The sequence below is a fragment of the Streptococcus mitis genome, from assembly GCF_946188695.1.
Lineage (GTDB): Bacteria > Bacillota > Bacilli > Lactobacillales > Streptococcaceae > Streptococcus > Streptococcus mitis_DF.
This window is the reverse complement of sequence record NZ_CAMHWI010000014.1, coordinates 1-57,671: the sequence shown is the minus strand read 5'-3', so window position 1 is coordinate 57,671 and position 57,671 is coordinate 1. Positions and strand designations below refer to the sequence as shown.

Genomic DNA, 57,671 nt, shown 5'->3' with positions numbered 1-57,671 from the left:
AGTAGGTTTCTTGCTGAGAAGAAAAGTGAAGAAGGACAAAGCAGATTCCTTGTTGGGCAAGGACTTGTTCCATATGCTGAATCTGATGTGGATGGAAATTTTTCATCGGAATCGCACGTTTTTGTTTTGTTTCCTTGGCTTCAAAGTCGATGTAATATCCCTTATAAACGCCAGAATAGTCTGTCGTTGAAGCTTGTCGAAAATAGGCTTCAACAATCTTGGCACGACTTCGTTGTGGATAGTCCACTCGTACGATTTGAATAGGGGTTGGTTTCTTGTGTATAACAGCTAAGCCCTGAGACAAATAGTAGTCGTTGGTAGCATTAATCATCTTTTCAAAAGACATTCCTCGATTTGCGAAATTTTTGGGTTGAGAAAGAGATGTTTGTCTTTTTTGTGATGAAATTTTATGAGGATAGTTGACCATAATTCTCCTTATTGGTACAATAACATCACTCTATTATATCATAAATTTACACAGAAAGGGTTAAAAATGACTACAGCTTTGGTTTTAGGCTATTCTGCTTTTGATTTGGGTTTGTTTTCGGACAAGGATCCTCGTCTTAAATTGATTAAAAAAGCGATACGTAGGGATTTAGAAGCTATGGCAGAAGATGGGGTGACTTGGCTTGTATTTACCGGGACTTTGGGCTTTGAATATTGGGTTTTAGAGGTTGCTCAGGAAATGAAGACCGAATACGGTTTCCAGTTGGCCACCATTTTTGCTTTTGAAACCCATGGGGAAAATTGGAATGAAGGCAATCAGATGAAACTGAGTCGCTTTAAGCAGGTAGAATTTGTCAAATATGCCTATCCTCGTTATGAACACAAGGGGCAGTTAAGAGATTACCAGCAGTTTTTACTGGAAAACACGAACAGTTCCTATCTTTTTTATGATGAAGAAAATGAAACGAAACTAGCTTATTTTTACCAAAAGATGAAAAATCAAGAGGACTACTTTATAAAGAGATTAACATTTGATCAGCTAAATGAACTTGCTGAAAATTTTTCCGAAAATTGAAGCTTTGACCTTGATTTTTGTTTGCCTTTTTTTATATAATAATACTAGCAAGTGAGAATGGAGAGAGACATGGCAAGTATTATTTTTTCAGCGAAAGATATTTTTGAACAAGAGTTTGGACGTGAAGTCCGTGGGTATAGCAAGGTAGAAGTTGATGAGTTTTTAGACGATGTCATTAAGGATTATGAAACCTATGCTGCCTTGGTCAAGTCACTTCGTCAGGAAATTGCGGATTTGAAGGAAGAACTAGCTCGTAAACCGAAACCTTCACCAGTTCAAGCAGAGCCTATTGAAGCAGCAACTACAAGTTCTATGACGAATTTTGATATTTTGAAACGCTTGAATCGTCTTGAAAAAGAAGTGTTTGGTAAACAAATTTTAGATAACTCAGATTTCTAAGTAGTTATTTGAGATGTGCAATTTTTGGATAATCGCGTGAGGAGAATTTCTTCTCATGAGGAAAGTCCATGCTAGCACAGGCTGTGATGCCTGTAGTGTTTGTGCTAGGCGAAACCATAAGCCTAGGGACGAGAAATCGTTACGGCAGTTGAAATGGCTAAGTCCTTGGATAGGCCAGAGTAGGCTTGAAAGTGCCACAGTGACGGAGTCTTTCTGGAAACGGAGAGAGTGGAACGCGGTAAACCCCTCAAGCTAGCAACCCAAATTTTGGTCGGGGCATGGAGTACGCGGAAACGAACGTAGTATTCTGACTGCTATCAGCTAGAGCTGTTAGTGGTAGACAGATGATTATCGAAGGAAGTGGTCCTAGTCACTTCTGGAACAAAACATGGCTTATAGAAAATTGCATATAGGTTGGGGCTGAGAAATTTTCTCAACCTCATTTTTTAAAGTGGACATATAGAAAGGTCTTGCAAGACTGTAACATGAAAAAAGAATTTAATTTAATTGCAACTGTGGCAGCAGGTCTTGAAGCTGTTGTGGGACGAGAAGTGCGAGAGTTGGGCTACGATTGTCAGGTTGAAAATGGACGTGTTCGTTTTCAAGGAGACGTGAGAGCCATTATCGAAACCAACCTCTGGCTTCGGGCAGCAGACCGTATCAAGATTATCGTAGGAACGTTCCCAGCTAAGACTTTTGAAGAGCTGTTTCAGGGAGTTTTCGCTCTAGATTGGGAAAATTATTTACCACTTGGAGCTCGATTCCCGATTTCAAAAGCCAAATGTGTTAAGTCCAAGCTTCACAATGAGCCAAGTGTGCAGGCTATTTCTAAGAAAGCTGTTGTTAAGAAATTGCAGAAACACTATGCTCGTCCAGAAGGTGTTCCGCTGATGGAAACTGGTCCTGAGTTTAAGATTGAGGTCTCGATTCTCAAAGATGTGGCAACTGTCATGATTGATACGACAGGCTCCAGTCTCTTTAAGCGTGGTTATCGTACCGAAAAAGGTGGAGCCCCTATCAAGGAAAACATGGCAGCGGCTATTTTACAACTTTCTAACTGGTACCCAGACAAGCCTTTGATTGATCCGACCTGTGGTTCAGGAACTTTCTGTATCGAGGCGGTCATGATTGCTCGAAAGATGGCTCCAGGTCTTCGTCGCTCTTTTGCTTTTGAGGAATGGAACTGGGTCAGCGACCGCTTGATTCAGGAAGTGCGCACAGAAGCGGCTAAAAAAGTAGACCGTGAGCTTGAGCTGGATATCATGGGCTGTGATATTGATGCTCGCATGGTGGAAATTGCTAAGGCCAATGCTCAGGCAGCAGGTGTTGCAGGAGATATTACATTTAAGCAGATGCGCGTGCAGGATTTACGTTCTGATAAAATCAATGGCGTGATTATCTCAAATCCGCCTTATGGAGAACGTTTATCAGATGATGCAGGGGTGACCAAGCTCTATGCTGAGATGGGGCAAGTATTTACACCACTGAAAACTTGGAGTAAGTTTATCCTAACTAGTGATGAAGCATTTGAAAGTAAGTATGGTAGTCAGGCGGATAAGAAACGTAAGTTATACAACGGAACCTTGAAAGTGGATCTGTATCAATATTTTGGTCAGCGTGTTAAACGCCAAGAGTTAAAATAGAAAGGAATACCCATGAGTAAGAAAAGACGGAATCGTCATAAAAAAGAAGTCCAAGAACCGCGATTTGATTTTGATGAAGCAAAAGAGCTAACAGTTGGTCAAGCCATTCGTAAAAATGAAGAAGTGGAAGCAGGGGTCTTGCCTGAGGATTCCATTTTGGACAAGTATGTTAAACAACATAAAGATGAAATCGAAGCAGATAAGTTTGCGACTCGTCAATACAAAAAAGAGGAGTTAGTCGAAACTCAGAGTCTGGATGATTTAATTCAAGAGGTGCGTGAGGCTGTAGAGGAGTCAGAAGCTTCTTCGGAGGAAGTTCCCATCTTACCACCCTTGCCTCTGGACGATGAGGAGCAAGGCTTGGATTCTCTATTACTAGAGGATGAAAATCCAATAGAAATGACTGAAGAAGTGGAAGAGGAGCAAAACCTTTCTCGTCTGGAACAAGAAGGCTCAGAAAAGAAAAGCAAAAAAGGATTTGTTTTAACCGCTTTGGCGTTTGTATCAGTGATTATCTGTGTCAGTGCTTATTATGTTTACCGTCAAGTGAATCGCTCAACACAGGAAATCCAAACTTCTCAATCATCGTCTAGCGAGCAGAATGTTCAGCCGATTTTAGAAGATTTCAATAGCCAATACGATGCCTTTTATACAGATAGCAATAAAACGGCTTTGAAGAATAGCCAGTTTGATAAACTGAGTCAACTCAAAACCTTGCTTGATAAGCTGGAAGGTAGTCGTGAACATACGCTTGCCAAATCGAAGTATGATAGTCTAGCAACGCAAATCAAGGCCATTCAAGATGTCAATGCTCAATTTGAAAAACCAGCTATTGTGGATGGTGTTTTGGATACCAATGCCAAAGTCAAATCGGATGCTAAATTTACGGATATTAAAACTGGAAATACGGAGCTTGATAAAGTGCTAGATAAGGCTATCAGTCTTGGTAAGAGTCAGCAAACAAGTGTTTCTAGCTCAAGTTCAAGTCAAACTAGCAGTTCAAACTCTAGTCAAACAAGTTCAAATACGATTAGTGAGACAAAACCAAGTAGTTCAAATGAGACTAGAAGTAGTCGCAGTGAAGTCAATATGGGTCTCTCGAGTGCAGGGGTTGCTGTTCAAAGAAGTGCTAGTCGTGTTGCCTATAATCAGTCTGCTATTGATGATAGTAACAACTCTGCCTGGGATTTTGCGGATGGTGTCTTAGAACAAATTTTAGCGACTTCACGTTCACGTGGATATATCACTGGTAACCAATATATCCTTGAACGTGTTAATATCGTTAATGGCAATGGTTATTACAACCTCTACAAGCCAGATGGAACCTATCTCTTTACCCTTAACTGTAAGACAGGATACTTTGTTGGAAATGGTTCTGGACATGCGGATGCCTTGGACTTCTAAGTAGCCGTTACAAAATTCTTTCTTTTCAAAAGTAAAAATGATAAAATAAAACAAATTAAATAAGAGGAGTGTCAAATGACAAAAGCTAACTTTGGTGTCGTAGGTATGGCCGTAATGGGTCGTAACCTTGCCCTTAATATTGAATCTCGTGGTTACACAGTTGCTATCTACAACCGTAGTAAAGAAAAAACTGAAGATGTAATTGCTTGCCATCCTAAAAAGAACTTTGTACCAAGCTATGACGTTGAAAGTTTTGTAAACTCAATCGAAAAACCTCGTCGTATCATGCTCATGGTTCAAGCTGGACCTGGTACAGATGCTACTATCCAAGCCCTTCTTCCACACCTTGACAAGGGTGATATCTTGATTGACGGCGGAAACACTTTCTACAAAGATACAATCCGTCGTAATGAAGAATTGGCAAACTCAGGCATTAACTTTATCGGTACTGGGGTTTCTGGTGGTGAAAAAGGTGCTCTTGAAGGTCCTTCTATCATGCCTGGTGGACAAAAAGAGGCCTACGAATTGGTTGCGGATGTTCTTGAAGAAATCTCAGCTAAAGCACCAGAAGATGGCAAACCATGTGTGACTTACATCGGTCCTGATGGAGCTGGTCACTATGTGAAAATGGTTCACAACGGTATCGAGTATGGTGATATGCAATTGATCGCAGAAAGCTATGATTTGATGCAACACTTGCTAGGTCTTTCAGCAGAAGATATGGCTGAAATCTTTACTGAGTGGAACAAGGGTGAGTTGGACAGCTACTTAATTGAAATCACAGCTGATATCTTGAGCCGTAAAGACGACGAAGGTCAAGATGGACCAATCGTAGACTACATCCTTGATGCTGCAGGTAACAAGGGAACTGGTAAATGGACTAGCCAATCATCACTTGACCTTGGTGTGCCATTGTCACTAATTACTGAGTCAGTATTTGCACGTTACATCTCTACTTATAAAGAAGAACGTGTACATGCTAGCAAGGTTCTTCCAAAACCAGCTGACTTCAAATTTGAAGGAGACAAGGCTGAGTTGATCGAAAAGATTCGTCAAGCCCTTTACTTCTCAAAAATCATTTCATACGCACAAGGTTTTGCGCAATTGCGTGTATCTTCTAAAGAAAACAACTGGAATTTGCCATTTGCAGACATCGCATCTATCTGGCGTGATGGCTGTATCATCCGTTCTCGTTTCTTGCAAAAGATTACAGATGCTTACAACCGTGATGCAGACCTTGCTAACCTTCTTTTGGATGAGTACTTCTTGGATGTTACTGCTAAGTACCAACAAGCAGTGCGTGATATCGTAGCTCTTGCTGTTCAAGCTGGTGTGCCAGTGCCAACTTTCTCAGCAGCTATTACTTACTTTGATAGCTACCGTTCAGCTGACCTTCCAGCTAACTTGATCCAAGCGCAACGTGATTACTTTGGTGCCCACACTTACCAACGTAAAGATAAAGAAGGAACCTTCCACTACTCTTGGTATGACGAAAAATAAGTAGGTCTGCCATGGGGAAACGGATTTTATTACTTGAGAAAGAACGAAATCTAGCTCATTTTTTAAGTTTGGAGCTCCAAAAAGAGCAATACCGAGTTGATCAGGTTGAGGAGGGGCAAAAAGCCCTCTCCATGGCTCTTCAAACAGACTATGACTTGATTTTATTGAATGCTCAACTGGGGGATATGACAGCCCAGGATTTTGCAGACAAGCTGAGTCGAACTAAGCCAGCCTCAGTCATCATGGTCTTGGACCATCGTGAAGAATTGCAAGATCAGATTGAGACAATCCAACGCTTTGCCGTTTCTTACATCTATAAGCCAGTTATTATTGAGAATCTGGTAGCTCGTATTTCAGCGATTTTCCGAGGTCGGGACTTTATCGATCAACACTGTAGTCAGATGAAGGTTCCAACGTCTTACCGCAATTTGCGTATGGATGTAGAACATCATACCGTTTATCGTGGCGAGGAGATGATTGCTCTGACGCGTCGTGAGTATGACCTTTTGGCCACTCTTATGGGAAGCAAGAAAGTTCTGACTCGTGAGCAGTTGTTGGAAAGTGTCTGGAAGTATGAAAGTGCGACTGAAACTAATATCGTGGATGTCTATATCCGTTATCTACGTAGCAAGCTTGATGTAAAAGGTCAAAAAAGCTACATTAAAACAGTTCGTGGTGTTGGTTACACCATGCAAGAATAGAAAAGCAGTTGCAGTTTTGTAACTGCTTTTTTGAGGGGTTTTCTATATATTGACATGCAGTTTGGTCTTTGCTATAATCAGTTATGGAGGATACGTCTAATGAAAATAATAAAAAAATTGCTGCAAATCGTATTAGCAGTCTTTTTCTTCGGTTTGCTAGCAACAAGTGCAGTATTGGCGGATGATTCTGATTCAGAAGGTTGGAAATTTGTCCAAGAAAATGGTAGAACCTACTACAAGAAGGGTGACATCAAAGAAACGGACTGGCGAGTGATTGATGGCAAGACCTATTATTTTGATTATAATGGTGAAATGGTTGTTGGTTGGCAATACATTCCAATGCCAGTTAAAGGATATACAATTGGTCCTTACCCTAATGGCATAAGATTAGAAGGTTCCCCAATGCCAGAATGGTACTACTTTGACAAAAATGGAGTGCTACAAGAGTTTGTTGGTTGGAAAGCATTAGAGGTTAAAACTAAAGACAGTGTTGGAAGAAAGTATGGGGAAAAACGTACAAACCCGGAAGATAAAGAAGAGAAGAGTTTTTACACGAACTATTACTTTAATCAAAATCATTCTTTAGAGACAGGTTGGCTTTATGACAAGTCTAATTGGTATTATCTAGCTAAAACGGAAATTAATGGAGAAAACTATATTGGTGGTGAAAGACGTGCAGGTTGGATAAATGATGGTTCAGCTTGGTACTATCTAGATTCAGAAACTGGTATCATGCAAACTGGTTGGAAGCAAATTGGCAATAAGTGGTACTACCTCCGTTCATCAGGTGCAATGGCAACTGGCTGGTATCAGGAAGGCTCAACTTGGTACTATTTAGATGCTGAAAATGGCGATATGAAAACAGGCTGGCAATATCTTGGTAACAAGTGGTACTATCTCCGTTCATCAGGAGCCATGGCAACTGGTTGGGTGAAAGATGGTTCAACTTGGTACTACCTAAATGCAAGTAATGGAGACATGAAAACAGGTTGGATAAAAGTAGGAGGAAACTGGTATTATCTCAATTCCTCTGGAGCAATGGCTACAGGTAGCCAAACTATCGATGGTAAAGTTTATAATTTCGCCTCATCTGGTGAGTGGATTTAATATTGGAGGGTATATAGATGAAAATTTTGAAAAAAATGATGCAAGTTGGACTAACAGCATTTTTCTTTGGTTTGTTAGCTACAAATACAGTATTTGCGGATACCACAGGTGGACAGTTTGTTGATAAGGATAATAGAAAATATTATATAAAAGATGACCATAAAGCAATCTATTGGCATAAAATAGACGGTAAAACTTACTATTTTGGTGATAGAGGAGAGATGGTTGTCGGTTGGCAATACGTAGAAATTCCTGGAACAGGTTATCGTGATGATTTATTTAATAATCATCCAGTCTTAGAAATTGGCCTTGAGGAGAAGTGGTACTATTTTGGACAAGATGGTGCTTTGCTAGAACAAACAGATAAACAAGTACTAGAGGAAAAAACGTCTGAAAATACAGGAAAAGTATACGGTGAACAATATGCTCCATCTGCTGAAAAGAGAACTTATTATTTTGATAATCATTATGCTGTAAAGACAGGCTGGATTTATGAAGACGGCAATTGGTATTATTTAAATAAGATAGGAAATTTTGGCGATGATTCTTACAATCCACTACCAATTGGTGAAGTTGCTAAGGGTTGGACTCAAGATTTCCATGTTACTTTTGGCATTGATAGAAGCAAACCTGCTCCATGGTACTACTTGGATCCAAAAACTGGAATCATGCAAACAGGTTGGCAATACCTTGGCAACAAGTGGTACTATCTCCGTTCATCAGGATCTATGGCAACTGGTTGGTATCAGGAAGGCTCAACTTGGTATTATTTAGACCAGTCAAATGGAGATATGCAAACAGATTGGCAATATCTTGGTAACAAGTGGTACTATCTCCATTCATCAGGAGCTATGGTCACTGGTTGGTTCCAGGTCGGTAGTAAATGGTACTACGCCTATAGCTCAGGTACTTTGGCAGTAAATACGACTGTAGATGGCTATTCTGTCAACTATAATGGCGAATGGGTCCAATAATGAAAGAAGCGATTGTGAATGGAAACAATCGCTTTTTTTGTGAAAATATAATAAAATAGATAGGAGAGAATAAATACTTGTAGGAAAAAATAATACTCTTCGAAAATCAAATTCAAACCACGTCAGCGTCGCCTTACCGTACTCAAGTACAGCCTGCGGCTAGCTTCCTAGTTTGCTTTTTGATTTTTATTGAGTATGAGACGGCTTTTTCGTCTAGTAAAAGGATAACATGACAAAAAAGGTTGGTGTCGGTCAGGCACATAGTAAAATAATTTTAATAGGGGAGCATGCGGTAGTTTACGGTTATCCTGCCATTTCCCTGCCTCTTTTGGAGGTGGAGGTGACTTGTAAGGTAGTTCCTGCAGCGAGTCCTTGGCGCCTCTATGAGGAGGATACCTTGTCCATGGCAGTTTATGCTTCGCTGGAGTATTTGGATATCAAAGAAGCCTGCATTCGCTGTGAGATTGACTCGGCTATCCCTGAAAAACGGGGAATGGGTTCGTCAGCAGCTATCAGCATAGCGGCTATTCGTGCGGTATTTGACTACTATCAGGCCGACCTGCCTCATGATGTACTAGAAATCTTGGTCAATCGGGCTGAGATGATTGCTCATATGAATCCTAGTGGTTTAGATGCTAAGACTTGTCTCAGTGACCAACCTATCCGCTTTATCAAGAATGTAGGATTTACAGAGCTTGAGATGAATCTATCTGCCTATTTAGTAATTGCTGATACGGGCGTTTATGGTCACACTCGTGAAGCTATCCAAGTGGTTCAAAGTAAGGGGAAAGACGCCCTACCGTTTTTGCATGCCTTGGGAGAATTAACCCAGCAGGCAGAAGAAGCGATTTCACGAAAAGATGCTGAAGGACTGGGACAAATCCTCAGTCAGGCGCATTTACATTTAAAAGAAATTGGTGTTAGTAGCCCTGAGGCAGACCATTTGGTAGAAACGGCTCTGAGCCATGGTGCTCTGGGTGCCAAGATGAGCGGTGGTGGGCTAGGAGGCTGTATTATCGCCTTGGCAACCAATTTGCCTCAAGCTCAAGAACTAGCAGAAAGATTAGAAGAGAAAGGAGCTGTACAGACATGGATCGAGAGCCTGTAACAGTACGTTCTTACGCAAATATTGCCATTATCAAATATTGGGGAAAGAAAAAAGAAAAAGAGATGGTGCCTGCTACTAGCAGTATTTCTTTGACTTTGGAAAATATGTACACGGAGACGACCTTGTCATCTCTACCGACGGATGCGACAGCTGATGCCTTTTATATCAATGGTCAGTTACAAAATGAGACTGAGCATGCTAAGATGAGTAAGATTATTGACCGCTACCGTCCAGATGGTGAGGGCTTTGTTCGTATTGACACTCAAAACAATATGCCTACGGCAGCAGGTCTATCCTCAAGTTCTAGCGGTTTATCCGCCTTGGTTAAGGCATGTAATGCTTATTTTAAGCTTGGTTTGAATCGGAGACAGTTGGCGCAGGAGGCTAAGTTTGCATCAGGGTCGTCCTCTCGGAGTTTTTATGGACCGCTAGGTGCCTGGGATAAGGATAGTGGGGAAATTTACCCTGTAGAGACAGACTTGAAATTAGCTATGATTATGTTGGTGCTAGAAGACAAGAAAAAACCAATCTCTAGCCGTGATGGGATGAAACTCTGTGTGGAAACCTCGACGACTTTTGACGACTGGGTGCGCCAGTCTGAGAAAGACTATCAGGATATGCTGATTTACCTCAAGGAAAATGATTTTGTAAAGGTTGGGGAATTAACGGAGAAAAATGCCCTTGCTATGCACGCTACGACAAAAACAGCATCACCAGCCTTTTCTTATCTGACAGATGCATCTTATGAAGCCATGGATTTTGTTCGCCAGCTCCGTGAGCAAGGAGAGGCCTGCTACTTTACTATGGATGCTGGTCCCAATGTCAAAGTTCTTTGTCAAGAGAAAGACTTGGAGCATTTATCTGAAATTTTCAGTCAGAGTTATCGCTTGATTGTGTCAAAAACAAAGGATTTGAGCCAAGATGACTGCTGTTAAAACTTGTGGAAAACTCTATTGGGCAGGTGAGTATGCTATTTTAGAGCCAGGGCAATTAGCCTTGATAAAGGCTATTCCTATCTATATGAGGGCAGAGATTGCTTTTTCTGACAGCTACCGTATCTACTCAGATATGTTTGATTTTGCAGTAGACTTGACGCCCAATCCTGACTACAGCTTGATTCAAGAAACGATTGCTTTGATGAATGACTTCCTCGCCGATTGTGGGCAGACTTTGCGACCTTTTTCTATGGAAATCCGAGGAAAAATGGAAAGAGAAGGGAAAAAGTTTGGTTTAGGCTCTAGCGGTAGCGTCGTTGTCTTGGTTATCAAGGCTCTGCTTGTTCTATATGATATTACGGTTGATTCGAAACTCTTGTTCAAGCTGGCCAGCGCTGTCTTGCTCAAGCGAGGTGACAATGGCTCTATGGGAGACCTTGCCTGTATCGTGGCAGAGGATTTGGTTCTCTACCAGTCGTTTGATCGCCAAAAGGTGGCTGCTTGGTTGCAAGAAGAAAACTTGGCGACAGTTTTGGAGCATGATTGGGGTTTTTCCATCTCACAAGTGAAACCAAATCTAGAATGTGATTTCCTAGTTGGATGGACCAAGGAAGTAGCTGTGTCTAGTAACATGGTCAAGCAAATCAAGCAAAACATCAATCAGAATTTTTTAAGTTCCTCAAAAGAAACGGTGGCTACTTTGGTAGAAGCCTTGGAGCTGGGGAAAGCTGAAAAAGTTATCGAGCAAGTAGAAGTAGCCAGTCAACTTTTAGAAGGCTTGAGCGCAGATATTTACACGCCTTCGCTCAGACAACTGAAAGAAGCCAGTCAAGATTTGCAGGCTGTTGCCAAGAGTAGCGGTGCTGGTGGTGGTGACTGTGGGATTGCCTTGAGTTTTGATGTGCAATCAACTGAAACCTTAAAAAATCGTTGGGCCGATCTGGGGATTGAGCTCTTATACCAAGAAAGGATAGGACATGACGACAAATCGTAAGGACGAGCATATCCGCTATGCCCTTGAGCAGAAAAGTTCCTATAATAGCTTTGATGAGGTGGAATTGATTCACGCTTCCCTGCCCCTTTACGATCTGGATGAAATCAATCTGTCGACAGAATTTGCTGGTCGAAAGTGGGACTTTCCTTTTTATATCAATGCTATGACGGGTGGAAGCGAAAAAGGTAAAGAAATCAATCAAAAACTGGCTCAGGTGGCAGAAGACTGTGAGATTTTGTTTGTGACAGGCTCTTATAGTGCGGCTCTCAAAGATCCATCAGATGCCTCTTTTTCTGTCAAGTCTAGTCATCCAAATCTCCTTCTTGGAACCAATATTGGATTGGACAAGTCTGTCGAGTTAGGACTTCAGACTGTAGAAGAGATGAATCCTGTTCTCTTGCAGGTGCATGTCAATGTCATGCAGGAATTACTCATGCCTGAGGGAGAAAGAAAGTTTCGAAGCTGGCAATCGCATCTGGCTGACTATAGCAAGCAAATCCCTGTTCCGATTGTCCTAAAGGAAGTGGGCTTTGGGATGGATGCCAAGACCATCGAGAGAGCCTATGAATTGGGCGTTCGAACCTTTGACCTGTCGGGTCGTGGTGGCACCAGCTTTGCCTATATCGAAAACCGTCGCAGTGGTCAGCGTGATTATCTCAATCAATGGGGCCAGTCTACCATGCAAGCCCTTCTCAATGCCCAAGACTGGAAAGACAAGGTTGAACTCTTGGTCAGTGGTGGCGTTCGGAATCCGCTGGATATGATTAAGTGCTTGGTCTTTGGTGCTAAGGCTGTAGGATTGTCACGAACCGTTCTGGAATTGGTTGAAACCTATTCAGTTGAAGAAGTGATTGGCATTGTCCAAGGTTGGAAAGAAGATCTACGCTTAATTATGTGTGCTCTTAATTGTGCTACCATAGCAGATTTGCAAAGCGTAGATTACATTCTTTATGGAAAATTAAAAGAAGCAAATGATCAGATGAAAAAGGCGTAACCATCGCCTTTTTTCCATCTTCAGACCGAGGTGACTTTTTTGAATTGTGATAAAATAAAAGGGAGAGGATGAACCTATGAGAAAATTTAAAATCTTTTTATTTATCGAAGCCTGTCTGTTGACGGGAGCTCTGATGTTGATGGTTTCAGAGCATTTTTCGCGTTTTCTGCTGATTCTATTCCTCTTTTTACTTTTGATTCGCTATTACACTGGTAAAGAGGGCAATAACCTCCTTTTGGTGGTGGCAACCATTCTCTTCTTTTTCATCGTCATGCTCAATCCTTTTGTGATTTTAGCTATTTTTGTTGCGGTTATATACAGTCTCTTTCTTCTTTACCCGATGATGAATCAGGAAAAAGAGCAAACCAATTTGGTTTTTGAAGAGGTGGTGACGGTTAAGAAGGAGAAAAATCGTTGGTTTGGAAATCTCCATCATTTTTCAAGTTACCAGACTTGCCAATTTGATGATATCAATCTCTTTCGTCTCATGGGGAAGGACACTATTCATCTGGAGAGGGTCATTCTAACCAATCATGACAATGTTATTATCCTTAGAAAGATGGTAGGCACGACCAAAATCATTGTGCCTGTAGATGTAGAAGTCAGTCTCAGTGTTAATTGTCTCTATGGGGATTTGAATTTTTTCAACCAGCCCAAGCGAGCCCTCCGCAATGAACACTATCATCAGGAAACGAGAGATTATCTCAAGAGTAACAAGAGTGTCAAGATTTTCTTGACTACTGTGATTGGGGATGTTGAGGTGGTCAGAGGATGAAAAAACAAGCTTATGTAATCATTACTCTCACTTCCATCCTGTTTGTCTTATTTTTCTCCCACAGTTTGCTGGAAATCCTTGACTTTGACTGGTCTATTTTCTTGCACGATGTCGAAAAAACAGAAAAATTTATTTTTTTGTTGTTGGTATTCAGTATGTCCATGACCTTTCTCTTAGCCCTGTTTTGGCGAGGTGTGGAAGAGCTTTCTCTAAGAAAAATGCAGGCTAATCTCAAGCGTTTGTTGGCAGGGAAAGAAGTGATTCAGCTTGCAGATCCAGATTTGGATGCCAGTTTCAAGTCCTTGTCAGGTAAACTTAATCTTTTGACAGAAGCTCTTCAAAAAGCAGAAAATCAGAGTCTTGCTCAGGAAGAGGAAATCATCGAGAAAGAACGGAAGCGGATTGCTCGGGATTTGCACGATACAGTCAGTCAGGAGTTGTTTGCGGCCCACATGATTTTGTCAGGTGTCAGCCAGCAGTCTTTGAAATTGGATAGAGAAAAGATGCAGACCCAGTTGCAGAGCGTCACAGCCATCCTTGAAACAGCCCAGAAGGACTTGCGGGTCTTGCTCCTGCACTTGCGACCAGTTGAACTGGAGCAAAAGAGTCTGGTTGAGGGAATTCAAATCCTCTTAAAAGAGCTTGAGGACAAGAGTGATCTCAGAGTTAGTCTTAAGCAAAATGTAACGAAATTACCTAAGAAAATTGAGGAGCATATCTTCCGTATCCTGCAAGAGTTGATCAGCAATACCCTCCGCCATGCCCAGGCCTCTTGCTTGGATGTCTATCTCTATCAGACAGATGTTGAATTGCAGCTGAAGGTGGTGGACAATGGGCTTGGTTTCCAGTTGGGGAGCTTAGACGACTTGAGTTATGGACTCCGCAATATCAAGGAGCGGGTTGAAGATATGGCAGGGACGGTTCAGTTATTAACAGCTCCCAAGCAAGGGCTGGCAGTTGATATCCGTATTCCCCTGCTCGATAAGGAATGATAAAGGAGTAAAGATGAAAATTTTACTAGTAGATGACCATGAAATGGTCCGATTGGGCTTGAAAAGCTACTTTGACCTCCAAGACGATGTAGAAGTTGTAGGGGAAGCGTCCAACGGGTTTCAGGGTGTTGACTTAGCCTTGAAATTGCGTCCAGATGTTATTGTCATGGATATCGTCATGCCTGAAATGAATGGAATTGACGCGACTTTGGCCATCCTCAAAGAATGGCCTGAAGCCAAGATTTTGATTGTGACTTCTTACTTGGACAATGAAAAAATCATGCCGGTTTTGAATGCTGGTGCCAAAGGCTATATGCTCAAGACTTCTAGTGCAGACGAACTGCTCCATGCCGTCCGTAAGGTGGCTGCTGGCGAGCTGGCTATTGAACAAGAGGTCAGCAAGAAGGTCGAATACCATCGCAATCACATAGAACTACATGAGGACCTGACTACGCGTGAGCGAGATGTTCTCCAACTCATCGCCAAGGGCTACGAAAATCAGCGCATCGCAGACGAACTTTTTATCTCTCTCAAGACGGTCAAGACGCACGTGTCTAACATTCTTGCCAAACTTGAGGTTAGCGATCGTACACAAGCTGCGGTCTATGCTTTTCAGCACCACTTGGTGGGGCATGAGGAGTTTTAGATGAGTCTAACAGATTTACTTGAGGAGTTAGAAGCAGCAAAAGATCCTAAAAAAGCATGGCCTATGGAGGCCTATATGCGCCATCAATTTTCCTTTCTAGAAGCGAAAAAAACAAAGATTATCGATTGGGATTTTGTAGATACTTGCTGGGAAAAAGAGTCTAGAGAATACCAGTATGTGGCTGCCAATTATTTGAAAGCAATGCATTCTTATCTAAAGGACAGCGATTTGCCTAAACTAGAGCAGTTGGTTGTTACCAAGTCTTGGTGGGATACGGTGGATATCCTAGATCGAGTAGTAGGGAGTTGGGTGTATGAGAAGCAGGAACTGGAAAAAATAATCCTCCAATGGAGCCTGTCAGACAATATCTGGCTGAGACGAGTCGCTATTGACCACCAGTTGTTAAGAAAAGAGAAGACCAATGTTCAGTTAATGGAAAAGATTCTGCTTCATAATTTGAATCAAACAGAATTCTTTATCAATAAAGCCATTGGCTGGGCTCTGAGAGACTACTCCAAAACGAATCCAGCTTGGGTAGCATGCTTCATTGAGAAAAACAAGGAAAGAATGGCTGAACTTAGTATCAAAGAAGCAAGCAAGTACCTCTCCCATCATTGAAAAGCACATTCATTACTTGAAAAAAGTCGCTCATTTATGTTATAATAGACTGTATTTAAAAAATTTTAAGGAGAAATGACAGAATGTCTGTATCATTTGAAAACAAAGAAACAAACCGTGGTGTCTTGACTTTCACTATCTCTCAAGACCAAATCAAACCAGAATTGGATCGTGTCTTCAACTCAGTGAAGAAATCTCTTAATGTTCCAGGTTTCCGTAAAGGTCACCTTCCACGTCCTATCTTCGACAAAAAATTTGGTGAAGAGTCACTTTATCAAGACGTTATGAACGCTCTTTTGCCAAATGCTTATGAAGCAGCTGTAAAAGAAGCTGGTCTTGAAGTGGTTGCTCAACCAAAAATTGACGTAACTTCAATGGAAAAAGGTCAAGACTGGGTTATCACTGCTGAAGTTGTTACAAAACCTGAAGTAAAATTGGGTGACTACAAAAACCTTGAAGTATCAGTTGATGTAGAAAAAGAAGTAACAGACGCTGACGTTGAAGAGCGTATCGAACGTGAACGCAACAACTTGGCTGAATTGGTTATCAAAGAAGCTGCTGCTGAAAACGGTGATACTGTTGTGATTGACTTTGTTGGTTCTATCGACGGTGTTGAATTTGACGGCGGAAAAGGTGAAAACTTCTCACTTGGACTTGGTTCAGGTCAATTCATCCCTGGTTTCGAAGACCAATTGGTAGGTCACTCAGCTGGTGAAACTGTTGACGTTATCGTAACATTCCCAGAAGACTACCAAGCAGAAGACCTTGCAGGTAAAGAAGCTAAATTCGTAACAACTATCCACGAAGTAAAAGCTAAAGAAGTTCCAGCTCTTGACGATGAACTTGCAAAAGACATCGACGAAGAAGTTGAAACACTTGCTGAATTGAAAGAAAAATACCGTAACGAATTGGCTGCTGCTAAAGAAGAAGCTTACAAAGATGCAGTTGAAGGTGCAGCAATTGATAAAGCTGTAGAAAACGCTGAAATCGTAGAACTTCCAGAAGAAATGATTCATGAAGAAGTTCACCGCTCAGTAAACGAATTCCTTGGAAACTTGCAACGTCAAGGTATCAACCCTGACATGTACTTCCAAATCACTGGAACTACTCAAGAAGACCTTCACAATCAATACCAAGCAGAAGCTGAGTCACGTACTAAGACTAACCTTGTTATCGAAGCAGTTGCCAAAGCTGAAGGATTTGACGCTTCAGAAGAAGAAATCCAAAAAGAAGTTGAGCAATTGGCAGCAGACTACAACATGGAAGTTGCTCAAGTACAAAGCTTGCTTTCAGCTGATATGTTGAAACACGATATCACAATCAAAAAAGCTGTTGAATTGATTACAAGCACAGCAACAGTTAAATAATCTTATACTCTTCGAAAATCTCTTCAAACCACGTCAGCGTCGCCTTACCGTACTCAAGTACAGCTTGCGGCTAGCTTCCTAGTTTGCTCTTTGATTTTCATTGAGTATTAATAAACAAAAATCCCACCTGAATTGGTGGGTTTTCTTATGCACTATTTTCCAAAAATCTCTTTGAGGTCTGCGTCTGTAATCCCAATCATGGCGGGGATGCTGTCCCAATTTTCTTCGGTCAGGATGTAGGATTGTTCAGATGCACTTGATGTGGTAGTTTCTGAGACAGTTTGTTGCTTTTCTTCAACATTCTCCAATAAATCACTGAAGCGTTCAATCAGATAGGTTTTTCGGGCAGTTCCGATGTGCTGGGTAGCATAGTCAAAGGCCTGTAATTCGCCTAGTAAGATAAGCTTGCTTTTGGCGCGTGTAATGGCTGTATAGATGAGATTTCGCTCCAGCATACGCCTACTAGCACTGGTGATTGGTAGGATGACAACAGGGAACTCACTTCCCTGAGACTTATGGATACTCATGGCATAGGCCAAACGAATCTTATACCATTCGTTACGTGGGTAAGAGACCTCATTGCCATCAAAATCAATGACAATCTCATCTTGTTTCGACTCGGTGTATTTACCAGGAATCAGGTCTGTGATGGCTCCTAGATCCCCATTAAAGACATTGATTTCAGCATCGTTGACCAAGTGAATGACCTTGTCTCCCTTGCGATAGTGGCACTGGGGAGCTTCAAAACTAAGTTGATCTTTTTGTGGTGGATTGAGCAGGTCTTGCATGAGCTGGTTGATAGCATCAATCCCTGCTGTCCCTCGGTACATGGGAGCCAGAACTTGGATATCACGGGCAGGGATGCCACTTCTGAGGGCAGCGCCTAAGATCTTTTCAATGGTAGCTGGAATATGGCCGCTAGCAATTTCAAAGTAGGAACGGTCTGCTTTTTTCTGGGTGAAATCGGCTGGCAAGATGCCCTGTCGAATTTGACTAGCTAGGGTGACGATGGTTGATTCTTCGCTTTGCCGATAAATTTTTTCCAAGCGAGTCTGAGGAATCAAAGGAATATGAAGCAGGTCAGCTAGAACCTGTCCAGGACTGACAGACGGTAGCTGGTCACTGTCTCCCACGATGAGAATTTTACTGTTAGAAGAGATGTTGGAGAAGAGTTGATTGGCCAGCCAAGTATCCACCATGGAAAATTCATCCACGATGATAAAGTCGGCATCCAGATAATCTTCCAGATGACTGGTATCATCGTCACCTGTCATTCCCAAGTGGCGGTGTATAGTCGCGCTAGGCAAGCCTGTCAATTCATTCATGCGACGAGCTGCTCGTCCAGTTGGAGCAGCAAGAAGAATGGGCAGATTGCTTTTTTTCCTGAGGTCAAGTCCTTCTAAAAGGGCATATACAGCGATGATCCCATTGATAACAGTTGTTTTACCAGTACCAGGTCCACCTGTTAGGATAAAGACCTTGTTTTGGATAGCATCACAGATAGCTTGTTTTTGAATGTGATCATACTCAATCTCCAGTTCTTGCTCGACAGTAGTGATATGTTTTTGAATGGTTTCTAAATCCTGGCTCTTCTGTTTTCCTTTTTCAAGGATACGAACCAAGTGACTGCGGATGCCTTCCTCAGCGAAAAAGAGGCTGTTGTCAAAAATTTTGGTATCAATCTGCTGAACCTTGTCTTCTTCGATCAGGTAGGAGAGTTCTTGGGCCACTTGGCTGGGATCCAGTTCCACGGGGCGGGAAGACTCAAGGAGAGTAAGGGTTTGTTCTAGCAGATCCCGTGCTTCAACATAGGTGTCCCCTGTTTCCATACAGGCCTGAAAAAGACTGTGAACTAGACCGGCGCGGAAGCGTTCAGGAGCCTGACTTTCGATGCCTAGTTCCTCCGCTAATTGGTCAGCAATAGTAAAGCCCAAGCCCTTGATATCCTCAACCAGCTGATAGGGATAATTTTCAACCACATCAAGAGTTTCTTCCTTGTAAAAGTCTTGAATCTGGAAGGCTAGTTTGTTAGGAATGCCGTAGTTGGCTAGTTTTGCCAAAACCATCTCTGTTCCGTAGTTGAGACGAAGAGTGGAGACGAAAGCCTCGCGATTTTTGGCAGAGAGTCCTGAGATGCCTTCTAGCTTTTCTGGGTGTTGCAGAATTTCGTCAATGGTATTGTCGCCATAGGTATCCACGATTTTCTGAGCTGTCTTGAGACCAATTCCCTTGAAATGGCTACTTGAAAAGTACTTGACCAAGCCCTTGCTAGTTGGTTTTGCACGTTCATAACGACTGATTTGCAGTTGCTCCCCATACTTGGAGTGCTGGACAATTTGTCCCCAAAAAGTATAGTCTTCTCCCTCAATCACATCAGCCATGGTGCCGGTGACAATAATTTCAAAATCATCAAAATCTTCTGCGTCCGTATCTTCGATTTCTAGGAGGAGGATGCGATAAAAATTGCTGGGATTTTCAAAAATAATCCGTTCAATGGTTCCTGAAAAATAAACTTCCATAAGATTCCTTTGCATAAATAGGTGAGAGTTAATACTCTTCGAAAATCTCTTCAAACCACGTCAGCTTTCATCTGCAACCTCAAAACACTGTTTTGAGCAACCTGCGGCTAGCTTCCTAGTTTGCTCTTTGATTTTCATTGAGTATAACTTTGTTTCTATCTTAATCAAACTGGATAGTGAATAATCATATTCTCACGATAGAAGAAGAGGCTGAGATTCTTGATTCTCGGCCTCTTAGGTCTCTTAAAATGTTCCGATACGGGTGATTGGCCAGAAGCGGAATTTAGCTTCCCCTGTGATATCTTTTGCTTTAAAAGTACCTACATGGCGGCTGTCGCTCGAAACCAAGCGGTCATCTCCGAGGAGAAGGTATTCTCCTTCTGGGACAGTAAAGCTAAAGTTGGTATTATAGTTGACATCAACTGTGAAGGCTTGCGCTTTTTGAGCGATACTTCTAAAGAAAGTTCCTTTATTTCCTTCAAACCCTTTACCTGAGTAGGTGCTTTGGAGTTTGTCATCCTTGAAACGTTTGATGTAGTCAGCTAGGTAAGGCTCGTCCGTCTCTTTATCATTGATGTAAAGTTTATCGTTTTCGTAACGGATGGTGTCGCCAGGCATTCCAATCACGCGCTTAACGATATCCTTATTGCCATCTTCCTCATGAGCCACCACGATATCAAAACGGTCAATAGGGAGGTGTTTGACAACAAAGAGGATTTCACCATCTGCTAGAGTTGGATCCATGGAATGTCCTTCTACACGAACGTTACTCCAGAAAAAGATACGGCTTAAAGCTAATAATGACAGAATCAGGAGGAACACTCCCCACTCTTTTAGGAAATTTTTAAATGAATTCATAACTTACCTTTCTAAGCGTTTTTTCGCTTTTTCAGTATTTTTAAAGTGCAGTTTGGCGCAGAAGTTGAGACCCTGCATACCATAGGCTTGCAAAATCTGGCTAGCCACCTTGTCAGAAGCCGTTCCAGCTCCACTTGGAAGTTGATAGCCCAGTTCTCGTCCCAGATTTTCAAGATTTTCCAGAAAGAGATCACGCGCAATGATAGAAGAAACTGCGACAGCCAAGTATTTGCCCTCGGCCTTTTCTTCTAAGCTGATAGGATTGCTGAAACGATTGGCCTCTTGTGCCAAGTACTTGTCATAATTTTTAGCACTGGTAAAGGCATCAATCACAATTTTCTCAGGCTGAATGCCTTTTTGAAGAAGGAGATAGATTGCCTGGTTATGGAGGGCAACTTTAACCGAAACAGCATTGTAGCGTTCTCCGATGACCTCGTTGTACTTGCTTGGTGAGAGAAGCAGTGCCTGGTGTTGGATTTTTTCTTTGAGGATAGGGGCAATCTGACGAATCTTTTGGTCGGTCAGAGTTTTAGAATCTCCCACACCGAGTTTTCGCAAGAAGGCATGCTGGTCAGGTGTGACAAAGGAAGCCACGACAGCCAGTCCACCAAAGTAGGAACCATTCCCTACCTCATCCGTCCCGATCAAAGGGAGATTTTGTCCGCTGGTTTGCTCTACAACTTGATAGCCAAAGAAACTGGCGTATTTCTCAGCCCCTTCACCCTGAAGCAAGACCTTTCCAGAAGTATAGATAGAAGCCGTTGCCTGAGGCAGCCTCAAAAAGTAGCGGATATAGGGATTCTTACTGGGAGCCAGACTGGTTTGATAGTGTTTAAGAAAAGCCTGGATCTCCTTTTCGCTTGGTGTGAGTGTTATACTTGCCATAGTTTCTATTGTACCATAAAAGCAGGCAAATTTGTAAAAACTGACAAAATTAGCGAATTTTGGTATAATATCGTGAGGTGAATTTTATGGCAAATCTAAATCGATTCAAATTTACATTCGGGAAAAAATCATTAACCTTGACAAGCGAACATGATAACCTTTTTATGGAGGAAATCGCCAAGGTTGCGACAGAAAAATACCAAGCAATTAAAGAACAAATGCCTAGCGCAGATGATGAAACAATCGCTCTTTTGTTGGCAGTCAACTGTTTGTCAACTCAACTCAGCCGTGAGATTGAATTTGACGATAAGGAGCAAGAGTTAGAAGAACTCCGTCACAAGCTTGTGACTTGTAAGCAAGAACAGAGCAAGATTGAGGATTCCTTATGATTTCACTCCTTCTTCTATTGGTCTTGGCTTGGGGATTCTATATCGGCTATCGGAGAGGCCTGCTCTTACAGGTTTATTATCTGATTTCAGCCATGGCATCGGCTTTTATGGCTGGCCAGTTTTACAAGGGGCTGGGAGAACAATTCCATTTATTGCTCCCTTATGCAAATCCGCAGGAAGGTCAGGGGACTTTCTTTTTCCCATCGGATCAACTCTTTCAGTTGGATAAGGTCTTTTATGCAGGGACCGGCTACTTGCTTGTATTTGGGATTGTCTATAGCATCGGTCGTTTGCTTGGTCTCCTCTTACACTTGATTCCTAGTAAAAAACTGGGTGGTAAGTTGTTCCAAGTTTCAGCAGGGATCTTGTCCATGTTGGTGACCTTATTTGTCTTACAAATGGCCTTGACCATCTTGGCGACCATCCCCATGGCAGCTATACAAAATCCTCTTGAAAAGAGTATCGTCGCAAAACACATCATCCAGAGCATACCAGTAACAACCAGTTGGCTCAAACAAATCTGGGTGACAAATTTAATCGGATAAAAAGGGCAGGAGTTTTCCTAGCCCTTTGTTTACAGATTTGACTCGAATCTATCAGAATGTAAAAAGCTAATACTCTTCGAAAATCTCTTCAAACCACGTCAGCTTCCATTTGCAACCTCAAAACACTGTTTTGAGCAACCTGAGGCTAGCTTCCTAGTTTGCTTTTTGATTTTCATTGAGTATACCACACCTAGACATTCAAAGACAAGGAAATAAAGATGAACAAGAAAATATTAGAAACATTAGAGTTCAATAAGGTAAAGGCCTTGTTTGAACCCCATTTGTTGACTGAGCAGGGCTTGGAGCAATTGAGGCAGCTGGCTCCGACTGCCAAAGCAGATAAAATCAAACAGGCTTTTGCTGAGATGAAGGAAATGCAGGCTCTTTTTGTTGAGCAACCGCATTTTACCATTCTCGCAACCAAGGAAATTGCAGGAGTCTGCAAGCGTTTGGAGATGGGGGCGGACCTCAATATCGAGGAGTTCCTACTCTTGAAGCGCGTACTTCTTGCTAGCCGAGAGCTTCAAAGTTTTTATGCTAATCTGGAAAATGTCAGCTTGGAAGAGTTAGCCCTTTGGTTTGAGAAATTACATGATTTTCCGCAATTACAAGGAAATCTTCAGGCCTTTAATGATGCGGGTTTCATTGAAAATTTCGCCAGTGAAGAATTGGCGCGAATCCGTCGAAAAATCCATGATAGCGAGAGTCAGGTACGCGATGTCTTGCAAGATTTGCTCAAGCAAAAAGCGCAGATGTTGACGGAAGGGATTGTTGCTAGCAGAAATGGCCGTCAGGTTTTACCAGTCAAAAACACTTATCGTAACAAGATTGCAGGTGTCGTCCATGATATTTCTGCCAGCGGAAACACCGTCTATATCGAACCCCGTGAGGTGGTCAAACTGAGCGAAGAAATTGCCAGTCTGCGAGCAGATGAGCGCTATGAAATGCTTCGCATTCTCCAAGAAATTTCTGAACGTGTCCGTCCTCATGCGGCTGAGATTGCCAACGACGCTTGGATTATCGGTCATCTAGATTTGATTCGTGCTAAGGTCCGCTTCATTCAAGAAAGACAAGCAGTCGTGCCTCAGCTGTCAGAAAATCAGGAGATTCAACTGCTCCATGTCTGCCATCCTTTGGTCAAAAATGCTGTCGCAAATGATGTCCACTTTGGTCAAGATTTAACAGCCATTGTTATCACAGGTCCCAATACTGGTGGTAAGACCATCATGCTCAAAACTCTGGGCTTGACGCAGGTTATGGCCCAGTCCGGTTTGCCGATTTTAGCAGATAAGGGAAGCCGTGTGGGTATTTTTGAAGAAATCTTTGCTGATATTGGTGATGAGCAGTCTATTGAGCAGAGCTTGTCTACCTTCTCTAGCCACATGACCAATATCGTGGATATTCTTGGTAAGGTCAACCAACATTCCCTCTTACTCTTGGATGAGTTGGGTGCTGGTACAGATCCTCAAGAAGGAGCCGCCCTTGCCATGGCTATTCTGGAGGACCTTCGCTTGCGTCAAGTCAAGACCATGGCCACCACCCACTATCCTGAGCTCAAGGCCTATGGTATCGAGACAGCTTTTGTCCAAAACGCCAGTATGGAGTTTGATACTGCGACTCTTCGCCCGACTTATCGCTTTATGCAGGGAGTCCCTGGCCGAAGTAATGCCTTTGAAATTGCTAAACGTTTAGGCCTATCTGAAGTTATCGTAGGGGATGCTAGCCAGCAGGTCGATCAGGACAATGATGTCAACCGGATTATTGAGCAACTGGAAGAGCAGACGCTAGAGAGTCGCAAACGCTTGGACAATATCCGTGAGGTGGAGCAAGAAAATCTCAAGATGAACCGAGCGCTCAAAAAACTCTACAACGAGCTCAATCGTGAAAAGGAAACTGAGCTCAACAAGGCGCGTGAACAGGCTGCTGAGATTGTGGACATGGCCCTAAGTGAGAGTGACCAGATTCTCAAGAATCTCCATAGTAAATCTCAACTCAAACCCCATGAAATCATTGAAGCCAAGACCAAGTTAAAAAAATTGGCTCCTGAAAAAGTAGATTTGTCTCAAAACAAGGTCCTTCAAAAGGCCAAGAAAAAACGAGCTCCAAAGGTGGGAGATGATATCGTGGTTCTCAGTTATGGACAGCGTGGTACCTTGACCAGTCAACTCAAGGATGGCCGCTGGGAAGCCCAAGTTGGCTTGATCAAGATGACCTTGGAAGAGAAAGAATTTGACCTTGTTCAAGCCCAGCAAGAAAAGCAAGTCAAGAAGAAACAGGTCAATGTCGTGAAACGGACTTCTGGCCGAGGTCCACAAGCAAGACTGGATCTTCGAGGTAAACGCTATGAAGAAGCCATGAATGAGCTAGATGCCTTTATCGACCAAGCCCTGCTCAATAATATGGCGCAAGTTGATATCATCCATGGTATTGGAACAGGTGTCATCCGTGAAGGTGTCACCAAATACCTACAAAGAAACAAACATGTCAAGAGTTTCGGCTATGCCCCACAAAATGCTGGAGGCAGTGGTGCAACTATTGTGACCTTTAAAGGATAGAAGTATTCCGGGATTTACACAGTAAAAACTGTTGAATTAAGTTTTACTAATAAACACATTGACAAAAGCCAACATTTTTTGTAAAATAAGAATCAATTAAATACCAACACCGAATGAAGTTTAATAGAAGTGGGGAATCGTTTGATTTTCCATGACTGTAAATGGACGGAACTCTGGAGAGACCGTAAAGGCACCGAAGGGGCAAGGCAGGCAACTGCTCAAACTCTCAGGTAAAAGGACAGAGCTAGGATAGACCGCTTTTTAGCATTTATCTAAGCATTCCAGAGTACATGTATCTTGCATGTGCTCTTTCTTTTGGGGTTGAAAAGATAGGAGAATAGAATGTTAGAATTGCTTAAATCAATCGATGCTTTTGCTTGGGGCCCACCCCTCTTGATTCTCTTGGTCGGAACAGGGATTTACCTAACTGCCCGTCTAGGATTCTTGCAGGTTTTGCGTCTGCCCAAGGCCTTCCAGCTTATTTTTACCAAGGATAAGGGGCATGGCGATGTATCCAGTTTTGCGGCCTTGTGTACAGCACTCGCAGCGACAGTTGGTACGGGAAATATTATTGGGGTGGCGACGGCCATCAAGGTCGGTGGCCCAGGAGCTCTCTTTTGGATGTGGATGGCGGCTTTCTTTGGGATGGCTACCAAGTATGCGGAAGGACTGTTAGCTATCAAATACCGCACCAAGGACGACCATGGTGCAGTAGCGGGAGGTCCCATGCACTATATTCTTCTAGGGATGGGAGAAAAGTGGCGTCCCCTTGCTATCTTCTTTGCCCTGGCAGGTGTGTTAGTAGCTTTATTGGGAATCGGGACCTTTACCCAAGTCAACTCGATTACAGAATCTATCCAAAATACGACAACTATTTCGCCAGCTATCACCGCTCTCGTTTTGTCTGTCTTTGTAGCGATTGCCGTCTTTGGTGGACTCAAGTCCATCTCTAAGGTTTCAACAACCGTTGTTCCTTTTATGGCCATCATCTATATTTTGGGAACTCTTACAGTTATTTTCTTTAATATTGGGAAAATCCCTGCCACAATCGCTTTAATCTTGACATCCGCTTTTAGTCCGGTTGCTGCGGTAGGTGGTTTTGCTGGCGCTAGCATTCGAATGGCTATTCAAAATGGTGTGGCGCGTGGTGTATTCTCAAACGAATCTGGTCTGGGTTCTGCTCCCATTGCAGCAGCTGCGGCTAAGACAAATGAACCAGTAGAGCAAGGCTTGATTTCCATGACAGGAACCTTTATTGATACTCTCATTATCTGTACCTTGACTGGTTTGACCATCTTAGTAACTGGGGTTTGGAGTGGTGATTTGAATGGAGTGGCTTTGACTCAGTCAGCCTTCTCAACAGTTTTTTCACACTTTGGGCCTGCCCTCTTGACCATCTTCCTTGTACTCTTTGCTTTTACGACGATTCTAGGTTGGAACTACTATGGAGAACGCTGTTTCGAGTTTCTCTTCGGTGTTCGTTTTATCTGGCTTTACCGTGTGGTTTTTGTGCTCATGGTCTTGTTGGGAGGATTTATCGAGTTGGATATGGTTTGGATTATTGCAGATATCGTCAATGCCTTGATGGCTCTGCCAAACTTGATTGCCCTCTTAGTCTTGTCACCAGTCGTTATTGCTGAAACTAAAAAGTATTTTGATAAATAATGAAATCACACAACTCGTGTGATTTTTTACTTTCATAAAAAAATTCTATCAGTGCAATTTAAAATATATATTATACACGGTATAGAATCTGTGATAGACTAGGTTTCAACAAAACGAAAAGAGGTTTTATGATGACAACATTTACCATCCATACAGTAGAATCAGCACCAGCAGAAGTGAAAGAAATTCTTGAAACAGTACAAAAAGATAACAATGGCTATATTCCTAACCTAATTGGTCTCTTGGCTAATGCTCCTACTGCACTAGAGGCTTACCGTACTGTCGGAGCTATCAACCGTCGCAACAGCCTGACACCTGTTGAACGTGAAGTGGTGCAAATCACAGCAGCCGTAACTAATGGTTGTGCCTTCTGCGTAGCAGGTCACACAGCATTTTCCATCAAACAAATCCAGATGAATGATGATCTTCTTCAAGCCCTTCGCAATCGTACTCCGATTGAAACAGATCCTAAATTGGACACTCTAGCTAAGTTTACCTTGGCGGTTATCAATACCAAAGGTCGTGTAGGAGATGAAGCCTTGGCTGAGTTTCTAGAAGTTGGTTATAGCCAACAAAATGCCTTGGATGTGGTTCTTGGTGTCAGTCTAGCAAGCCTCTGTAACTATGCCAACAACCTAGCTAATACCCCAATTAACCCAGAATTGCAACCTTATGCCTAATTCATATCTGAGTAAAATGAAGTCTGAAATAATCGGACTTCGTTTTTTTAAGTCCTCATTTAAGCGCTTTTATGCTATACTGAAACTAACATGATTATTGGAGGTTAGGATGAAAAAACTCCCTTTGGTATTTTCTGGTTGTTTGCTAGGTTTGGCAGGAGCTGGAAATCTTATTTTAGATACATTGCCGGTTCTGTCACATCTTTTTAGTCTGACAGGTTTGATTTTGTGGATTTACTTTCTAATTCTGCATCTCTTTAATTGGAAGGAAACTAAGCAAGAATTGACCAAGCCTCCTCTTTTGTCAGGAATGGCGACCTTTCCCATGGCTGGGATGATTTTATCGACTTATGTCCTACGCCTGTTTCCCAATCTTTCCTTGGTAGCGCAAGGGCTCTGGTGGTTTTCATTTCTCTTGGATTTGGCCTTGATTGCTGGTTTCACCATCAAGTTTGCCTGTCCAAGTCAGAGGGTTCAGGCAACTCCTAGCTGGACGGTACTTTATGTGGGGATAGCAGTGGCAGCTTTGACCTATCCTCTTGTCGGTATCATCGAAATCGCCTATGCAACCTTGAGTTTTGGGTTTCTCCTAACCTTCTATCTCTATCCCCTTATTTATAGCGATTTAAAGAAACAACCACTCCCACTAGCCTTGCTTGGTCAAGAAGGAATCTACTGTGCTCCTTTCTCTCTACTCTTGGCTTCTCTAGTTCGAGTTGGAGGAGCTAGCCTACCGAATTGGGTCTTGATTGTCATGATCTTGGCTTCCCAATTCTTCTTTTTCTTTGTTTTAACTCGCCTGCCCAACATTTTAAAACAAGGCTTTCAACCAGCCTTTTCAGCCCTCACCTTCCCAACCATTATCACAGCTACTTCGCTCAAGATGGCTCAGGGAATCTTGAAACTTCCATTTCTGGATTATCTGGTAGTGACTGAAACTGTTATTTGCCTAATTATTTTGCTCTTTGTATTAGGAGCTTATCTGATTTGGTTACGAAAAAAGGTCTAGCTAGAAATAGCTAAACCTTATTTTTTATGGTTTGATAACTTCAGCTCCACCCATATATGGACGAAGTGCTTCTGGGATGGTCACAGAACCATCTGCATTTTGGTAGTTTTCAAGAATAGCAGCCACTGTACGTCCAACTGCAAGTCCAGAACCATTCAAGGTATGGAGCAATTTCACCTTGCCATCTGCTTCATCACGGTAACGGATTTGGGCACGACGGGCTTGGAAATCTTCTGTGTTTGAACAGCTTGAGATTTCACGGTAGGTATTTTGGGCTGGAATCCAAACTTCCAAGTCGTAAGTTTTAGCAGCTGAGAAGCCCATATCTCCAGTAGAGAGAGCAACGACACGGTATGGAAGGTTGAGTTTTTGAAGAATATTTTCAGCGTTGGCTGTCATTTTTTCCAATTCTTCGTAAGATTCTTCTGGTTTGGCAAATTTAACCATTTCAACCTTGTGGAATTGGTGCAAACGAATCAAGCCACGAGTATCACGACCAGCTGAACCAGCCTCAGAACGGAATGATGGGCTCATAGCAGTGAAGTAGATTGGCAGGTCTTTACCGTCAAGGATTTCATCACGGTAGTAGTTTGTCAGAGGAACTTCAGCTGTAGGAATAAGGACGTAATTGCTATCGCTGAGTTCAAAAGTATCTTCCTTGAATTTTGGATATTGACCAGTCCCAAACATAGAGTCATGGTTAACCATGTAAGGTGTGATGACTTCTGTATAGCCTTCTTTTCCATGTTCATCCAACATAAAGTTATAGATAGCACGCTCCAAACGAGCACCGAGACCTTTATAGAAGAGGAAACGAGCGCCTGTTACCTTACCACCGCGTTCCCAGTCAAGAATACCAAGGTCTTCACCAAGATCCCAGTGAGCTTTAGGTTCGAAATCGAACTCGCGTGGAGTGCCCCAACGGCGGACTTCCACATTGTCGTCTTCGTCAGCCCCAACAGGAACGCTGTCAGCAGGGATGTTTGGAAGAGTAGTGGTAAATTCTGTCAATTTAGCATCGATTTCTGCCAATTCAGCATCCAAGGCTTTAACCTCAGCAGATAGAGTTTGCATAGCAGCAATCTTGTCATCTGCATTTTCCTTGTTGCGCTTAGCTTGAGCAATCTCAGCTGAAACTGTGTTACGTTCTGCTTTGAGAGTTTCAACCTTGACCAAGATGTCACGACGTTTAGCATCGATTTCTTTCATCTCATTCAAGATAGCAGCATCTACACCACGTGTAGCCAATTTTTCTGCGACAGCATCAAAGTCTGTACGAATACGTTTGATATCTAACATAAGAACTCCTTTATGAAAAAAGCACCCCTGACAAAGCGTTGGAGTGGCAGGGCCACGGTTCCATCCAACTTCACAGGTGTGCACTTGATTGTGTATGTAATTGTTACTAACGGTAGAATTTCACCTATCCCTCCTATCTGCTCGCAGCACCCGCAGACTTTCTGAAAGAAGAAGATAACCTACTTATCCGTTGCTATGATTATACTAAAGTTTCTACTTTTTTGCAAATAGATTCTTAAATTTTTGGCTAATTGTCTGAATCAGGGTCGGAAGTTTGACGACCTTGTCATTGCCCAGTTTTTCGCGAGCAATTTTAAGAATGGCACCTGAGTCTTTTGAGGCAAAGAGGAATTTTCCTCTGTCTGTAAAGACTTCGAAGTGGCGACTGATTTTGCGACCAGTAACATTAGCTCCAATTTGGTTGATATGGTTCCAAGGAATCTGGATAAATTGTTCGACGTTGACATCTGGGTAAAATTCCAGAGCTTGATCTCCGACAAGAAATTTCCCAACTTTTCCAGCTATAGAGAGGTAGGAGGTGCCTGTTGTATTGAGAAGCACTGTTTTGTTAAGAGATTGGGCCATGTCTAGTCTTCCTTACTTTCGCCAAAAAAGGCACTGTAAAGGGCTTTAATAGCTGCTTTTTCTTGGTCTTTATTGACAACGAACATGATAGAAACTTCACTAGAACCTTGAGACATCATCTGGATGTTGATCTTGTTTTCAGATAGAGCGCGTGTTGCAGTAGCAGTCACTCCGATATGGCTCTTCATCTTTTCACCAACAATCATAATGATTGAAAGGTCGTGTTCGATTTCTGCATGGTCTACCTCAGCTTTTTGAACCAACTGACGAAGGATTTCTTCTTCCTTGATAGGAGTTAGTTCACGAGAACGGAGGATAATCGAAAGATCGTCGATACCTGTCGGCATGTGTTCCCAACCGATGTTAAGGTCTTCAAGGATTTGAAGAACCTTGCGTCCAAATCCCACCTCACGGTTCATGAGGTATTTAGACATGTTGATGCTGACAAAACCAGAGTCACCAGCAATTCCTACTACTGGGAATTCATCACTACTATGTTTTAGAACGATACGAGTACCTGGGTGGTCAGGGTTATTGGTATTCTTAATAACCAGAGGGATTTTTCCACGGTAGGCAGGTAAAAGGGCTTCGTCATGAAGAACTGAGAATCCTGCATAGGCCAATTCACGCATTTCACGGTAGGTCAACTCAGGGATTGAGTGTGGTTGGTGAATAATTCCTGGGTGGGCTGCAAAGATACCATCAACATCCGTAAAGTTTTCATAAAGGTCAGCTTTGACACCAGCAGCAATGATAGAACCCGTAATGTCTGAACCTCCACGTGAGAAAGTACAGATTTGATTTTCCTTAGTAACACCAAAGAAACCAGGAATGACAAGGACTTCATTGGCATTTGTCAATTCTTCAATCTTGTCATAACTTGATGGAATGATGCGAGCGTTGCCAGGTTCACTTGTTACCACAATCCCAGCTTCTCTAGGGTGAACATAGCGTGCATCGATACCGTTTTGGTTAAAGTAGGCAGCAATCAATTTGGCATTGTTGTTTTCACCCGCTGCTAGGAAAGTATCGTAGAGAAATTCGTTTTCTTCGATAGGAAGACTTGCCAAGGCACGAATACTTTTTGAAATTTTCTCTAGAACAGCTGGCTTCAGTCCTAGTTCACTAACCATGGCAGCATAGCGGTCGATAATCCAGTTTTGGCTCTTGCTAATATCGTTACCAGCAACATAGTCGCGGTAATATTTAATCAAGGCATCCGTAACCTTAGTATCTTCGGAATTGCGCTTCCCAGGTGCAGAAACAACTACAAAACGGCGTTCTGGATCGCTTTTAACGATGTTTAAAACTTTTTCTAATTGACCAGCAGAGGCAAGAGAGCTACCTCCAAATTTAACAACTTTCATAAGAACTCCTAAAGTAAGTATTTTATACGATTATAGCAGAAAGAAAACCTTTTTTCAATGAAGAAAATGAGATGCTTTCTAGGATAAAGCGAGTCTTTCTTATCAGCTGAGACACTTTCAGTCGATTTTTTCTTGCTCTCAAGTTGTAAAAAAGTTATACTTTGACAATGAAATAATTTAAACATCTTATAAAATAAAAAGGAGTCCTGATGGAGCACATTATTTATCAGCTTGAAGAGGATTTGGCAATTCTTACCTTAAACCGTCCTGAGGTTGCAAATGGTTTTCATATTCCTATGTGTGAGGAAATTTTAGAAGCACTAACTCTGGCACAAGAGGATCCAGCTGTGCATTTTATCTTAATCAACGCCAATGGGAAAGTCTTCTCGATTGGGGGAGATCTAGTAGAGATGAAGCGGGCAGTGGATGAGGATGATATTCCATCATTGACGAAAATTGCAGAGTTAGTCAATACTATTTCTTATAAAATCAAGCAAATTGCTAAACCTGTCTTGATGGAGGTTGATGGGGCAGTTGCAGGCGCCGCAGCCAATATGGCTGTTGCTGCAGATTTCTGTCTTGCAACGGATAAGGTTAAATTTATCCAAGCTTTTGTAGGCGTTGGTTTGGCTCCAGATGCAGGTGGGATTCATCTCTTGAGTCGTAGTATTGGGGTGACTCGTGCTACTCAATTAGCCATGACAGGTGAGGCTCTAACAGCAGAAAAAGCTCTGGGGTGGGGGCTTGTTTACCGCGTCTGTGAAACTGATAAACTTGAAAAGACGAGAGAACAGCTTCTTAAAAAATTGAGACGCGGGTCAGCTAATTCTTATGCTGCCATCAAGAAGTTGGTTTGGGAGAGCCAATTCAAAGATTGGCAAGATTATGCTGCTTTAGAATTGAACCTACAGGAATCCTTGGCCCAAACAGAGGATTTCAAAGAGGGAGTTCGGGCTCATTCGGAGAGAAGAAGACCGAAATTTACTGGAAAATAAGAAAATACTTGCACCATTCTTTGAAGTTTGATATAATTCCTTTGTCAAATGTTTTGATTGTGAAAGTTTTTTGAAAAGGAGGGAAAAGAGATTGGACTACCAACGAATTAATGAATATTTAACATCTATATTTAACAATGTCCTCGTCATCGAGGAAGTTAGCTTGAGGGGTAGTCGTTTCAAAGATATCTCCATCAAAGAAGTCCATACAATCGATGTAATTGGAAAATTCCCAGACGTGACGCCAAGTCAAGTGTCAAAAGAGTTGATGGTGACTCTTGGGACTGTTACGACGAGTTTAAATAATCTCGAACGTAAGGGGTACATTGAACGCATTCGTTCAGAGCAGGATCGTCGTGTGGTGCATCTGCATTTGACAAAGAAGGGTCGCTTGGTTCATAGACTACATAAACGCTTCCATAAGGCCATGGTTGAAAATATTATCGACGGTATGAGCAAGGAAGAAACTGAGGTTATGGGCAAAGGTTTGACGAAACTTTATCAATTTTTGGAGGATTTGAAATAATGGCTTTTGCAAAAATAAGCCAGGTTGCTCATTATGTGCCAGAGCAAGTGGTTACAAATCATGATTTGGCTCAGATTATGGATACCAATGATGAGTGGATTTCAAGTCGGACGGGAATACGACAAAGGCATATTTCAAGAACAGAATCTACCAGTGATTTGGCTACAGAGGTTGCGAAGAAACTGATGAAAAAAGCTGGAATCACAGGAGAAGAGCTGGATTTTATCATCCTAGCTACCATCACTCCAGATTCGATGATGCCCTCTACAGCTGCTCGTGTCCAAGCTAATATTGGTGCCAAAAAAGCTTTTGCTTTTGACCTAACAGCTGCTTGCAGTGGATTTGTATTTGCTTTATCAACTGCTGAAAAGTTTATCGCTTCTGGTCGCTTTCAAAAAGGCTTAGTGATTGGTAGTGAAACCCTCTCTAAGGCAGTCGATTGGTCGGACCGATCAACAGCTGTCTTGTTTGGAGATGGTGCTGGTGGAGTCTTGCTAGAAGCTAGCGAGCAAGAGCATTTCTTAGCTGAGAGTCTTAATAGTGATGGGAGTCGTAGCGAGTGTCTAACTTATGGATATTCAGGCTTGCAATCTCCATTTTCAGATCGAGAAAATGCAGATTCATTTTTGAAGATGGATGGGCGCGCGGTCTTTGATTTTGCCATTCGAGATGTAGCTAAGTCTATCAAACAAACTATTGAAGAATCTCCTGTAGAGGCGACAGACTTGGATTATCTGCTACTTCATCAGGCTAATGACCGTATTTTGGATAAGATGGCTAGAAAAATCGGTGTCGACCGAGACAAACTTCCAGCCAATATGATGGAATATGGCAATACCAGTGCAGCAAGTATCCCGATTTTACTTTCAGAGTGTGTAGAACAAGGTCTTATCCATTTAGATGGTAGCCAGACTGTTCTGCTATCAGGCTTCGGTGGAGGCTTGACCTGGGGCACGCTCATTCTTACAATTTAGGTAATCATGTGGTGAACACATTGTTATAAAAAACTATTTATTTTAAAGGAGTCCTATCATGGCAGTATTTGAAAAAGTACAAGAAATTATTGTTGAAGAACTTGGAAAAGACGCATCAGAAGTAACACTTGAATCAACTTTTGATGACTTGGACGCAGATTCATTGGACTTGTTCCAAGTAATTTCAGAAATCGAAGATGCTTTTGATATCCAAATCGAAGCAGAAGATGACTTGAAAACAGTTGGTGACTTGGTTGCCTACGTTGAAGAGCAAACGAAATAAGCAGAATATAAGATAGAAGGAGTAGGGAAACCCGCTCCCTCTTGTTTAGGCAATAGTTTGATTGTCAAATTATGACAGTATCGAACTATTACGTAAGCAAGAAACGATGGAGGCACTATGAAAACGCGTATTACAGAATTATTGAACATTGATTATCCTATTTTCCAAGGAGGAATGGCCTGGGTTGCTGATGGTGATTTGGCAGGGGCTGTTTCCAAGGCTGGAGGGCTAGGGATTATCGGCGGGGGAAATGCTCCTAAAGAAGTTGTCAAAGCTAATATTGATAAGATCAAATCATTGACGGATAAACCCTTTGGTGTCAACATCATGCTCTTGTCTCCCTTTGTGGAAGATATTGTAGATCTTGTTATCGAGGAAGGTGTTAAGGTGGTTACAACAGGGGCAGGAAATCCTGGCAAATACATGGAACGTTTCCATGAAGCTGGGATCACAGTCATTCCTGTTGTACCAAGTGTTGCCCTAGCTAAACGCATGGAAAAAATCGGTGCGGATGCTGTTATTGCAGAAGGAATGGAAGCTGGGGGGCATATCGGTAAATTAACAACCATGACCTTGGTGCGCCAGGTAGCTGCCGCTGTATCTATTCCTGTTATTGCTGCAGGAGGGATTGCGGATGGCGAAGGTGCTGCAGCTGGCTTTATGCTAGGTGCAGAGGCTGTTCAGGTTGGAACGCGTTTTGTCGTTGCAAAAGAGTCTAATGCCCATCCGAATTATAAGGCCAAGATTTTAAAAGCTAGAGATATTGATACTACGATTTCAGCTCAACACTTTGGACATGCTGTTCGTGCGATTAAAAATCAATTGACTCGTGATTTTGAAAAAGCTGAGAAAGATGCCTTTAAACAGGAAAATCCTGATTTAGAAATCTTTGAACAAATGGGAGCAGGTGCCCTAGCCAAAGCAGTTGTTCATGGAGATGTGGATGGTGGATCAGTCATGGCGGGTCAAATTGCAGGGCTTGTTTCTAAAGAAGAAACCGTTGAAGAAATCTTAAAAGATTTGTACTATGGAGCAGCTAAGAAAATTCAAGAAGAAGCCTCTCGTTGGGCAGGAGTTGTAAGAAATGACTAAAACAGCCTTTTTATTTGCTGGCCAAGGTGCCCAGTATTTAGGGATGGGACGGGACCTTTATGATCAGTATCCGATTGTCAAAGAAACGATTGATCAAGCGAGTCAGGTTCTGGGTTATGATTTGCGTCATCTCATCGATACGGAAGAAGTAAAACTCAATCAGACTCGCTATACCCAACCAGCCATTCTAGCGACTTCGGTTGCTATCTACCGTTTATTGCAAGAAAAGGGCTATCAGCCTGATATGGTTGCTGGTTTGTCCCTCGGAGAATATTCTGCCTTGGTGGCCAGTGGAGCCTTGGATTTTGAAGATGCGGTAGCCTTGGTTGCTAAGCGTGGAGCCTATATGGAAGAAGCAGCTCCTGCTGGCTCTGGCAAGATGGTCGCAGTTCTCAATACTCCAGTAGAGGTCATTGAAGAAGCCTGTCAGCAAGCTTCTGAACTTGGAGTGGTTACCCCAGCCAACTATAACACACCTGCACAGATCGTGATTGGTGGAGAAGTGGTTGCGGTTGACAGAGCTGTTGAACTCTTGCAGGAAGCTGGTGCCAAGCGCTTGATTCCTCTCAAGGTGTCAGGTCCCTTTCATACCGCTCTCCTTGAGCCTGCTAGCCAAAAACTAGCTGAAACTCTAGCTCAAGTAAGTTTTTCAGATTTTACTTGTCCCCTAGTTGGCAATACAGAAGCTACGGTCATGAAAAAAGAAGACATTGCTCCACTCTTGACGCGTCAGATCAAGGAACCGGTTCGTTTCTATGAGAGTATTGCAGTTATGCAAGAAGCAGGAGTAACCAACTTTATCGAGATTGGACCCGGGAAAGTTTTGTCAGGCTTTGTGAAAAAAATTGATAAAAGGGCTAAACTAGCCACTGTTGAAGATCAGGCGAGCTTGGAAGCTCTTCTAGGAAACTAGTAATCCTTCTCCCATAAATACAAGAGGAAACAGGAGAAAAGAATGCAACTAAAAAATAAGAATATCTTTGTTACAGGTTCGAGTCGTGGAATTGGTCTTGCTATTGCCCACAAGTTTGCTCAAGTAGGGGCCAACATCGTCTTAAACAGTCGTGGGCCTATCTCAGAAGAATTGCTCGCTGAATTTTCAGACTACGGTGTCAAGGTAGTTCCTATTTCAGGTGATGTGTCTGATTTTGCAGACGCTAAGCGTATGGTTGAGCAAGCTATTGCAGAGCTGGGTTCAGTAGATGTTTTGGTTAACAATGCAGGAATTACCCAAGATACCCTGATGCTCAAGATGACAGAAGCAGATTTTGAAAAAGTGCTCAAGGTTAACCTGACTGGCGCCTTTAACATGACACAATCAGTCTTGAAACCGATGATGAAAGCCAGAAAAGGTGCTATCATTAATATGTCTAGTGTTGTTGGTTTGATGGGAAATATCGGTCAAGCTAATTATGCTGCTTCTAAGGCTGGTTTGATTGGTTTTACCAAGTCTGTGGCGCGTGAAGTGGCCAATCGCAATATCAGGGTTAATGCTATCGCACCTGGAATGATTGAGTCCGATATGACAGCAGTCCTATCAGACAAGGTAAAAGATGCCATGTTGGCGCAAATTCCTATGAAAGAATTTGGGCAAGCAGAACAAGTTGCAGATTTAACAGTATTTTTAGCAGGCCAAGATTATCTAACTGGTCAAGTGGTTGCCATTGATGGTGGCCTCAGTATGTAGCAGAAGCTAGAGGTAAAAAAGATGAAACTAAATCGTGTAGTAGTAACAGGTTATGGAGTGACATCTCCAATCGGAAATACACCAGAAGAATTTTGGAATAGTTTGACAACTGGAAAAATCGGAATTGGTCCAATTACAAAATTTGATCATAGTAACTTTGATGTGCATAATGCGGCAGAGATTCAAGATTTTCCTTTTGATAAATACTTTGTAAAGAAAGATACCAACCGTTTTGATAACTATTCTTTGTATGCCTTGTATGCGGCCCAAGAGGCTGTCAACCATGCTAATCTGGATGTAGAGGCTATTGACAAGGACCGTTTTGGAGTTATCGTTGCCTCTGGTATTGGTGGAATCAAGGAAATTGAAGATCAAGTGCTTCGCTTAAATGACAAAGGACCAAAACGTGTGAAACCATTGACCCTTCCAAAAGCCTTGCCAAATATGGCTTCAGGGAATGTTGCCATGCGTTTTGGAGCAAACGGTGTTTGTAAATCCATCAATACTGCCTGCGCTTCATCAAATGACGCGATTGGGGATGCCTTCCGCTCAATCAAGTTTGGTTTCCAAGATGTTATGTTGGTAGGTGGTTCGGAAGCTTCTATTACACCTTTTGCTATTGCTGGTTTCCAAGCCCTAACAGCTCTATCTACTACAGAGGATCCAAGTCGTGCTTCTATCCCATTTGATAAGGACCGCAATGGTTTTGTTATGGGGGAAGGTTCAGGGATGTTGATTCTTGAAAGCCTTGAACACGCGGAAAAACGTGGGGCTACTATCCTTGCTGAAGTGGTTGGTTACGGAAATACTTGTGATGCCTACCATATGACTTCACCACATCCAGAAGGTCAGGGAGCCATCAAGGCCATCAAACTAGCCTTGGAAGAAGCTGAGATTTCTCCAGAGCAAGTAGCCTATGTCAATGCTCACGGAACGTCAACTCCTGCTAATGAAAAAGGAGAAAGCGGTGCTATCGTCGCTGTTCTTGGTAAGGAAGTCCCTGTATCATCAACCAAATCATTCACAGGCCATTTGCTGGGTGCTGCAGGTGCAGTAGAAGCTATCGTCACAATCGAAGCTATGCGTCATAACTTTGTACCAATGACAGCTGGAACAAGTGAAGTATCAGATTATATCGAAGCCAATGTCGTTTATGGACAAGGCTTGGAGCAAGAGATTCCATACGCTATTTCAAATACCTTTGGTTTTGGTGGCCACAATGCGGTTCTTGCTTTCAAACGTTGGGAGAATAAATAAGTATGAATTTAAACGATATTAAAGACTTGATGGCTCAATTTGACCAGTCAAGTTTGAGAGAATTTTCTTATAAAAATGGGACGGATGAGTTACAGTTTAGCAAGAATGAAGCTAGACTTGTGACTGAAGTTGCAGCTCAAGTCGCTCCAGCACCTGTTCTAGCAACACCAAGTCCAGCGACTCCTACATATGCTCCAGCAGAAACTGTAGCAGAAGAAGTTCCAGCACCAGCTGAAACAAGTGTGGCTGCTGAGGGAGATGTTGTAGAGAGCCCACTTGTTGGGGTGGCTTACTTGGCTGCTGGTCCTGATAAACCTGCCTTCGTCACAGTTGGTGATAGTGTCAAAAAAGGCCAAACATTGGTGATTATCGAAGCCATGAAAGTCATGAATGAAATTCCAGCACCTAAGGATGGTGTGGTAACAGAAATTCTCGTTTCAAATGAAGAAATGGTTGAGTTTGGTAAAGGATTGGTACGTATCAAATGATCGATATTCAAGGAATCAAAGAAGCTCTACCCCACCGTTATCCCATGCTCCTAGTGGATCGTATCTTGGAAGTGAGCGAGGATACTATTGTTGCCATCAAAAATGTGACTATCAACGAGCCTTTCTTTAACGGCCATTTTCCTCAATACCCAGTTATGCCAGGTGTTCTGATCATGGAAGCCTTGGCGCAAACTGCTGGTGTTTTGGAGTTGTCTAAGCCTGAAAATAAGGGAAAACTAGTCTTTTACGCTGGTATGGACAAGGTTAAGTTCAAGAAGCAAGTTGTACCAGGCGACCAATTGCTTATGACAGCGACTTTTGTAAAACGTCGTGGCACGATTGCTGTGGTTGAAGCAAAGGCTGAAGTGGATGGCAAGCTTGCAGCTAGTGGTACTCTTACCTTTGCAATAGGGAACTAAGGAGGTTCTCCATGTTTCGAAAAATTTTAATTGCCAATCGTGGTGAAATTGCGGTCCGTATTATCCGTGCGGCGCGTGAATTGGGCATTGCGACGGTAGCGGTCTATTCAACTGCCGATAAGGAAGCCCTTCATACGCTTTTGGCAGATGAAGCAGTTTGTATTGGTCCTGGTAAGGCAACTGAGTCTTATCTCAATATTAATGCGGTTCTATCAGCTGCAGTTTTGACTGAAGCAGAAGCCATTCACCCTGGTTTTGGATTTCTCAGTGAAAATTCCAAGTTTGCAACCATGTGCGAAGAGGTGGGCATCAAGTTTATCGGTCCATCTGGTCATGTTATGGATATGATGGGGGATAAGATCAATGCGCGTGCTCAGATGATCAAAGCAGGTGTGCCTGTCATTCCAGGTTCGGATGGAGAAGTGCATAACTCTGAGGAAGCCTTGATTGTCGCTGAAAAAATTGGCTATCCTGTTATGCTCAAGGCTTCAGCAGGTGGTGGTGGTAAAGGGATTCGTAAGGTTGAAAAGCCAGAAGACCTCGTTTCAGCCTTTGAGACTGCCTCTAGTGAAGCTAAGGCCAATTATGGCAATGGTGCCATGTACATAGAACGGGTCATCTATCCAGCTCGTCATATCGAGGTTCAAATTCTAGGAGATGAACACGGAAATGTAATCCACTTGGGGGAACGGGATTGTTCTCTTCAACGGAATAACCAAAAGGTTTTGGAAGAAAGTCCTTCGATTGCAATCGGAAAAACGCTGCGCCATGAAATTGGTTCTGCTGCTGTTCGAGCTGCAGAGTCTGTTGGTTATGAAAATGCAGGGACCATTGAGTTTCTTCTTGATGAAGCAAGTAGCAACTTCTACTTTATGGAAATGAATACACGTGTTCAGGTAGAGCATCCAGTAACAGAGTTTGTTTCAGGTGTGGATATCGTTAAGGAACAAATTCGCATTGCAGCAGGTCAGCCTCTGTCTGTTAAGCAAGAAGATATTGTCCTACGCGGTCATGCCATCGAGTGTCGTATCAATGCAGAAAATCCAGCCTTTAACTTTGCTCCAAGTCCAGGTAAGATTACTAATCTCCATCTGCCAAGTGGAGGAGTTGGCTTGCGCGTGGATTCAGCAGTTTATCCAGGCTATACCATTCCGCCTTATTATGATAGTATGATTGCTAAAATCATCGTTCACGGTGAAAATCGTTTTGACGCCTTGATGAAAATGCAACGTGCCCTCTATGAACTAGAGATTGAAGGGGTGCAGACCAATGCAGATTTCCAGCTTGACCTCATTTCAGATCGCAATGTCATTGCTGGAGATTACGATACTTCCTTCTTGATGGAAACATTCTTACCTAAATATCAAGAAAAAGAATAAAATGACTTCAAGAGTTTAAACCGAAAAGGGGAATCAATGGCTCTATTTAGTAAAAAAGATAAGTATATTCGAATCAATCCCAATCGTTCGGTTAGGGAAAAACCTCAAGCCAAGCCAGAGGTTCCAGATGAATTATTTTCCCAGTGTCCAGGCTGTAAGCATACCATTTATCAGAAGGATCTGGGAAGTGAGCGTATCTGTCCGCACTGTAGTTACACTTTTCGTATTTCTGCCCAAGAACGCTTGGCTTTGACGATTGATATGGGAACCTTCAAGGAATTGTTTACAGGGATTGAAAGCAAGGATCCCTTGCATTTCCCTGGTTATCAAAAGAAACTAGCAACTATGCGTGAAAAAACTGGTCTGGACGAAGCCGTTGTGACAGGAACGGCTCTTATTAAAGGTCAGACTGTGGCTCTTGGGATTATGGATTCCAATTTTATCATGGCTTCTATGGGTACAGTTGTAGGGGAAAAAATCACTCGTTTGTTTGAGTATGCGACTGTCGAAAAATTGCCAGTTGTCCTCTTCACAGCCTCTGGTGGCGCCCGTATGCAGGAAGGAATCATGAGCCTCATGCAGATGGCCAAGATTTCTGCAGCAGTTAAACGGCATTCAAATGCAGGTCTCTTTTACCTAACTATTTTGACTGACCCAACGACAGGTGGAGTAACAGCTTCTTTCGCTATGGAAGGCGATATCATTTTAGCTGAACCACAGAGCTTGGTTGGTTTTGCTGGGCGTCGTGTCATTGAAAACACGGTTCGTGAAAGCTTGCCTGAGGATTTCCAAAAGGCAGAATTCCTATTGGAACATGGCTTTGTGGATGCTATTGTTAAAAGAAGAGACTTGCCAGATACGATTGCTAGTCTAGTCAGATTGCACGGAGGGAGTCCAAGATGAATATTGCAAAAATAGTCAGAGAAGCGCGTGAGCAGAGTCGCTTGACAACCTTGGACTTTGCGACAGGCATTTTTGATGAATTTATCCAATTACACGGTGACCGTTCTTTTCGTGACGATGGTGCAGTTGTTGGTGGTATCGGCTGGCTTGGAGACCAAGCTGTAACAGTGGTTGGTATCCAAAAAGGCAAGAGTTTACAAGATAACCTCAAACGGAATTTTGGACAACCGCATCCAGAAGGTTACCGCAAGGCACTGCGTTTGATGAAACAGGCTGAAAAGTTTGGCCGTCCAGTTGTCACCTTTATCAATACAGCAGGTGCCTATCCTGGTGTGGGAGCGGAAGAACGTGGTCAAGGGGAAGCTATCGCTCGCAATCTCATGGAAATGAGTGACCTGAAAGTTCCGATTATTGCTATCATTATCGGTGAAGGTGGTTCTGGTGGGGCTCTGGCTCTAGCCGTTGCGGACCGTGTTTGGATGCTGGAAAATTCTATTTATGCTATTCTCAGTCCAGAAGGTTTTGCTTCCATTCTATGGAAGGACGGCACTCGTGCCATGGAAGCGGCAGAACTGATGAAAATCACTTCGCATGAGCTGTTAGAAATGGACGTGGTGGATAAGGTGATTTCTGAAGCAGGACTTTCTAGTAAGGAACTGATTAAGAGTGTCAAAAAAGAACTCCAAGCTGAGCTAGCTATACTTTTAAAAAAACCGTTAGAAGAGTTGTTGGAAGAACGCTATCAACGATTTAGAAAATACTAATATCTCAGAATACATAAAAACTAGAACTGGCAGTCAGTTCTAGTTTTTATGTGCTTCTTATACTCAATGAAAATCAAAGAGCAAACTAGGAAACTAGCCGCAGGTTGCTCAAAACACCGTTTTGAGGTTGTGGATAGAACTGATGAAGTCAGTAACACATATACGGTAAGGCGACGTTGACGCGGTTTGAAGAGATTTTCGAAGAGTATTACTCTGTGCAGAGGGGAAAGTCAAAAAGTGCTTGGAAAACCAAACACCTTTTTGATTATTCATTTTCTTCTGTTACAAATTGACTAAGCAGTCCGTTGATAAAGCGGGCTGATTTTTGATCTGAAAAATTCTTGGCAAGTTCAATGGCTTCATTGACTGCTACCAGCTGAGGTGTATCAAATGAAGTGATTTCAAAGATACCCAAGCGTAGTAAGTTTTTTTCGACCAAGGTCAAGCGTTCAACTGTCCAGCCGGACTTGAGGTGCTGGTTGATTTGTCTATCCAACTCGTCTTTTTGAGCTTGAACACCAGAAACCAAGTTCAGAAGAAAGGCAGGGATTTGCACATCTGCATCTTCACGGTCATGTGTGTAGGCAAAGTGACAAGCTGTTTCCATGTCTGTGCCGAATTCAAGGCTCATAAGAGCTTGAAAAGCGCATTTACGAAGTTCGCGTCTAGATTCTAATAATGGACTAGTCATTGAGGAAGTCCTCGTTAAATAGATCTTTCAACTCAGGTTTTGGTGTTTTGTCTGGAACAATTCCTGTAACATGGATATTGACAGCAGCAAGTTCCACATCTGCCATATCATGGACAGCATCTTTGACCGCTTTTTGAATAGCAAGAGCCACTTTTGGTACTTTCACACCGTACTCAAGGTAGAGGTAGATGTCAGCAGTTAGTTCTTCGTTGCTTTCTTTTAAGTAGACGCCACGACCAAGAGAGAGTTTTGATAGGGTATCAGATACGGATTTATTTGAAAATGAGTGGACACCATCAACTTTAGCAGTCGCGATGGCAATGATTTTTTCAAGTACACGCGGAGCGATAACGATTTCGCCAAATTGTTCTTCAATTCCCATAGAATGACCTCTTTCTAGAGATTAGGCACGAGAAACGTAAGTTCCTTCTGCAGTGTTGATGATCAATTTTTGTCCAGCTTCGATGAAGTCAGGAACGTTGACAACAAGTCCAGTTTCCATAGTTGCTGGTTTACCAGAACCTGTAACAGTAGCACCCTTGATAGATGGCTGTGTTTCAGCAACTGTCAATTCAACAGTAGTTGGTACAGTTACACCGATTACTTCAGTTCCGTAGAATTGGATTTTTACATCAGAGTTTTCAAGGATGTAAAGCAATTCATTTTCAACGTTTACGACTGGGATTTCGTATTGGTCGTAAGTTTCAGTGTTCATGAAGTAGGCAGTTTCATCCATTTTGTACAAGTATTGAGCTGGAACAGTCTCGATAATAGCTTGTTCGAATTTTTCTTCTGGACGGTAGCTTGTATCAAATGTAGAACCAGTACGGACATCACGCAATTTCATACGCATGATTGTGTTCCCTTTACCTGGTTTGTGGTGGCTGGCTTCTAAAACGCGGATCAATTTTCCGTCTGCAGTTTCAAATGTCATACCAGCTTTCAATTTGCTTGCTTCAATCATGTTTTTACCTCTTTAATAAATATTATTACTCTTCATTTTACCATAAAATCTTCTGGAAATAAAGCCAAAATAGTTATTGGGATTTGGTAGGGAGAAAAAACCAACCTCAGGGCTGGTTTCTTTTACATATTAATCTTCTTTCAACTTCGCCAATTCCTGGGCAAGCAGCTTAAGGGCGACTTGTGGGTTGGCTTGGCCTTTCGTTGCTTTCATAAGGAATCCTGTAAAGGCCTTGTCTGCGTTACGTTTGCCTGACTTGAAGTCGGCAACTGCGGCTTCGTTATCCGCAAAGACTTGGTGGATAATTGGAATCAAGACAGCTGGATCTGAGATTTGAACCATGCCTGCTTTTTCCACGTATTCACGCGCGCCACCACCATTTTTAGCCAGGTGGACAAAGACTTTCTTGGCAATCTTAGAAGAGATTGTGCCGTCTTCGATGATGACAATCATTTCTACCAAGTTTTCTGGTGTCAATTCGATTTGTTCCAGTGTCTTGCCTTCAGCGTTCAAGAACTGAGCCACTTCACCTTGGAGCCAGTTAGAGACTTGTTTGGCATCGCCACCGAGGGCAACAGCTTTTTCAAAGAAGTCAGAAGTGACCTTGTTTGCAGTCAACTGGCTAGCATCGTAGTCTGACAAGCCAAGGTCAGAGACGTAACGTGCACGGCGTTCTTTTGGAAATTCTGGCAATTCTGTGCGCATTTCCTCAATCCACTCGTCTGAGATTTCAAAGAGGGGTAGGTCTGGTTCTGGGAAGTAGCGGTAGTCAGCAGCGCCTTCCTTGATACGCATGAGGATGGTTGCTTTATTCGCTTCATCGTAACGGCGTGTTTCTTGGCGGATTTGACCACCTGAACGAAGGATTTCAGCCTGACGTTGGACTTCGTATTCAAGACCTTTACGGACGTTAGAGAAGGAGTTAAGGTTTTTCAACTCAGTTTTGGTACCGAATTTTTCTTGACCATAAGGACGAAGGGAGATGTTGGCATCCACACGCATCGAACCTTCTTCCATCTTAACGTCAGAAATACCAGCATACTGGATGACTTCCTTGAGGGCAGTCAGATAAGCATAGGCTTCTTCTGGAGAGCGCATGTCGGCTTCAGAAACAATCTCAATCAAAGGCACCCCTTGGCGGTTGAGGTCAACATAAGAGTAACCATCTGTACCATGCGTGTTTTTACCAGCGTCTTCTTCCAAGTGGGCGCGTTCGATACCGATTTTCTTGGTCGTGCCGTCTTCTAGCTCCACTTCAATCCAGCCGTTGTAGCCGATTGGCTCATCAAACTGAGAAATTTGGTAGGCTTTTGGATTATCAGGATAGAAGTAGTTCTTGCGGTCAAAGTGCATCTTTTTATGGATGTCCATGTTAAGAGCAAGAGCTGCCTTGATACCAGCATCGACAACCCCTTTATTGAGAACCGGAAGTACTCCTGGGAAAGACCAGTCAATCACGTTGGTGTTGGCATTTTGGTCATTTCCAAAGTGGGCAGAAGTAGGTGAGAAGATTTTTGAATTGGTATTGAGCTCTACGTGGACTTCAAGTCCAATGACTGTTTCAAAGTTCATTAGTTGTCACCTCCAAAAATCACGGGTTGTTGTTTGTGGTAGTCTGTAGTTGCCTCAAAGGCAGCTGCCGCTTGGTAAATGGTTTCCTCAGAGTATTTAGGACCAATCAATTGCAGACCGACTGGAAGACCTTGAGAGAATCCAGCAGGAATTGAAATTCCTGGGAGACCCGCTAAGTTGACAGGAATGGTCAAGAGGTCAGCTAAGTACATGGCAACTGGGTCGTGGTTGAGTGAGTCCAAATCATAGGCAACGCTTGGAGCAGTTGGTCCCAAAATCAAGTCGTAATCCGCAAAGACTTTTTCGAAATCTTGGATGATGAGGGTACGGACTTGTCCAGCCTTCTTGTAGTAGGCATCGTAGTAACCTGATGAAAGACTGAAAGTACCCAGCATGATACGGCGTTTCACTTCTTCACCGAAACCTTGGCTACGGCTGTTTACATAGATTTCATCAAGATTAGTCGCATCTTCTGCACGATAGCCGTAACGGATACCGTCAAAACGTTGTAAGTTTGATGAAGCTTCTGATGAAGCAATGATGTAGTAAACGGCAACCCCGTATTTTGAGTGAGGAAGGCTGACTTCTTCGACGATAGCACCAAGTTTTTCAAAGTGTTTAGCCGCGTTCAAGATTGTTTCCTTAACCTCTGGGTCAATCCCTTCACCAAGGTATTCCTTAGGCAAAGCAATTTTCATGCCCTTGATGTCTTGACCGATTTTTGAAGTAAAGTCGGCAATGCGGACAGGAGCAGAAGTAGAGTCTTTAGCATCTTCGCTAGCAATCGCATTGAGCAAGAGGGCATTTTCTTTAACAGTTGGTGCAAAAGGCCCTATTTGGTCTAGAGAGCTACCAAAGGCAATGAGACCGAAACGAGAAACTGTTCCGTAGGTTGGCTTGAGACCAACGATCCCGTTGAAGGCAGCAGGTTGGCGGATGGAACCACCAGTATCAGATCCAAGAGACAAGCGGACTTGCCCTGAAGCTACAGCTACAGCAGAACCACTTGATGAGCCACCAGGAACCTTGCTGTGGTCCCAAGCATTTTTAGTGGCACCGTAGTGGGAAGTCTCACCTGAACCACCCATGGCAAATTCGTCCATGTTGGTTTTCCCAACGACAATCATACCTTTAGATTTTGCATTGGAAACGGCTGTCGCATCAAAAATTGGCTCGTAGTTATAGAGCATTTTTGAGGCTGCAGTTGTGAGAATACCGTCTGTAGAGATGTTATCCTTAACTGCAAGTGGAATTCCTGAAAGGACATTATCAGCGTCAATTCCAGCTTCATCAATAGCCTTAGCTTGCGTAAGAGCCTGCTCCTCAGCGATGGTAACAAAAGCGTTGATAGCTGTCTCGCGAGATTGGATATCTTCAAGTGTTGCTTGGGTCAATTCAGTTGCAGAAATTTCCTTAGAGACAAGGAGATTGTGCAAGTCTTCAATGGTTTTATTGTTGAAAGTCATTAGGCATCTCCTCCATCGTCTAGGATAGCTGGTACCTTGATATAGTAGTTGTCTTTTTCAGGTACGTTTTTAAACAGGCGATCACGGTCTGTTCCTTCTTCGGCCACATCAGGGCGGAGCACAGTCTTGCGGTCAGCCATGGTAGTAGTAGGTGCGACACCAGTAGTGTCGACTTCGCCCAGCAATTCAACCATGTCAACAATCTTAGACAAGGTAGTCGCAAAGGCAGCAGTTTCTTCTTCAGAGAATCTTAATTTTGAAAGATTGGCAACGTGTGTTACCTCTTCTTGCGTAATTTTCATCTTGCATCCTTTCGTGAAATGATGATTTTTAGTCTGTTCTATTTTACCATATTTTCCTATAAATAAGGGAGGGAAAGGTGAAAAAAGACAAGTGGAGGATAGAGATTGGCTTTTTGAAAGAGACAAAAAAATAGCCGTCCTAACTTTGGCGAGTTAACGAGCTATTTTTTAGTTATGTAATTACAGCCACCGTCTTAAACGGCTCTGTGGGGTGTTGTTGACGCAACACCTTTTTCTATATTTATAGTAACATTTATTTGGGAAATTGTAAGGGGAATTAGGCTCCCTAGTATTTGGATAAGTTGAGTAGAAACTGATTAGCAGGCATTAAAATTGCTCGCTAGTTTTTGTCTATCGTGCATTAGCAAACTAAAATTCTTTGATTTTAATATGCACTTTTTTGGTATTCATTCCATAGAGCCTGAAGTTCATCTGCGTTTTCTAAAACATATTGCCTGATTATTTTTAGGTCTTTTGCCTTTAATTTACCATCTCTTAGTTCACCGTTCAGAAACATTGAGCTGACCTCTTCTCCGTGGATATAAATGTGAATATGCGCTTTTTGACCTTTATGGTTATGTTCGTTAGTACGAATTTCAATACCATACTTTAGGAAAGAATATTTAGGCATGTAGTAATCCTACGTAATCCTTCCATGTTTCAAGATAGTTATCGCGGTTCAACTCAATTTGCTTTTGAGCAAAACGAATGTCATAGTCTGCCAAGTCCAAATTTTCCAATACTTCTCCAGTTAGAATGCTAAAGGTTCCAATTAATTCATCGTCATCATACATGCGCAAAATAGGGTTGTTGGGATCCTTGTAAATATCATCTTTTGTCACTTCTAAATTGGTTACACCAAATTCTTTGAACATGATTGCTTCTCCTTTTTCTTTTATTATATCATTTTTGCTAGAATTGTCACGGTTTTCGATCTATTTGACTACAAGGAATAGCTTTTGTTCAAGTATAGTCTAACATAAAATAGAAATTGAAAAAAATGCTAAAATCCGATATAATGGAGTGTTGAAAGGAATGGTAAAATCCAATGTAGAAATCATTCTTAGCTATTGAAACAACTAAAAATAGAGAATCAAAGAAAGAGAACTTATGAATATTCAAGAAGAAATTAAGAAACGTCGTACCTTTGCCATTATCTCTCACCCAGACGCGGGGAAAACAACCATTACTGAGCAGTTGCTCTACTTTGGGGGTGAGATTCGTGAGGCTGGTACGGTAAAAGGGAAGAAAACAGGGACTTTTGCCAAGTCTGACTGGATGGATATCGAGAAGCAACGTGGGATTTCGGTTACTTCATCTGTTATGCAGTTTGACTACGATGGCAAGCGCGTGAATATCCTAGACACGCCAGGGCACGAGGACTTCTCAGAAGATACCTATCGTACCTTGATGGCGGTGGATGCTGCGGTTATGGTCGTGGACTCTGCCAAGGGTATCGAGGCTCAAACCAAGAAATTATTTGAGGTTGTGAAGCACCGTGGCATTCCAGTCTTTACCTTTATGAACAAGCTAGACCGTGACGGCCGTGAGCCACTAGACCTCTTGCAAGAGCTAGAAGAAGTCCTTGGTATTGCGAGCTATCCGATGAACTGGCCAATCGGGATGGGGAAAGCCTTTGAGGGCTTGTATGACCTCTATAACCAACGCTTGGAGCTCTACAAAGGGGATGAGCGTTTTGCTAGCCTGGAAGATGGGGACAAGCTTTTTGGCAGCAATCCTTTCTATGAGCAAGTCAAGGATGATATTGAGCTATTAAATGAAGCTGGGAATGAGTTTTCAGAGGAAGCAATCCTTGCTGGAGAATTGACACCTGTCTTCTTCGGTTCAGCCCTGACAAACTTTGGTGTGCAGACCTTCCTTGAGACTTTCCTCAAGTTTGCTCCAGAACCACATGGCCACAAGAAAACAGATGGTGAAATTGTGGATCCTTACGACAAGGATTTCTCAGGATTTGTCTTTAAAATCCAAGCCAACATGGACCCTCGTCACCGTGACCGTATTGCCTTTGTCCGTATCGTATCAGGCGAATTTGAGCGTGGAATGAGCGTCAATCTACCTCGTACTGGTAAGGGTGCCAAACTATCGAATGTTACCCAGTTTATGGCGGAAAGTCGCGAAAATGTAACCAATGCCGTGGCAGGTGATATCATCGGGGTTTACGATACAGGCACTTATCAGGTTGGGGATACCTTGACGGTTGGGAAAAACAAGTTTGAATTTGAACCGCTACCAACCTTTACTCCTGAGATTTTTATGAAAGTTTCTGCTAAGAATGTCATGAAGCAAAAATCCTTCCACAAGGGGATTGAGCAATTGGTGCAAGAAGGAGCCATTCAGCTCTATAAGAATTACCAAACTGGCGAGTACATGCTAGGCGCTGTTGGTCAACTCCAGTTTGAAGTCTTTAAACACCGTATGGAGGGCGAGTACAATGCAGAAGTAGTCATGAGTCCAATGGGTAAAAAGACTGTTCGTTGGATCAAGCCTGAGGACTTGGATGAACGGATGTCATCAAGTCGCAATATCTTGGCTAAAGACCGTTTCGACCAACCAGTATTCCTCTTTGAAAATGACTTTGCCCTCCGTTGGTTTGCGGATAAGTATCCAGATGTAGAGTTGGAAGAAAAAATGTAACTCAGTGTCGTAATTTAACAACCGGTTTACCTAAACGCTTCGCTAGGCAGAGTCCGCGAATGATATCGCTTCGTAAAACTTTCCGTCGTAACGATTAGAAAGCTGTCTAGCGACCTGCTTTACTAACTTTGTGTAGATGGGTAAGCGCTGTGTAATTTTATCTACACGCCATTAATAAGAAAAGTCCAGGAATGCTATCAATTCTTGGGCTTTTTCCTTGTGGCGAATTGCAAGTTGACTTGCCAAGTTTGATGTCTTGGTCTTGAATCAGTAACTACTATAGTGCTTTATCTAAATTTCTTATTAAGAAAATCCTGCGAATGTTATGGCATTGTGGAATTTTTTGTAAGGGTTAGTGAGTCTAGCTACTTGACTTTCTAATAGTCAATTAAAATCAAAGTAAACCTTTTTTCTTGCCAGCCTGCTCAAAAAATATCCTAGTTAAACTATATATTTTGAAATTTACTATCTCTTAATTTTAATGAAAGTAGCGAAGGGTTCCTTGAATAACATACAATATATATGTCTATGCGAAGAAAAATGATGCTCTTTTTGATTTTAGATAAGCATCACGCATTCGTCGGCAAAAATAATGGATTTCTCTTTTTTATAGCCCAGTCAATGAGGGATTCGGTTTGATAGTATATTAACTGTAGTTGTCAATGGAACCTCCATGAAAAATCAAGCAGAAAATGCTTTTTTTTTTTTAGCAAAATACACTACAAAATAAGTTGGCTTAATATAACGATTCGTGTATAATAAGAAAAGATTGCATTAAGCTAACTAATGTAGTACTTTTTTGGAGGAAAAAATAAATGTTTTTCAGACGTCAAGAGGGTCAATATCGTGAAACTGATCGTGTGACCCGCTATAAGTTGGTGAAATCCGGTAAGCATTGGCTGCGGGCTTCAACCTCTTTATTTGGTTTGTTCAAGGTTTTCCGTGGTAGTGTTGACACTACTCAAGTTATGACCGAAGTGGTTGAAAACCAAACGAGCAATACGATTACAGGCCTCGATATCATAAGGGGGCTGGCAGCTACAGGAGCTGTATTAGGCGGAGCAGTGGCAACACAAACTACTGTTCATGCCAATGATGCAGTTGCCCTTGAAAAGACATTAGAGTCATCGGATGTTCTAGTTGCCAATGATACAGTTGTTCTCGGGTCGGCATCGCAAAAAAATTCAGAAAATTCGGTAAGTTTATCACACTCAGAAAGCGAGAGTGTATCTACCTCAGCATCTACCTCTACTAGCCAATCAGTGAGTGTTAGTGCCTCTGCAAGTATGTCAGCAAGTACTTCGGTTTCTGTTAGCGCGTCGACAAGTGCTTCAACTTCAGCTAGTGTGTCAGCAAGTACTTCTGTAAGTTCTAGTCAGTTGATGGTTAATTCTGGGGGTAGTTCGGCTGCTACTAGCGCTACTAGTGTTGAAACTTCTGGACAATCAGAATCTGCATCGATTGCGAATCAAGGGTTGTCGAATTCTAATTTTTCCGCCCCTGTATTGGATGCAGCTAAGTCAGAGACATCTTTGACAGCTAGAAATGCAGAATTAACAAGTTTGGTGGGAGTGACTGCTGGTGCCATAGCAACATCGGAAGTTTCAGCTAAACAACAGGATGAAAATCGTAAGAAGCTAGCAAAACTCTCAGCTGAAATGGGTGAGTACCTAGCAAAAGCGGCTGGTCTACCTAATAGTGATGCAGCTATAGCAAAAGTGAATGCTGCGGTGACTGCTATCGAGGCAGCCCTTGCTAATCCTAAGGCAGATTTGACAGAAACTGTAAAACTAGCAACCTCTGCTCGTAATTCCATTGCTAATGCTGTGTTGAGAGTCAATTCAGGTGCGCGTGATGGCCGTAATGGACAAGCGATAGAGAGGGGCGCTTCTCCTAGAGCATCATTCTCTAGTCATGGTACGACAGCCTCAATTGCGTCTACTAATTATAAGCCCAATACTCATGAAGTTGTTTGGCGTATTAATATGCACGCTAACAATGCCTTGCATCATGTAGGGCTTATTGCGGATGTAGATTCCAATACGACGATTAATCGTGTGACCTTTAATGGACAACCAATGGATAAACGTGGTGGTTCAAGAAATGAGTATGTCTATGATATACGCCATGATGAACAAAGAAACCTAGAGGCAACGCTTGAGGTTCATGCCACTGTAAATAAGCAGTCGAAAGCTGCTAGCTTGAACGCAAGAGTTGCTACAAGCAGTCAACCGTTTACAAGTGCGGATACTTCTGGAAATTATAGCGGTTCAATAAGTTCAACTGTTCCAACTGGTAGTCGTGGAAGTGACAGAAGTGCTCAACCAAGAGCGGTTTCTGATGCACCAACTATAACAGTTGATGACGAGAATATGACGGTGTTTAATGATGATCGCATTGCAAATGTCATCAGAATATCCAGAGCAAATCCTGGAACTAATATAGCTATGTGGGATAAGATAGGTGCTGACCCTATCCCTGGTGTGGATGTTAATGGCTACAACAAAGGCGTGCGTGGTAATTACCAAAATATAACAGCTGCGCTTGAAGGAACTGTTGGAAACGGAACTGCTTCTGCAACAGTTGGAAAAAAATATTTTTATAAAATTGGTGCAGTTGGTACTAACGGTAAACAGTATAATAAAGATATTGTTGTCACTATCAAAGGTTTCGATGAGCGTAACAATCCTGTCAGTGGAGATGCTGTTGCAGTTAACAACCCTGCATCTTTGAGTAAAACTGAGAAAGAACAAATCCTAGCTAACTTCAAGAGCAAAAATGCTGATATTCTCTCGAGTGCTGACTACGCGAAAGGTTCTGAAGGTCGTAAAGAAATTACGGTATCTGGTACAGGTCTTATCACCCTTACTTATCGTGATAATACTGTTGATACAGTTCAAGCGGATGTGAAAGATGGAGTTGCGCCAACTGCTGCTTACACTGTCAAAGTGAATAATCAAGCACCTAAAACAGACAGTGCTGGGCGTTCTATTTTTTATGCTGGAGATCAAATTCAGATTACTTTTACTGGTGATGACAACTCTGGAAAATTGAAGGAATTGACCTTGAATAAACAAGGTCCAAATGGGACATTGATTCCTCTAGACGATTTCTTTGAAGGTAACTCTACTAAATGGGGGACTGGTGCGGTAGATAATATTACAAGTGTAAGTACTGCTCCAGTTACAAAGACAGTAAATGTTACTGTAAATAAGAACATGCAATGGGCGTCTGGTAATATATTTTCTCGTGTAGTTAAAGCAGTCGATCCTACAGATAATTCTACAACTAGTTCTTGGTTTGGAGTTGCTCAAGGGGCACTCAAGGATCGTTTACCTGTTGTCAAACCATCTAAAGTACTCGTTGGTGATAAGAATGCTTTGATAGAATCAGAAAGAGAAGCTATCAAAAATGCCATTTTTGCTCAAAATAATCAAGATACTCATCGCATCAAATCGATCGATGTTTCAAGTAATGGTACAGCAACAATTACCTATAATGACTTAACAGTTAATACCCTTCAACAAGTAGATACGGTTGAAGAACGTCCAAAAGTGGGAGTGACAGTAAGTCGAGATGGTAAGGTGTTAACTCCAACACAAAATCCTCAACGTGGTGCAGAATACATTGTATATGCAGGTGATGATTTCACAGTTGATTTCACAGCATCTGATAATAGTGGAAAACTAAAAGAGTTTAAGATTGTCGCAAAAGCAGATGCCAACCGATCAGCTTTAACAACTAACTTCTTCCAAGGAGATAGTGGGACAGGTGATGAATATGGTAGAGGTTCAGTCGATTATCTAAATAGTGGTAATATCAATGCTTCTGAGAACACCCCTGCTCATATTACTGTAAACGCACATTTAAAAGATGATTTACAATATAATTCAGGTAATACATGGCAACGAAATGCTGTTGCTACAGACCAAGAAAACTATCAGAGTCAAATTGGTAGTCTTGGGAATGTTCGTATTACTCAAGGTCAGCTCAAGGATCGTTTACCTGTTGTCAAACCATCTAAAGTACTTGTTGGTGATAAAAATGCTTTGATAGAATCAGAAAGAGAAGCTATCAAAAATGCCATTTTTGCTCAAAATAATCAAAATACTCATCGCATCAAATCGATCGATGTTTCAAGTAATGGTACAGCAACAATTACCTATAATGACTTAACAGTTAATACCCTTCAACAAGTAGATACGGTTGAAGAACGTCCAAAAGTGGGAGTGACAGTAAGTCGAGATGGTAAGGTGTTAACTCCAACACAAAATCCTCAACGTGGTGCAGAATACATTGTATATGCAGGTGATGATTTCACAGTTGATTTCACAGCATCTGATAATAGTGGAAAACTAAAAGAGTTTAAGATTGTCGCAAAAGCAGATGCCAACCGATCAGCTTTAACAACTAACTTCTTCCAAGGAGATAGTGGGACAGGTGATGAATATGGTAGAGGTTCAGTCGATTATCTAAATAGTGGTAATATCAATGCTTCTGAGAACACCCCTGCTCATATTACTGTAAACGCACATTTAAAAGATGATTTACAATATAATTCAGGTAATACATGGCAACGAAATGCTGTTGCTACAGACCAAGAAAACAATTCAAGTCTAATCGGAAGACTTGGGAATGTTCGTGTTACTCAAGGTCAGCTCAAGGATCGTCTTAAAGTGACAAATCCTGAATTGACAACTGTTGAAAATAAAAACAGCTTGACCGCAGAGGAAAAGACTGCTGTCAAGAATGCCATCTATGCTAAAAATGATAAAGCAGATCACCGTATCAAGGACATTGAAGTCCAGCCAGATGGTACAGCAACGATTGTCTACAATGATGAAACACGTAGTACTCCAATTCCACAGTCGGCTACAGTCAATGAGCGACCAACAATTAAAAACTTAACTCCTAGTAATGCAGAAATCGACCGCGCTAATCCGCATAAGATAGTTGTTTATCGTGAAGAAAGATTTAGTGTGGATGTGAACTTGACTGATGACCATGGTCGATTGGACAAGATTAAGGTAGATGATAGAACTACTGTAAGCGCTGATACTCCAAATTCATTTGAGGTGAGACCTCAAGCGCGAATCAGCGTTCCTGCTAAAGGAACAGATATTAACTTTACCGATAAATCTAAGAAATTGGGACAAGACGGCAATGCCACAGAGGCTAATCCGTATACAATAACTATTTCGGGATATGTAGGTGGAAAACAGGAAATTAATAACAACCCTGATAAGAATAGCTGGACCCGTTATATTACTGGTTATGACCAATCTAATTTAACGAACAATAACGATGCCAACAACCCTACAAATAACGCCTATATCCAGATTGAGTTCCGTAAGCAGTCAGATAAGTACGATCCGAGAGCAACGAATCATACAGTGAAGGTGACTTCAAATGGATCTGTTCCAAATTTGGGATCACCAGAGACTTATATTTCTAATAAATCTGACTGGCCAGCTGAAGGTACAACGCCAGGTGCAAGAACGACTTATAAATGGAAAGATGGTGAAAATTCACCTGTTACAAATGGTAAATTAACACGCACAGTTATAGTAACTTATCCAGATGGTTCGACAGATGAAGTTCCAGTTACTATTACGGTAGATGATTCAGAGTATAGATCGCAGTCTGCCTCAACGAGCACATCTAAGTCAGCATCGACAAGTGCTAGCCAAAGTGTCTCAACGAGCGCATCTAAGTCGGCATCGACAAGCGCTAGCCAAAGTGCCTCAACGAGCGCGTCTAAGTCGGCATCGACAAGTGCAAGTACATCAGCTTCAACAAGCGTAAGTACGTCAGCAAGCACTTCAGCTTCAACGAGCGCAAGCACATCAGCTTCAACAAGTGCAAGTGCATCGGCAAGTACGTCAGCTTCAACAAGTGCAAGTACGTCAGCCTCAACAAGCGTAAGTACATCGGCTAGCACATCAGCCTCAACAAGCGCAAGCACATCAGCAAGTACATCGGCTAGCACGTCAGCAAGTACGTCAGCCTCAACAAGCGCAAGTACGTCAGCAAGTACATCGGCATCAACAAGCGCAAGTACATCGGCATCAACAAGTGCAAGCACATCAGCAAGTACGTCAGCATCAACAAGCGCAAGTACGTCAGCAAGTACATCAGCAAGTACGTCAGCATCAACAAGTGCAAGTACATCGGCTAGCACGTCAGCATCAACAAGTGCAAGTACATCGGCTAGCACATCAGCATCAACAAGCGCAAGCACTTCAGCAAGTACATCCGCTTCAACAAGCGCAAGCACATCAGCATCAACAAGTGCAAGTACATCGGCAAGTACATCAGCTTCAACAAGCGCAAGTACCTCAGCAAGTACATCAGCATCAACAAGTACATCAGCATCAACAAGTGCAAGTACATCAGCATCAACAAGTGCAAGCACGTCGGCTAGCACATCGGCTAGCACATCAGCAAGTGCGTCAGCATCAACAAGCGCAAGTACGTCAGCCTCAACAAGTGCAAGTACATCAGCAAGTACGTCAGCTTCAACGAGCGCAAGTACCTCAGCAAGTACGTCAGCCTCAACAAGCGCAAGTACATCAGCAAGTACGTCAGCCTCAACAAGTGCAAGTACATCGGCTAGCACATCAGCAAGTACGTCAGCCTCAACAAGCGCAAGTACATCAGCAAGTACATCAGCCTCAACAAGTGCAAGTACATCGGCTAGCACGTCAGCTTCAACGAGCGCAAGTACGTCAGCAAGTACGTCAGCCTCAACAAGTGCAAGCACATCAGCAAGTACATCAGCATCAACAAGTGCAAGTACATCAGCAAGTACATCAGCATCAACAAGTGCAAGTACATCGGCTAGCACGTCAGCCTCAACAAGCGCAAGTACATCAGCAAGTACATCAGCATCAACAAGTGCAAGTACATCAGCCTCAACAAGCGCAAGTACGTCAGCAAGCACGTCAGCTTCAACAAGTGCAAGCACATCAGCAAGTACGTCAGCCTCAACAAGCGCAAGTACCTCAGCAAGTACATCAGCATCAACAAGTGCAAGTACATCAGCAAGTACATCAGCAAGTACATCAGCTTCAACAAGCGCAAGCACATCAGCAAGTACATCAGCATCAACAAGTGCAAGCACGTCGGCTAGCACATCGGCTAGCACATCAGCAAGTACGTCAGCTTCAACGAGCGCAAGTACATCAGCAAGTACGTCAGCCTCAACAAGCGCAAGTACCTCAGCAAGTACGTCAGCTTCAACGAGCGCAAGTACATCAGCATCAACAAGTGCAAGTACATCAGCAAGTACATCAGCAAGTACATCAGCATCAACAAGTGCAAGTACATCGGCTAGCACGTCAGCTTCAACGAGCGCAAGTACGTCAGCAAGTACGTCAGCTTCAACAAGCGCAAGTACGTCAGCAAGTACGTCAGCTTCAACAAGCGCAAGTACATCAGCAAGTGCGTCAGCATCAACAAGCGCAAGTACGTCAGCATCAACAAGTGCAAGTACATCAGCAAGTACGTCAGCTTCAACGAGCGCAAGTACCTCAGCAAGTACGTCAGCATCAACAAGCGCAAGTACATCAGCAAGTACGTCAGCATCAACAAGTGCAAGTACATCGGCTAGCACATCAGCAAGTACGTCAGCCTCAACAAGCGCAAGTACATCAGCCTCAACAAGTGCAAGTACATCGGCTAGCACGTCAGCTTCAACGAGCGCAAGTACGTCAGCAAG

53 protein-coding genes, 1 other RNA gene and 1 riboswitch (1 of these 55 running past the window's edge) are annotated in these 57,671 nt (G+C 42.5%); of the genes, 39 read left to right on the top strand and 15 right to left on the bottom strand.

Annotated features, from left to right (window positions below):
- On the bottom strand, positions 1-427 hold the 5' portion of the coding sequence (gene recU / locus N8L33_RS06975) for a Holliday junction resolvase RecU (protein ID WP_261022472.1). 173 nt of this gene lie to the left of the window's left edge; 427 of the gene's 600 nt are visible here — the first part of the coding sequence; it begins with the start codon at positions 425-427; its stop codon lies beyond the left edge, outside the window.
- A gap of 66 nt (positions 428-493) precedes the next feature.
- Here recU and N8L33_RS06970 point away from each other — a divergent pair, with 66 nt between their 5' ends.
- The 18 genes from N8L33_RS06970 (at position 494) to tig (ending at position 17,178) form a co-directional block, all read left to right on the top strand.
- A complete protein-coding gene (locus N8L33_RS06970) occupies positions 494-1,021 on the top strand; it encodes an SLOG family protein (protein WP_261059396.1) in 528 nt (175 codons plus the stop codon).
- A gap of 69 nt (positions 1,022-1,090) precedes the next feature.
- Positions 1,091-1,420 (top strand): cell division regulator GpsB, encoded by a 330-nt coding sequence (gene gpsB, locus N8L33_RS06965; RefSeq protein WP_261013363.1) that lies wholly within the window; start codon positions 1,091-1,093, stop codon positions 1,418-1,420.
- Positions 1,421-1,440: 20 nt separating this feature from the next.
- An RNA gene (gene rnpB, locus N8L33_RS06960) (RNase P RNA component class B) lies at positions 1,441-1,821 on the top strand.
- 84 nt (positions 1,822-1,905) lie between these two features.
- A complete protein-coding gene (locus tag N8L33_RS06955) occupies positions 1,906-3,063 on the top strand; it encodes a THUMP domain-containing class I SAM-dependent RNA methyltransferase (RefSeq protein WP_261059394.1) in 1,158 nt (385 codons plus the stop codon).
- A gap of 12 nt (positions 3,064-3,075) precedes the next feature.
- Complete coding sequence (mapZ, locus tag N8L33_RS06950) at positions 3,076-4,467, top strand: cell division site-positioning protein MapZ (RefSeq protein WP_261059392.1); 1,392 nt, start codon at positions 3,076-3,078, stop codon at positions 4,465-4,467.
- 75 nt (positions 4,468-4,542) lie between these two features.
- Positions 4,543-5,967: an NADP-dependent phosphogluconate dehydrogenase gene (gndA, locus tag N8L33_RS06945; RefSeq protein WP_261059390.1), complete on the top strand. Its 1,425-nt coding sequence runs from the start codon at positions 4,543-4,545 to the stop codon at positions 5,965-5,967.
- An 11-nt stretch (positions 5,968-5,978) separates the two neighbouring features.
- Positions 5,979-6,668 (top strand): response regulator transcription factor, encoded by a 690-nt coding sequence (locus N8L33_RS06940; protein WP_153220775.1) that lies wholly within the window; start codon positions 5,979-5,981, stop codon positions 6,666-6,668.
- A gap of 99 nt (positions 6,669-6,767) precedes the next feature.
- The gene (cbpJ, locus tag N8L33_RS06935) at positions 6,768-7,775 is read left to right on the top strand and encodes a choline-binding protein CbpJ (RefSeq protein WP_261059388.1); all 1,008 of its coding nucleotides are present in this window, start codon (positions 6,768-6,770) and stop codon (positions 7,773-7,775) included.
- A gap of 17 nt (positions 7,776-7,792) precedes the next feature.
- Entirely contained in the window at positions 7,793-8,749 is a 957-nt protein-coding gene (cbpC, locus tag N8L33_RS06930; protein ID WP_261059387.1) for a choline-binding protein CbpC, read from the top strand.
- 229 nt (positions 8,750-8,978) lie between these two features.
- A complete protein-coding gene (mvk, locus tag N8L33_RS06925; protein WP_261059385.1) occupies positions 8,979-9,857 on the top strand; it encodes a mevalonate kinase in 879 nt (292 codons plus the stop codon).
- Entirely contained in the window at positions 9,839-10,792 is a 954-nt protein-coding gene (gene mvaD / locus N8L33_RS06920; protein WP_261059383.1) for a diphosphomevalonate decarboxylase, read from the top strand. The genes mvk and mvaD overlap by 19 nt, the downstream gene beginning before the upstream one ends.
- Entirely contained in the window at positions 10,779-11,786 is a 1,008-nt protein-coding gene (locus N8L33_RS06915; protein ID WP_261059381.1) for a phosphomevalonate kinase, read from the top strand. The genes mvaD and N8L33_RS06915 overlap by 14 nt, the downstream gene beginning before the upstream one ends.
- The gene (fni, locus tag N8L33_RS06910; RefSeq protein WP_261059379.1) at positions 11,770-12,780 is read left to right on the top strand and encodes a type 2 isopentenyl-diphosphate Delta-isomerase; all 1,011 of its coding nucleotides are present in this window, start codon (positions 11,770-11,772) and stop codon (positions 12,778-12,780) included. Before N8L33_RS06915 ends, fni begins: the two co-directional genes overlap by 17 nt.
- 76 nt (positions 12,781-12,856) lie before the next feature.
- Positions 12,857-13,555 (top strand): cell wall-active antibiotics response protein LiaF, encoded by a 699-nt coding sequence (gene liaF / locus N8L33_RS06905; RefSeq protein WP_261059377.1) that lies wholly within the window; start codon positions 12,857-12,859, stop codon positions 13,553-13,555.
- Complete coding sequence (locus N8L33_RS06900; protein ID WP_261059376.1) at positions 13,552-14,547, top strand: envelope stress sensor histidine kinase LiaS; 996 nt, start codon at positions 13,552-13,554, stop codon at positions 14,545-14,547. The genes liaF and N8L33_RS06900 overlap by 4 nt, the downstream gene beginning before the upstream one ends.
- Before the next feature lie 13 nt (positions 14,548-14,560).
- Positions 14,561-15,193, top strand: a complete 633-nt coding sequence (locus N8L33_RS06895) for a response regulator transcription factor (RefSeq protein ID WP_261059373.1) — start codon at positions 14,561-14,563, stop codon at positions 15,191-15,193.
- Positions 15,194-15,811, top strand: coding sequence for a DNA alkylation repair protein (locus N8L33_RS06890; RefSeq protein ID WP_261059372.1), 618 nt, complete (start codon positions 15,194-15,196; stop codon positions 15,809-15,811).
- Positions 15,812-15,894: 83 nt separating this feature from the next.
- Entirely contained in the window at positions 15,895-17,178 is a 1,284-nt protein-coding gene (tig, locus tag N8L33_RS06885; RefSeq protein WP_000116491.1) for a trigger factor, read from the top strand.
- Between the two features lie 152 nt (positions 17,179-17,330).
- On the opposite strand, the gene recD2 is transcribed toward tig, so the two are convergent.
- From recD2 to rnhC, 3 genes are all read right to left on the bottom strand, one after another.
- A complete protein-coding gene (gene recD2, locus N8L33_RS06880; protein WP_261059370.1) occupies positions 17,331-19,697 on the bottom strand; it encodes an SF1B family DNA helicase RecD2 in 2,367 nt (788 codons plus the stop codon).
- Positions 19,698-19,940: 243 nt separating this feature from the next.
- The gene (lepB, locus tag N8L33_RS06875; RefSeq protein ID WP_261059369.1) at positions 19,941-20,555 is read right to left on the bottom strand and encodes a signal peptidase I; all 615 of its coding nucleotides are present in this window, start codon (positions 20,553-20,555) and stop codon (positions 19,941-19,943) included.
- Positions 20,556-20,558: 3 nt separating this feature from the next.
- On the bottom strand, positions 20,559-21,440 hold the full coding sequence (gene rnhC, locus N8L33_RS06870; protein WP_261059367.1) for a ribonuclease HIII: 882 nt from the start codon (positions 21,438-21,440) through the stop codon (positions 20,559-20,561).
- Between the two features lie 86 nt (positions 21,441-21,526).
- Here rnhC and zapA point away from each other — a divergent pair, with 86 nt between their 5' ends.
- The 6 genes from zapA to N8L33_RS06840 all read left to right on the top strand — a co-directional run bounded on the left by zapA (position 21,527) and on the right by N8L33_RS06840 (position 28,283).
- Positions 21,527-21,829 (top strand): cell division protein ZapA, encoded by a 303-nt coding sequence (gene zapA, locus N8L33_RS06865; RefSeq protein WP_000002019.1) that lies wholly within the window; start codon positions 21,527-21,529, stop codon positions 21,827-21,829.
- A complete protein-coding gene (locus N8L33_RS06860; protein ID WP_261059365.1) occupies positions 21,826-22,374 on the top strand; it encodes a CvpA family protein in 549 nt (182 codons plus the stop codon). The genes zapA and N8L33_RS06860 overlap by 4 nt, the downstream gene beginning before the upstream one ends.
- Before the next feature lie 218 nt (positions 22,375-22,592).
- The gene (locus tag N8L33_RS06855; RefSeq protein WP_261059363.1) at positions 22,593-24,929 is read left to right on the top strand and encodes an endonuclease MutS2; all 2,337 of its coding nucleotides are present in this window, start codon (positions 22,593-22,595) and stop codon (positions 24,927-24,929) included.
- 163 nt (positions 24,930-25,092) lie between these two features.
- Positions 25,093-25,181, top strand: a riboswitch (glycine riboswitch).
- A 90-nt stretch (positions 25,182-25,271) separates the two neighbouring features.
- Positions 25,272-26,594 (top strand): alanine/glycine:cation symporter family protein, encoded by a 1,323-nt coding sequence (locus N8L33_RS06850; RefSeq protein WP_261059361.1) that lies wholly within the window; start codon positions 25,272-25,274, stop codon positions 26,592-26,594.
- 131 nt (positions 26,595-26,725) lie between these two features.
- Complete coding sequence (locus N8L33_RS06845) at positions 26,726-27,274, top strand: carboxymuconolactone decarboxylase family protein (protein WP_261059407.1); 549 nt, start codon at positions 26,726-26,728, stop codon at positions 27,272-27,274.
- Between the two features lie 109 nt (positions 27,275-27,383).
- Positions 27,384-28,283 carry a TDT family transporter gene (locus tag N8L33_RS06840; protein ID WP_261059359.1) on the top strand — a complete coding sequence of 300 codons (900 nt, stop codon included), beginning with the start codon at positions 27,384-27,386 and terminating at the stop codon, positions 28,281-28,283.
- Between the two features lie 24 nt (positions 28,284-28,307).
- Here N8L33_RS06840 and serS read toward each other — a convergent pair whose 3' ends face one another.
- The 3 genes from serS to N8L33_RS06825 all read right to left on the bottom strand — a co-directional run bounded on the left by serS (position 28,308) and on the right by N8L33_RS06825 (position 31,534).
- Entirely contained in the window at positions 28,308-29,582 is a 1,275-nt protein-coding gene (gene serS, locus N8L33_RS06835) for a serine--tRNA ligase (RefSeq protein WP_261054489.1), read from the bottom strand.
- Positions 29,583-29,795: 213 nt separating this feature from the next.
- Positions 29,796-30,167 carry a DUF956 family protein gene (locus tag N8L33_RS06830; protein ID WP_000079346.1) on the bottom strand — a complete coding sequence of 124 codons (372 nt, stop codon included), beginning with the start codon at positions 30,165-30,167 and terminating at the stop codon, positions 29,796-29,798.
- A 2-nt stretch (positions 30,168-30,169) separates the two neighbouring features.
- Entirely contained in the window at positions 30,170-31,534 is a 1,365-nt protein-coding gene (locus N8L33_RS06825; RefSeq protein WP_261059357.1) for an aspartate kinase, read from the bottom strand.
- A gap of 209 nt (positions 31,535-31,743) precedes the next feature.
- Between N8L33_RS06825 and N8L33_RS06820 the strand changes: the two genes are divergently transcribed.
- The 13 genes from N8L33_RS06820 (at position 31,744) to N8L33_RS06760 (ending at position 42,301) form a co-directional block, all read left to right on the top strand.
- Complete coding sequence (locus N8L33_RS06820; protein ID WP_261059355.1) at positions 31,744-32,529, top strand: enoyl-CoA hydratase; 786 nt, start codon at positions 31,744-31,746, stop codon at positions 32,527-32,529.
- Positions 32,530-32,620: 91 nt separating this feature from the next.
- Entirely contained in the window at positions 32,621-33,055 is a 435-nt protein-coding gene (gene fabT, locus N8L33_RS06815) for a fatty acid biosynthesis transcriptional regulator FabT (protein WP_000386357.1), read from the top strand.
- Complete coding sequence (locus N8L33_RS06810) at positions 33,055-34,029, top strand: beta-ketoacyl-ACP synthase III (RefSeq protein ID WP_125451789.1); 975 nt, start codon at positions 33,055-33,057, stop codon at positions 34,027-34,029. Before fabT ends, N8L33_RS06810 begins: the two co-directional genes overlap by 1 nt.
- A gap of 58 nt (positions 34,030-34,087) precedes the next feature.
- Positions 34,088-34,312, top strand: coding sequence for an acyl carrier protein (locus N8L33_RS06805; RefSeq protein WP_000257838.1), 225 nt, complete (start codon positions 34,088-34,090; stop codon positions 34,310-34,312).
- A gap of 117 nt (positions 34,313-34,429) precedes the next feature.
- Positions 34,430-35,404 (top strand): enoyl-[acyl-carrier-protein] reductase FabK, encoded by a 975-nt coding sequence (gene fabK / locus N8L33_RS06800; protein WP_000857440.1) that lies wholly within the window; start codon positions 34,430-34,432, stop codon positions 35,402-35,404.
- A complete protein-coding gene (gene fabD, locus N8L33_RS06795; protein ID WP_000167642.1) occupies positions 35,397-36,317 on the top strand; it encodes an ACP S-malonyltransferase in 921 nt (306 codons plus the stop codon). Before fabK ends, fabD begins: the two co-directional genes overlap by 8 nt.
- A gap of 42 nt (positions 36,318-36,359) precedes the next feature.
- The gene (gene fabG / locus N8L33_RS06790) at positions 36,360-37,091 is read left to right on the top strand and encodes a 3-oxoacyl-[acyl-carrier-protein] reductase (protein WP_001176208.1); all 732 of its coding nucleotides are present in this window, start codon (positions 36,360-36,362) and stop codon (positions 37,089-37,091) included.
- Between the two features lie 21 nt (positions 37,092-37,112).
- A complete protein-coding gene (gene fabF / locus N8L33_RS06785; protein ID WP_261059352.1) occupies positions 37,113-38,348 on the top strand; it encodes a beta-ketoacyl-ACP synthase II in 1,236 nt (411 codons plus the stop codon).
- A gap of 2 nt (positions 38,349-38,350) precedes the next feature.
- Positions 38,351-38,836 carry an acetyl-CoA carboxylase biotin carboxyl carrier protein gene (gene accB, locus N8L33_RS06780; protein WP_261059350.1) on the top strand — a complete coding sequence of 162 codons (486 nt, stop codon included), beginning with the start codon at positions 38,351-38,353 and terminating at the stop codon, positions 38,834-38,836.
- Positions 38,833-39,255, top strand: a complete 423-nt coding sequence (gene fabZ / locus N8L33_RS06775) for a 3-hydroxyacyl-ACP dehydratase FabZ (protein WP_261059349.1) — start codon at positions 38,833-38,835, stop codon at positions 39,253-39,255. The genes accB and fabZ overlap by 4 nt, the downstream gene beginning before the upstream one ends.
- An 11-nt stretch (positions 39,256-39,266) precedes the next feature.
- Positions 39,267-40,634, top strand: coding sequence for an acetyl-CoA carboxylase biotin carboxylase subunit (gene accC / locus N8L33_RS06770; RefSeq protein ID WP_261052971.1), 1,368 nt, complete (start codon positions 39,267-39,269; stop codon positions 40,632-40,634).
- Positions 40,635-40,670: 36 nt separating this feature from the next.
- On the top strand, positions 40,671-41,537 hold the full coding sequence (gene accD, locus N8L33_RS06765) for an acetyl-CoA carboxylase, carboxyltransferase subunit beta (protein WP_020902990.1): 867 nt from the start codon (positions 40,671-40,673) through the stop codon (positions 41,535-41,537).
- Positions 41,534-42,301, top strand: a complete 768-nt coding sequence (locus N8L33_RS06760; RefSeq protein WP_261059348.1) for an acetyl-CoA carboxylase carboxyl transferase subunit alpha — start codon at positions 41,534-41,536, stop codon at positions 42,299-42,301. Before accD ends, N8L33_RS06760 begins: the two co-directional genes overlap by 4 nt.
- 265 nt (positions 42,302-42,566) lie before the next feature.
- On the opposite strand, the gene nusB is transcribed toward N8L33_RS06760, so the two are convergent.
- The 8 genes from nusB to N8L33_RS06720 form a co-directional block, all read right to left on the bottom strand.
- On the bottom strand, positions 42,567-42,992 hold the full coding sequence (gene nusB, locus N8L33_RS06755; protein ID WP_077804252.1) for a transcription antitermination factor NusB: 426 nt from the start codon (positions 42,990-42,992) through the stop codon (positions 42,567-42,569).
- On the bottom strand, positions 42,985-43,374 hold the full coding sequence (locus tag N8L33_RS06750; protein ID WP_224218945.1) for an Asp23/Gls24 family envelope stress response protein: 390 nt from the start codon (positions 43,372-43,374) through the stop codon (positions 42,985-42,987). Before N8L33_RS06750 ends, nusB begins: the two co-directional genes overlap by 8 nt.
- Before the next feature lie 21 nt (positions 43,375-43,395).
- Positions 43,396-43,956, bottom strand: a complete 561-nt coding sequence (gene efp, locus N8L33_RS06745; protein ID WP_000568643.1) for an elongation factor P — start codon at positions 43,954-43,956, stop codon at positions 43,396-43,398.
- A gap of 129 nt (positions 43,957-44,085) precedes the next feature.
- Positions 44,086-45,528: an Asp-tRNA(Asn)/Glu-tRNA(Gln) amidotransferase subunit GatB gene (gatB, locus tag N8L33_RS06740; RefSeq protein WP_261059347.1), complete on the bottom strand. Its 1,443-nt coding sequence runs from the start codon at positions 45,526-45,528 to the stop codon at positions 44,086-44,088.
- Entirely contained in the window at positions 45,528-46,994 is a 1,467-nt protein-coding gene (gatA, locus tag N8L33_RS06735; RefSeq protein WP_261059346.1) for an Asp-tRNA(Asn)/Glu-tRNA(Gln) amidotransferase subunit GatA, read from the bottom strand. The genes gatB and gatA overlap by 1 nt, the downstream gene beginning before the upstream one ends.
- A complete protein-coding gene (gatC, locus tag N8L33_RS06730) occupies positions 46,994-47,296 on the bottom strand; it encodes an Asp-tRNA(Asn)/Glu-tRNA(Gln) amidotransferase subunit GatC (protein ID WP_000705419.1) in 303 nt (100 codons plus the stop codon). Before gatC ends, gatA begins: the two co-directional genes overlap by 1 nt.
- A gap of 385 nt (positions 47,297-47,681) precedes the next feature.
- Positions 47,682-47,927, bottom strand: coding sequence for a DUF4160 domain-containing protein (locus N8L33_RS06725; RefSeq protein WP_261059345.1), 246 nt, complete (start codon positions 47,925-47,927; stop codon positions 47,682-47,684).
- Complete coding sequence (locus N8L33_RS06720; protein ID WP_261059343.1) at positions 47,920-48,171, bottom strand: hypothetical protein; 252 nt, start codon at positions 48,169-48,171, stop codon at positions 47,920-47,922. Before N8L33_RS06720 ends, N8L33_RS06725 begins: the two co-directional genes overlap by 8 nt.
- A gap of 235 nt (positions 48,172-48,406) precedes the next feature.
- On the opposite strand from N8L33_RS06720, the gene N8L33_RS06715 reads away from it, so the two are divergent.
- A complete protein-coding gene (locus tag N8L33_RS06715; RefSeq protein ID WP_001025437.1) occupies positions 48,407-49,951 on the top strand; it encodes a peptide chain release factor 3 in 1,545 nt (514 codons plus the stop codon).
- Between the two features lie 815 nt (positions 49,952-50,766).
- A partial coding sequence (locus tag N8L33_RS06710; RefSeq protein WP_314725986.1) for an accessory Sec-dependent serine-rich glycoprotein adhesin occupies positions 50,767-57,671 on the top strand: 6,905 nt, incomplete at its 3' end.

Bases quoted from the DNA above. Each gene is read 5' to 3' on its own strand.
- N8L33_RS06970 (WP_261059396.1), top strand. From the start codon at position 494: ATGACTACAGCTTTGGTTTTAGGCTATTCTGCTTTTGATTTGGGTTTG.
- gpsB (WP_261013363.1), top strand. From the start codon at position 1,091: ATGGCAAGTATTATTTTTTCAGCGAAAGATATTTTTGAACAAGAGTTT.
- N8L33_RS06955 (WP_261059394.1), top strand. From the start codon at position 1,906: ATGAAAAAAGAATTTAATTTAATTGCAACTGTGGCAGCAGGTCTTGAA.
- mapZ (WP_261059392.1), top strand. From the start codon at position 3,076: ATGAGTAAGAAAAGACGGAATCGTCATAAAAAAGAAGTCCAAGAACCG.
- gndA (WP_261059390.1), top strand. From the start codon at position 4,543: ATGACAAAAGCTAACTTTGGTGTCGTAGGTATGGCCGTAATGGGTCGT.
- N8L33_RS06940 (WP_153220775.1), top strand. From the start codon at position 5,979: ATGGGGAAACGGATTTTATTACTTGAGAAAGAACGAAATCTAGCTCAT.
- cbpJ (WP_261059388.1), top strand. From the start codon at position 6,768: ATGAAAATAATAAAAAAATTGCTGCAAATCGTATTAGCAGTCTTTTTC.
- cbpC (WP_261059387.1), top strand. From the start codon at position 7,793: ATGAAAATTTTGAAAAAAATGATGCAAGTTGGACTAACAGCATTTTTC.
- mvk (WP_261059385.1), top strand. From the start codon at position 8,979: ATGACAAAAAAGGTTGGTGTCGGTCAGGCACATAGTAAAATAATTTTA.
- mvaD (WP_261059383.1), top strand. From the start codon at position 9,839: ATGGATCGAGAGCCTGTAACAGTACGTTCTTACGCAAATATTGCCATT.
- N8L33_RS06915 (WP_261059381.1), top strand. From the start codon at position 10,779: ATGACTGCTGTTAAAACTTGTGGAAAACTCTATTGGGCAGGTGAGTAT.
- fni (WP_261059379.1), top strand. From the start codon at position 11,770: ATGACGACAAATCGTAAGGACGAGCATATCCGCTATGCCCTTGAGCAG.
- liaF (WP_261059377.1), top strand. From the start codon at position 12,857: ATGAGAAAATTTAAAATCTTTTTATTTATCGAAGCCTGTCTGTTGACG.
- N8L33_RS06900 (WP_261059376.1), top strand. From the start codon at position 13,552: ATGAAAAAACAAGCTTATGTAATCATTACTCTCACTTCCATCCTGTTT.
- N8L33_RS06895 (WP_261059373.1), top strand. From the start codon at position 14,561: ATGAAAATTTTACTAGTAGATGACCATGAAATGGTCCGATTGGGCTTG.
- N8L33_RS06890 (WP_261059372.1), top strand. From the start codon at position 15,194: ATGAGTCTAACAGATTTACTTGAGGAGTTAGAAGCAGCAAAAGATCCT.
- tig (WP_000116491.1), top strand. From the start codon at position 15,895: ATGTCTGTATCATTTGAAAACAAAGAAACAAACCGTGGTGTCTTGACT.
- recD2 (WP_261059370.1), bottom strand. From the start codon at position 19,697: ATGGAAGTTTATTTTTCAGGAACCATTGAACGGATTATTTTTGAAAAT.
- lepB (WP_261059369.1), bottom strand. From the start codon at position 20,555: ATGAATTCATTTAAAAATTTCCTAAAAGAGTGGGGAGTGTTCCTCCTG.
- rnhC (WP_261059367.1), bottom strand. From the start codon at position 21,440: ATGGCAAGTATAACACTCACACCAAGCGAAAAGGAGATCCAGGCTTTT.
- zapA (WP_000002019.1), top strand. From the start codon at position 21,527: ATGGCAAATCTAAATCGATTCAAATTTACATTCGGGAAAAAATCATTA.
- N8L33_RS06860 (WP_261059365.1), top strand. From the start codon at position 21,826: ATGATTTCACTCCTTCTTCTATTGGTCTTGGCTTGGGGATTCTATATC.
- N8L33_RS06855 (WP_261059363.1), top strand. From the start codon at position 22,593: ATGAACAAGAAAATATTAGAAACATTAGAGTTCAATAAGGTAAAGGCC.
- N8L33_RS06850 (WP_261059361.1), top strand. From the start codon at position 25,272: ATGTTAGAATTGCTTAAATCAATCGATGCTTTTGCTTGGGGCCCACCC.
- N8L33_RS06845 (WP_261059407.1), top strand. From the start codon at position 26,726: ATGACAACATTTACCATCCATACAGTAGAATCAGCACCAGCAGAAGTG.
- N8L33_RS06840 (WP_261059359.1), top strand. From the start codon at position 27,384: ATGAAAAAACTCCCTTTGGTATTTTCTGGTTGTTTGCTAGGTTTGGCA.
- serS (WP_261054489.1), bottom strand. From the start codon at position 29,582: ATGTTAGATATCAAACGTATTCGTACAGACTTTGATGCTGTCGCAGAA.
- N8L33_RS06830 (WP_000079346.1), bottom strand. From the start codon at position 30,167: ATGGCCCAATCTCTTAACAAAACAGTGCTTCTCAATACAACAGGCACC.
- N8L33_RS06825 (WP_261059357.1), bottom strand. From the start codon at position 31,534: ATGAAAGTTGTTAAATTTGGAGGTAGCTCTCTTGCCTCTGCTGGTCAA.
- N8L33_RS06820 (WP_261059355.1), top strand. From the start codon at position 31,744: ATGGAGCACATTATTTATCAGCTTGAAGAGGATTTGGCAATTCTTACC.
- N8L33_RS06810 (WP_125451789.1), top strand. From the start codon at position 33,055: ATGGCTTTTGCAAAAATAAGCCAGGTTGCTCATTATGTGCCAGAGCAA.
- N8L33_RS06805 (WP_000257838.1), top strand. From the start codon at position 34,088: ATGGCAGTATTTGAAAAAGTACAAGAAATTATTGTTGAAGAACTTGGA.
- fabK (WP_000857440.1), top strand. From the start codon at position 34,430: ATGAAAACGCGTATTACAGAATTATTGAACATTGATTATCCTATTTTC.
- fabD (WP_000167642.1), top strand. From the start codon at position 35,397: ATGACTAAAACAGCCTTTTTATTTGCTGGCCAAGGTGCCCAGTATTTA.
- fabG (WP_001176208.1), top strand. From the start codon at position 36,360: ATGCAACTAAAAAATAAGAATATCTTTGTTACAGGTTCGAGTCGTGGA.
- fabF (WP_261059352.1), top strand. From the start codon at position 37,113: ATGAAACTAAATCGTGTAGTAGTAACAGGTTATGGAGTGACATCTCCA.
- accB (WP_261059350.1), top strand. From the start codon at position 38,351: ATGAATTTAAACGATATTAAAGACTTGATGGCTCAATTTGACCAGTCA.
- fabZ (WP_261059349.1), top strand. From the start codon at position 38,833: ATGATCGATATTCAAGGAATCAAAGAAGCTCTACCCCACCGTTATCCC.
- accC (WP_261052971.1), top strand. From the start codon at position 39,267: ATGTTTCGAAAAATTTTAATTGCCAATCGTGGTGAAATTGCGGTCCGT.
- accD (WP_020902990.1), top strand. From the start codon at position 40,671: ATGGCTCTATTTAGTAAAAAAGATAAGTATATTCGAATCAATCCCAAT.
- N8L33_RS06760 (WP_261059348.1), top strand. From the start codon at position 41,534: ATGAATATTGCAAAAATAGTCAGAGAAGCGCGTGAGCAGAGTCGCTTG.
- nusB (WP_077804252.1), bottom strand. From the start codon at position 42,992: ATGACTAGTCCATTATTAGAATCTAGACGCGAACTTCGTAAATGCGCT.
- N8L33_RS06750 (WP_224218945.1), bottom strand. From the start codon at position 43,374: ATGGGAATTGAAGAACAATTTGGCGAAATCGTTATCGCTCCGCGTGTA.
- efp (WP_000568643.1), bottom strand. From the start codon at position 43,956: ATGATTGAAGCAAGCAAATTGAAAGCTGGTATGACATTTGAAACTGCA.
- gatB (WP_261059347.1), bottom strand. From the start codon at position 45,528: ATGAACTTTGAAACAGTCATTGGACTTGAAGTCCACGTAGAGCTCAAT.
- gatA (WP_261059346.1), bottom strand. From the start codon at position 46,994: ATGACTTTCAACAATAAAACCATTGAAGACTTGCACAATCTCCTTGTC.
- gatC (WP_000705419.1), bottom strand. From the start codon at position 47,296: ATGAAAATTACGCAAGAAGAGGTAACACACGTTGCCAATCTTTCAAAA.
- N8L33_RS06725 (WP_261059345.1), bottom strand. From the start codon at position 47,927: ATGCCTAAATATTCTTTCCTAAAGTATGGTATTGAAATTCGTACTAAC.
- N8L33_RS06720 (WP_261059343.1), bottom strand. From the start codon at position 48,171: ATGTTCAAAGAATTTGGTGTAACCAATTTAGAAGTGACAAAAGATGAT.
- N8L33_RS06715 (WP_001025437.1), top strand. From the start codon at position 48,407: ATGAATATTCAAGAAGAAATTAAGAAACGTCGTACCTTTGCCATTATC.